This window comes from Burkholderia sp. YHN3-13, from assembly GCF_055810675.1.
Genome location: NZ_JBVVNQ010000001.1, coordinates 961478 through 1018370, shown reverse-complemented (window position 1 = coordinate 1018370; position 56893 = coordinate 961478). Strand labels below are relative to the sequence as shown.

Here is a 56893-nt window from a genome sequence, read left to right as displayed (position 1 = left end):
GGCGGTCCAGAACACGCCTTCGCGCGGCCCTTCGAGCACGCCCTCGTTGACCGAGGTCGCGAGCAGGTCCCACAGCAGGAACGCCCACGCGGCGAACCCCATGATCCACAGCGAGCCGAGGACCAGGATGATCTTTCTGTTTTTCCACCGCCGGCGTTTCATGTCGCGGTCGAACTCACTTCACGGTCAGGCCGATGATCTGCCACGCGAACTTGGCCTCGCCGAGCGGCGTCTTCAGTTCGTCGGGATACTGGTCGCGCGGATACATGATCCACAGCGGGCCGTAGTTGTCGTTGCCGAGCACCTTGCCGTTCATCGTCCGCGCGAGGATCACGCCGTACTTGTCGGCATCCGACACGGGAATCGTGAACGTGTACTCGTCGATGCAGCGGAATTCGATCTGCGTGCCATGCGCGCCGACGGTCTTCAGCACGTCCGACAGGCGCGGGCCGGTGAAGGTCGACTTCGGCGTCCAGCTCGTCGACGTGACGATCGTATGCTGCGGCAGCGCCATCAGCGCCTGCTCGGAAAAGACGTAGGTCATCTTCCCCTGCTGGTTGCTCTTGCTGATCTTGCCGTCGACGGTGAACGTAAACGACGAAGCCGCCCATGCCGAGGCGGCCATGCCGAGCAGGCAGGCCGTCAGCAGGCTCTTGATCCAGATGGTTGAAATGCGCATGTCGTGCCCTCGGTCTCGTGGTTCGTGTCGTGGTTCGTGGTTCGGGACTCAGTTCGCGGCGGCCACGGCCGGCAGCGTGATCTTCAGTTCGCGCGCCACTTCGGCGAACAGGATCGGCAGGCGCACCGGCTTTTCCTCGCAGCGCGCGTTGTAGTGCGACACGATGTGCGCGATTTCGTCCTCGCTGGCTTCGCCGGTCGAGATCTTGCCGGTCAGCAGGAAGATCGGCGCGCCGCTGTTCTCGCTCGAACGGATGCCGCGCACGAGTTCGGCGGCCGTCTGATCGCCGAGCATCCAGTCGAGGATGTAGCCGTCGAAATCCTCGACTTCCAGCGCCTTGCGGAACGTCGCGCCGTCGAAGTACGGAATCGCGTTCACGCCTTTCTCGATGAAATATTCACACACCGTCTCGGCGACATCCTGCGAATCGTCGACCACGGCGATCCGCGCCGCATAGACGTTCGGCTGGGTCGAGCGCAGCTCGATCACGTCGACCGGATAGGTGCGGCCCTCGCGCGCGTGCTGGCGCTCGGTCACGATCCATTCGCCCTGCCACTGCAGCGCGACGAAATCCGTTTCGATCTGGCTGCTGGCCTTCGTCGAGATCGCGGCGCGGCAGCGGAAGCGCCTCGATTCGATCACGAACGTCGCGTCGATCATCTCGGCGGCGGCCGGCTGCGTGCCCTTGTCGTCGAGCAGGATCGCGGGCGGCACGCCGAAGTGCGTCGCGATGTCCTGCAGCTGCGACAGGTTCCACGGGATCAGGCCTTTCATCTTGCGCGTGACGACCGAGAAGCTCAGGCCGAGCACGTTGGCGATCGTCGTGTTGTGGCTACGCGGCGGAATGCCGTTCCGGTTCAGTAGATCGCGCACCTTGTTCGCGGTGATGAGATCGACATTGGCCTGCTCGGTGGTGGACATCTCGATGGGGTCTCGAAGGGTTTTGGGCGAGGGAGAGCATAGCAAAACTGACGTGTCACGCAAACTTTGAAAAAGCGAATGACCTTGACATGCCATTTTTCTCCATTATTATTGCTCACCACGTCACTATTGTTTGCCGCGTCATGTTTGGAGATCGATGCCGGGATAGCCGGTACAGCGAAAAGCGGCAGCCATGAAATGGTGACGGAACAATTCCAAGAGAGAACCTGAGAGAGCCTTGGACTGCGTGTCGGCGTTGGCGGATTGTATCCGTTGCGCCGCACGCAACCAGGTACGAGCTCACGGGGTGGGATGGCTCGAAGAATTGCGGCGCCAATAAAACTGAGGACTGTACCAATGTATCGCCGTTTACTCGCTCCGGGGCTGCTGTTGCTGCTGGCCGCGTGCGCGCAGGACCCGTCCGTCACCGGCAACACGGTACGGATCTGCGACGACACCGGGTGTTCCGATCGCCCGAAAGATCAGGTGTCCTATCAGAAGAAGGACGATGCGGAAGACCGGGAAGATCCGCGTATTGCCGCGCTGAAGCAGACCGCGAAGACCCAGCCGAAGGCTGCCTACGACCTCGGCCTGCGTTATTTCCGCGGTGACGGCGTGCGCCAGGACAGCTATCAGGCGCTCAAGTGGATGCGCGAGGCCGCCGAACGCGGCGACCTGCAGGCGCAGAAGGCGCTCGGCAGTTTCTACCTGTTCGGCCTCGAGGAAATGGGCTCCGACGCGCGTGAAGCGGAGAAGTGGCTGTCGATCGCGGCCGGCCGCGGCGACAAGGAATCGAAAAAGCTGCTCGATCTCGCGCGCAAGGCCAAGAAGGAAGACGAAGAAGACTGGAAATGGCGCACGCAATGGCGTGACGTCTATTACGGCTACTGGTACTCGGGCTATCCGTACTACGGCGTCTGGCAGCAGACGTACTGGTACTACTGACCGCGCATCAGGCAACGGGGGCAGCAGCGGGGGGACCACCATCGCGCGCCACGCCGGGGGGCTTATCGAAGTTCGCACGAACACATAAGCCGATCAACGACTCTAATCGATCGACAACGACATGAAGACCAACCTTTCCCAACGTCTCACTCAAGGTGCGCTGGTTGCAGCGCTTGGCGCGTCCGTCGCGGGTTGCGGCGGCGTGGTGACGCCCGGCGGACAGAACGCCGGCGTGACGGGTGCCGCGGCAGGCGGCGCGAGCGCGGGCGCGGATTCGCAGCTGCAGCGCTGTGCGTCGCCGCTCGGCACGATCGCCGTCGACGACGGCCGCAACGCCGACTGGTGGGGCCCGTTCGGCAGCGCGACCAAGATGACCACGATCGATCCGCTGCTGCGCCTGGCCGTGCAGCAGTCGAACTGCTTCGTGATCACGTCGATCGGCAACCAGAAGAGCGACGCGCGCCTGTCGCGCATCACGCAGCTGCAGCGCAACTCGGGCGAATACCGCGCGGGCTCGAAGCAGCAGAAGGGCCAGCGTGTCGCGGCCGACTACTACATGGAGCCGCAGATCGTGATCAACGATTCGCCGATCGGCGGCATCGGCAGCATGATCGGCGGGCTGATCGGCAACAGCGCGGTGGCGGCGGTGGCCGGCCACCTGCAGACGAAGGCGTCGGTCGTGACGCTGACGCTGTTCGACGTGCGCTCGGCCGTGCAGATCGCGGCGTCGGAAGGCAGCTCGACGGCGACCAACTACGGTGCGGCGCTGGGCGGTTTCGGCGGCGGCGTGGGCGGTGCGCTCGCCGGGTTCTCGTCGACGCCGGAAGGCAAGGCGACGGTCGTCGCGTTCATCGACGCGTACAACAAGATGGTCGTGGCGCTGCGCAGCTACAAGGCGCAGGACGTGAAGGGCGGCCTCGGCCGCGGCGGCCAGCTGCAGGTCAACTGACGTTCCCGGGCCGGTGGTTGGCCGCCGGCCCAATCCCGATGCGGATGGTCCGTGCGCACGGCGTGATCCGTGCGTAACGGCTTCGTTCGTCCTGTTCGTTCAGAAGGTGATTCCGATGAAAACCGTTGCATTGATCGCATTGACTTGCCTGGCGCTGACCGCTTGCGGCGGCGACGACACTTCCGCGCCTGCATCGGCCGGCGGATCGGGCACGAGCAACAACGGCGGCAGCGGTGGCACGGGCACCGGCTCCGGCGGGACGGGCGGCGGCGGGGCGGGAAGCGGTGGTTCGGGCGGCTCCGGCGGCGGTACGCTGACGTGGCGCTACGAGGCACAGCCGGTCGCGGCGGATCGGGCGAGCTTCCTGACGCTGGTCAACAACGAGGGCGCAAAAGGCTATCGATATCTGGGCGACTATTTCTACAATGCGAGCAACGGCGGGTCGCAGTCGATCTTCGTGAACGACGGCACCGCGCAGACCTACACGTACCAGTTGCAGACGGCGCCGGCCGACATGACGTCCTTCGTGAACGCGGCCAACGCGCAAGGGGCGAGCGGCTACCGCTACGAAGGGCCGCTCACGTACGGCGACCTCTATCGCAAGGACGGCGGCTCGTCGGCCACCTACACGTACACGGCGACGGGCCTGCCCGCCGACGCCAACGCATTCCTCGCGCAGGCGAACGGACAGGGCCAGTCGGGCTACTGGTTCCTTGGCCCGATGGCGGTGGGCACCGCGCAGGCGAACGTGTACATGAAGAACAACGCGTCGAACGCGACCTATACGTACGACGCGCTGGCGCCGACGTCGACGGTCGGCGACTTCATCGCACAGGCCAACAGCGAGGGGGCGAAGGGTTATCGCGCGAAGGGCGCGATGGCATTCGGTACGGCGATCTCGTGGGTCTACGTGAAGGACCAGACGCAGTCGCCGACCTTCACGTACCAGTCGGCCGCGATCCAGTCGACCGGCGCCAGCTTCGTTCAGCAGGCGAACACATTCGGCGCGCAGGGCAGCGCGTATCTGAGCGATCTCGCGCTCGGCTCGCCCGCGCCGGTGATGGCGTCGTTCTATTTCACGCCGAAGAACTGCACGGGCTTCCTGTGCACGACGCTGAATCCGCTCACCCAGAACTGAGCGGGCGATCCTGCCGGGAAGTCCCGCGCGGGTCGAATCGGGTGCCTCGGTGCGTCACGAGATTCGTTGACGCATCTTTTGCCGCCGGCTCGCCGGCGGTATTTCATTGTGGACGGACCTGAGGCGATTCGCCGAAGCGACGGGTCCGAACGGCGCGGTGCGCGACACGCGATTCCACCGCCGATTCTCGTTCAAGTTCAAAACAATCATTAAAACAAATAGGACGTGTACTAAAAGGATAATGCACACCTGATTTTCGCGGTGTCGTTAGGCATGATCGGGACCTTACCGTCCCGAATGTTTCCATCGTGACGTCCGGCCGGCCGGGATTTGCCGCAGGTCCGCGTTCCGGGCTCCGTCACATCGAGCCATGCCATACAGCACGCTTCAGTCCATTCGCCGCTACCAGAGCATTTCGATGTTCGGGGGCGGCATCGTCGTCACGATCCTGATCCTGATCGCCTGCGGGCTCGGGATCACGTCGATCGTCTACGGCCATCTGGACGGCGAGCGGCGCAATTTCCTGAACGGTGTCGAGGAAGCCGCGGACGAGGTGCAGGTGGCCGAGACGTCGTTCCGCAACGGCGTCACGAATACGCAACTCATCTGGCGGGAGATCGGCGCGGCGCCGGCCGACGTCGTGAACGCGTTCTTCGCCGACGGCCAGCAGCTGGCGATCAAGCCGTATCCGTCGCTCGTGGTCGGCGTGCCGGGGCAAACCGCGCGGCGCGACGAGGTCGCTCGTTATCTCGCGCTGTCGTTCATGCTGTCGCGCATCTGCGCGGCGAGTTCGCTCAATCGCGGGCGTACGCTCGAGGGGTACCACTACAGTACGCGCACGGGCGTCTTCGGCCTGGTGCCACACCTGGCTCGCGACAATCCGGCACTGGCGTCGGCCGACGCGCGTGCGCAAGTATTCGATGCGCTGCGCATCGATTTCGGCGGCCCGCCGCCGGCGCCGAACGACGGTCGGCCGAACGACGGTCGGCCGAACGTCCGCTGGCTGCCGCCCTACGTCAACCCCGTCACCGGGCAGATGCGCATCCGCGTCGCTGCCGAGGCGCGCGCCGCCGGCCAGCCGTTCGCGGTGCTGGTCACCGAATACGCACCCGACTACCTGCTGTCGTGGCTGCCCGGACGGGGCTTGGCCGGCACGTTCTTCATCACGTCGGCGGACAACCGGCTGATCGCGATCGATCCGGACGTCGCACGCACGAACGCCCTGAGCGAGCGCTTGCTGAGCCTCGATGTCGCGCATCGTGGAAGGGTGTCCGCCGAGCCGCTCTTTCGCGACGGCGCGATCGTGTTCAGCAGCAAGCTCGCGGCAACCGGCTGGACGATCGCCTATGTGCTGTCGTGGGCCGACGTGCTGGCCGGCATCGGCGTGCAGGCCGGCGGGCTCGCGGCGTCGACCCTCGTTGCGATCATCGTGATGTGGCTGCTGCTCGTGCGTTTCCACCGGCGCGTGCTTGTGCCGGTGTATGCACGCTCGGCCCGCGTGTTCGACAGCGAGGCGCTGTGCCGCAGCGTGATCGCGATGGCGCCGGTCGGCATCGGCCTCGTGTCGTTGTCCGACCGGCGCGTGATGCTCGCGAGCGACGCGCTCAAGCAGATGCTGCTGCCGCATGAAGGCGATTACCATGCGCTGTCCGCGCTGGCACTCGAGAAGTACGACGCGTTCGTCGCGAACGGCGGGGCCGGCCGGACGATGACGACCGAGCTCGTGCTCGACGCACGCGGCGATACGCCGCTGCACCTGGAGATCATCGCGCACGGCGCGCGTTATCAAGGCGAGGACGTGCTGATCGCGACGTTCGCCGACATGAGCGCGCAGTGCCGCCTCGTTCATCAGCTCGAGGAAGCGGTGCGCGCGGCCGATTCGGCGAATGCGGCCAAGTCGTCGTTTCTCGCCGCGACGAGTCATGAGATCCGCACGCCGCTGAACGTGATCCTCGGCAACCTCGAGCTGCTCGAGCGCACGGCGCTCGATGCCTCGCAGCAGGGCCGCGTGCGGACGCTGCGCGCGTCGGCCGAAGGGCTGCTCGCGATCGTCAGCGACGTGCTCGATTTCTCGAAGATCGAAGCCGGCGCGATGTCGGTCGAGTCGATCGAGTTCGACGTGATCGCGGTGATCGAGCGCGAGCTCGCGGCATTCGCGTCGGTCGCGAAGGCAAAAGGGTTGCCGCTGTTCGCCGATATCGATGCGAGCGGCGCGCAGCGCATGCGCGGCGATCCGACGCGGCTCGCGCAGGTGGTCGGCAACCTGCTGAGCAACGCGATCAAGTTCACGAGCGCCGGGCGCATCGTCGCGCGCGTGGCGGTCGGGCGAAATGCGCGCGGTGTGCCCGAGATCGCCATCGGCATCGAGGATACCGGCATCGGGATCGACCCTGCGCAGCAGGGCAAGCTGTTCAAGGCGTTCTCGCAGGTCGATGCGTCGATCACGCGGCGCTATGGCGGCACGGGGCTCGGGCTCGCGCTGTGCGACCGGCTGGTCGCGGCGATGGGAGGGACGATTGCGGTCGACAGCGCGCCGGGCGTCGGCAGCCTGTTCACCGTGCGCTTGCCGCTGCACACGGGCATTGCGCCGAAATCCCCGGCCGGCGCGGGTGCCGGCCGGACGCTGATCGTCGTGTCGCCGGAGGACGCGTGGCGTGCGTTTGCCTTTCCGCATCTGCGTGCATGGGGGTTCGACGTCGCGATGCATCCGAGTCCGATCGGGATTGCCGCCGGGTGCCTCGCGCGTGCACACGCGATCGTGCTCTTCGGCGATTCCGACCAATGGCGGCGCGAGGAGCTCGACAGCCTCGGCGGCGGTACGCCGGTCGTGCTGGCGACGCCGGACGGCCCGCTGCAGCCGGACGTCGCGGGCCGCACGATCCGCGTATCGAGTTATTCGCTGAACGGGCTGCGCATGGCGATCGCGCAGGCGCGAGTCGCTACCGCCGAGTCGCCGCGCGGGCCGGGGTGCGCGCCCGATGTCGGGCAGTCGGCGTCGCCGGCTTCCAGTACGCGTGTGCCGCGTGTGCTGGTCGCCGACGATGCGGCGGTCAACGGGTCGATTTTCCGCGAGCAGTTGGATGTGCTCGGTTGCACGGTTCGGTGTGTGTCGTCCGGCGGCGCAGCGCTCGACACGCTCGAGAGCGGCATGTGGGACGTGCTGCTGCTCGGTGCCGACTTACCCGACATGTCGGTCCGGGAACTGGTCGAAGCCGTTCATGCGCGCGCGTTGCCGTGCGACATGATCGTCGTGGCATCGTATCTGGCGCCCGACAATGCCCGGCGCTACGCGGCATCGAACGTCGCGTACGTGTTGACCAAGCCGGTGACGCTGGCCGACCTGCGCCGCGGCCTCGCCCGCGTCGCGCGGCGGCGCGGGATCGCACTCCCCGCGGGCACGGCGGACAAGCGGCCTGCTTCGGGCGTCATGGCTGCTGCGACGATGCACTGGCCCGGACGGTAAAAAAAGAGGCGGCGCGAGGGCGACGCAGATCGCCTGCGTCAGAACAGGGAAGGCAGACACGCCGCATTGCTTCAATGCCGCGTGATTTCGACTGAAGAAGGAAGGGTAAGGCCGTGCGCTATATGGGAAAGGTGTTCGGGCTGCTACTTGGATTCGCGACGTTGCCAGAGAAATCCAGACGGCATTTCCTGATGAAGCTGAACGAATTCATGATGATGTCGCCGTCGCAAAAGCGGCGGGCCGTCACCGAGTGGCAGCACGCCGTGGATGACGAGCCCGGCGAGCCGGACGAAACCGTGGTCAAGCACTAGGGAGCGGTTTCGGCCGCCCGGCGGGACGGGATGGATCGACGGCGTGGGGGCGCCGCCGATCGGACGGGCGTGGGCGGCGGACTGTCGACGGTTCATACCGCAATGTCGTGGTGCGCGCGCCAGCCGGCGAGATGGGCATGTGTGTCGACAGACCGCCACGCTTGATCGTACAGCCGTCTATTATCTTAAAATTGCGCTGCGCACCGCCCGGTTCGCTGGATGCCGCAACGCGATCGTGTTGCGGGATCGATTCGAGCTCCGGCGCGTCGCACAACATCGCACGTCGGGCCGCGTGTATCGGGAGAAAAGTAGAGATGGATGAATTTTTTGTGCGGGTGATGGTGGCGGACGATCATCCTTCGTCCGCGCTCGGGATGTCGCAGGCGCTCGCGGGCAGCAGCACGATCAAGCTGCTCGGCACTGTCTCGAATTCGACCGACCTCGTGGCGATGCTCGACGAGCAGCAGAGCGACGTGCTCGTCGTCGACTATGTGATGCCCGGCGGCAAGTATGGCGACGGTCTGTCATTGCTGTCCTTTCTGCAGCGTCGTTATCCGGCGCTTCGCCTCGTGACGATCACGATGATCGACAACCCGAGCGTGCTGCTCGCGATTCAGAAGCAGGGCGTCGGGTGCATCCTGAGCAAGTCCGATGCGATTTCGCATCTGGTGGGCGCGGTGCACGCGGCCTTCGTCGGGGCCAATTATCTGTCTCCGTTCGTCAAGAGGCTGCTGGAGGACTGCCAGCCGTCGGCGGGTGTCCGCACCTTGACCGCCCGCGAGATCGAAGTCGTGCGGCTTTACGGCGCCGGCCTGACGGTCGGCGAGATCGCCGTCCAGCTTCACCGCAGCAAGCAGACGATCAGTTCGCAGAAATCGAGTGCCATGAAGAAGCTCGGTATCGTTCGCGACGCCGATCTGATTCGCTACGCGAGCGAGGGCCAGCTGCCCGAATTGCCCGAGGCCAGTGCATAGACGGTGTCCGTCGGACACTACCGAGTGACCCGGACGGCGCACGACGCGGTGCCGGCGCCGAGACGACTTCGACGACACTCATGCCAACCAAACTGAAAGCGCTGATCGCGCATGCCGCGGCCGCGGGCCGCAAGCCGTTCGAACCGGGGCGCGTGCGACGGCAGCAGCAATGGCTGCTGTACGGAAGCGGTGTGGCGATCACGGTGTTCGTCCTGGCCTGCGCGGCACTCGTCGTGCGGCTCGATCTGCAGGAATCGGTTGCGCATGAGCGGTCGGAGTTCCTGGTCCGCAAGGCCGACCTGCTGGCGGAGATGGAGGTGGTCAAGGCCCTCCAGAATCGCTACACCGACATCCTCGAGTTGATGGCTCGGCACGGACCGACCACCCCGCCCGATGCACTCGAGCCGTTTGCCGACGGGCGCGGCAGGCTGGCCGTTCTCGGACACGCGGGACGCGTGGCGGTGGCCGCGTTTGCGGCCGATCCGTCGTCTCGGCCAGGGGGCACCTACGCGCCGTTCCTCGCGGCATTTCTCGAGACGGTCGAGAAGACGGGCGTCATGCCGCCGAGGCAGCCCGGCGACCCGGGCATGGGCGGATATCTGATCGATCTGGCGGGCGACTTCGTCATCGTGACCGGGTATCCACTGGTGAAGTCGACGCTCGCGCTGCCGGCCGGTTTCGACGTGAAGGCATTGATCCGGCAGTTGCAGCCGCCGGCCGATTTCGTATCGGCCGCCGCCGCGCCCGGCAATCGGCCGATTTTTCTGGACAGGCGGCAGGATCCGCTGCTCGGGCGGTCCGTGCTGCGGTTCGCGCAGGCGGTACGGGATACGCAGGGCAAGCCGATCGCATGGTTTGTCATCGTCACGCGGCCGGAGATCGACGACATCGTGCGTTCCGCGTCCGCCGGCCAGAACTATGCACTGGTCGATTCGAACGCGAATGTCCTGACCGGCCAGCAGGCTGCGCCCGTGCTGACTGCCCGTGCGCTCGATTACGCGCGCGCGGCCGGAGGTGAACGGGCTGCCGCACACCGTGTCGGCACGAATATCGTCATCGGCGATCGCATGCCGGGATTCGACGAGGTACTCACCGCGACGCATTCGTGGCGCAGTGTGTTCGACGACGTGGCCGTCCGCCTGGGTATCGCAACCGGTCTCGCGTTGCTCGCGATCGGAACGGTGTGGTTCGCGATCGTCATGTTCGACCGGCGCGCGCTGCGCCCGGCCAACCGCCGCGCGATCCGGCTGATCGAAAGCGAGGCGCTCAACCGCACGCTGATTCGCACGGCGCCGGCCGGCATCATGCTGCTGTCGCTGGCCAACGGCGACACGATGGCGCGTAACGAAGCCGCACGGATTTACGGCGACGCCGGCACGGCGCCGTTGCTCGGCAAGCGCATCTGGCACGCATACCGCGACAATATCGCGGGCGGACGAAAGCCGCGCGTCGTCACGCACGAATTGGCGGTCGACCGGGCCGGTGGCGGGGCCGCCTACCTGGCCGCGCACATCGTCCGCACCCGCTATCGCGGCGTCGACGTGCTGCTTTGCACGCTGACCGACATCACCGCGCGCAAACAGGCCGAAGACAAGCTCCATGAAGCGCGCGAAGCCGCGGACGACGCGAACAAGGCGAAGTCGACCTTCCTGGCGACGATGAGTCACGAGATTCGTACGCCGCTGAACGCCATCGTCGGCAATCTCGAATTGATGGCGCGCGCGGCGCTGCCCGCTGCGGAACAGCGCCGACTGCGGACGGTCATGTCATCGTCCGACGCGCTGCTGCGCGTGATCAACGACGTGCTCGACCTGTCGAAGGCCGAGTCCAACCAGATGGTGCTGGAAGCCGTGCCGTTCGACCTGCGTGCGGTGCTGCGCGACGTCGCGGCGATCTTTCGGCCGCTCGCCGACGCGAAACGGCTCGTACTCGAATGCCGCGTCGCGCCGGGGTTGGCCGACGGTTACGTCGGCGATCCGACCCGCCTGCGTCAGATCGTGTCGAACCTTGTCAGTAATGCGATCAAATTCACCGAGCACGGCAGCGTGACGATCGACGCGCTGCCGGCTGCCGCTTCCGGCAGGCCGCGCGGCGTCGAAATCGTGGTGCGCGACACGGGCATCGGCATCCCCGCGGAAGCGTTGCCGACGCTGTTCGACGTGTACGTGCAGACCGATCCGTCGATTTACCGGCGCTTCGGCGGCACCGGGCTCGGGCTGCCGCTCTGCGGACGTCTCGCGCGGCTGATGGGCGGCGCGCTGACGGTCGACAGCCGACCGGGTGCGGGGACGCGCTTCACCGCATCGCTGCCGCTGGCGGAGGCGCCGTCCGGATGGCGTGCCGCGTTCGACGACGAGCCCGCGGCGGCGGCGTTGCCGACGCACGCGGACGAAAGCGTGCCGCTGCGCGTGCTCGTCGCGGAAGACCACCCGGCGAGCCGCGTATTGTTGCGGGATCAACTCGATGCGCTGCGCTACGATGCGACGATCGTCACGAACGGCGTCGAGGCAATGCGTGCCTTCTTCGCGCGTTCGTACGACGTGGTACTGACCGATCTCGGCATGCCGGAACTCGACGGCTTTGCGCTGGCGAACTTCCTGCGCGAGCAGGGGGCGACGGTACCCGTGATCGCGATGACCGCGCACGCGACCGAAGAGGATCGCAGGCGGTGCGCGCAGGCCGGCGTCGCGGAAGTCGTGCTCAAGCCGCTGTCGATCGATGCGCTCGGGGCGGTGTTGCAACGCCATGGGGCGCGTGGCGCGACGGCGTTGCCGGCGGTCGATCGCGACGACCGGCAGGCGCCGCCGATGACGGACGCGATTCGTGAACAATTGCGTGCCGCGACACTGCACTCGCTGGCGACGATCGACGCCGCGTTGCCGCGCGGCGACCACGATCGCGTCAAGGGCGAACTGCATTCGATGCGAGGCGGCTTTGCGCTGGCCGGCGACGCAGACGCGAGCGATACGTGCGCGAGAGGCGAGCGCGTGCTGGCCGCGGGCGGTGTCGATGCACTCCGGCCGGAGTGGCCGGAGATGCGCGTGGAGGTGGAGGCTGCGTTGTCGAGATTGTCCGGCGTCTGAACGATGCGACGCCATGCTTGCGGGCGCGATGGCGGGCGATGCCTGCGACGTTGACGGCCGACGACCATGCGCGCGCCGTGCCGCCGCGCGTACTGAATCGTCGAGCGGTACGCGCCGGCCGAGCGTGTTCATGGACGGCGCGCGAAAACGATGAGGGGCGCACGGTCACCGCACGGCATCGCGCGGAACGGTGCAACGCTCGACCACCGGCTATCCGGCATGCCGCCGCCTCGGGCGGATACCGGAGGCGGCAGCTTCATGACGCGGAATTGGCCGTCGTGCGCCGGATCGACTGCGGAAGCCCGTCAGCCGTTGCGGAAGATCTCCGCGTAAGCGCTCAAGGCCGGCACGCCGCCAAGGTGCGCATACAGCACCTTCGACCCCGGCTCGAATTCCCCGCGCCGCACCTTGTCGATCATCCCGTGCATCGATTTCCCTTCATAGACGGGATCGGTCAGCATGCCTTCGAGCCGCGCGCACATCCGGATCGCCTCCAGCGCGCCTTCATTCGGCAGCCCGTATTCGGGGCCGGCAAAACGCGTATCGAGCACGACGTCCCGCTCGTCGATGCGGCGCCCGAGTTCGACGATCTCGGCCGTATGCCGCGCGATGCGCGTGATCTGCGCATGCGTCTTCTCCGGCGTCGCGGACGCATCGATGCCGATCACGCGGTCCGCGCGCCCGTCGGCCGCGAAGCCAACGACCATCCCGGCCTGCGTGCTGCCCGTGACCGAGCAGACCACGATGTAATCGAACTTGAAGCCGAGCTGCGCTTCCTGTTCCCGCACTTCTTCCGCGAAGCCCACGAAACCGAGGCCGCCGAGCGGATGCTCGGAACATCCGGCCGGAATCGGGTATGGCTTGCCGCCCGCCTGCCGCACGCTGTCCATTGCTTTTTCCCAACTGCGGCGAATGCCGATGTCGAAGCCGTCGGCGACGAGCCGTACGTCGGCCCCCATCATCCGCGACAGCTGGATGTTGCCGACGCGGTCGTATACCGGATCGTCGTCGTTGACCCAGTGCTCCTGCACGAGCACGCACTTCATCCCGAGATGCGCGGCGACGGCCGCGACCTGGCGTGTCTGGTTCGATTGCACGCCGCCGATCGACACGAGCGTGTCCGCACCCTGCGCGAGCGCATCGGGAATCAGGTATTCGAGCTTGCGGGTCTTGTTGCCGCCGAACGCAAGGCCGCTGTTGCAGTCCTCACGTTTCGCATGCAGCTCGACCTTGCCGCCGAGATGCGCGCTCAGGCGCTTGAGCGGCTGGATCGGGGTCGGACCGAACGTGAGCGGATAACGGGGGAAACGTTGCAGGTTCGTCGACGCGCTCCGAGGGACGGTGGACAGGAAACCGGATCGGCCGGGTGCGGCTTGCACGCCGTGTCCCGATGGAAAAATGATAGGCAGGATGGTGCGAAATGGGCTTGCGAAATAAATAATGAAAACCTACGTTATCTGTGAGGTCAGGAATGAATGAATAATTTTGATTCGCAAAATTTCGAGGAAACGCAATGAAATTAGATCGCGTCAGTGCATCGCCGGCCGACGCCGCGGCGGCGCTCGACCGCATCGACCGCGCGATCCTGCGGCAGTTGCAGCAGGACGCGTCGATCTCGAACGTGAGCCTCGCGGCGAAGGTGAAGCTGAGCGCGCCGGCGTGCCTGCGGCGCGTCGAGCGGTTGAAGGAGATGGGATTGATTCGCGGCATCGTCGCGCTGCTCGACCCGAAGCCGCTGGGTGCCGGGATGCTGGTCGTGATCGGCTTCGTGCTCGATCGTTCGACGCCGGAAGCATTCGCCGAATTCGAGAAGGCCGCGCAGAAAGTGTCGGGGTGCGTCGAGTGTCACGTGGTGACCGGCGAATTCGACTACTTCATGCTGCTCCGCACGCGCGACAACGAGAGCTTCAACCGTTTGCATGCCGAACAGTTGCTGTACCTGCCCGGTGTGCGACAGGTGCGCTCGTTCATGGTGCTCAAGGAAATTCTGTCGACGCACGCGTTGCCGGTTTAGCGCGGAGCGCCGTCGATTCCCGCCGGTCCGTGTGAGAGCGGCGCATGCGCCGCGGCGTGGCGGGGCCGGGCGAACGCGGCGCTCGGCGGCTTGAAGCCGCTCGACGTGCGCGGTCGCGTTGCCCGATCAGCGCTGCCATGGCGCACCGCCTGGATGCGAGGTCTTGCCGAGACGCTCGCGTGCGTCGCGCACGACGGTCGCATCGAGTGCGCCGTCATCGGCGAGCGCCTTCAGCGCGGCGAGCACGATGCTCGCGCGATCGACCTCGAAGAATGCGCGCAGCGCGTCGCGCGTGTCGCTGCGGCCGAACCCGTCGGTGCCGAGCGTCACGTAGCGGCGCGGCACGTAGGCGCGGATCAGCTCGGGCACCGCGCGCACATAGTCGGTCGCGGCGATCACCGGGCCCTGCGTTCCTTCAAGCATCCGCGTGACATACGACGATGCCGATCCGTCGTCAAGCCGCGACAGCCGTTCGGCTTCCATCCCGTCGCGCTGCAATTCGCTGAAGCTCGTGACGCTCCAGACGGCCGCATCGATCCCCCAGCCGTCCTGCAGCATCCGCTGCGCGGCGAGCACTTCGCCGAGAATCGCGCCGGCGCCGAACAACTGCACGCGCGCGGCCGCGTTCGAGGCGGACGGCAGCCGGTGCATGCCCTTCAGGATGCCTGCGCGACGGGCGGCCGGATCGTCGCCGGGCATCGACGGCTGCGCGTAGTTTTCGTTCATGACGGTCACGTAATAGAACACGTCGCGCTGCTGCTCGACCATCTCGCGCATGCCGGCATCGACGATCGTCGCGACTTCGTACGCGAACGCCGGGTCGTACGCGCGGCAGTTCGGAATCGTCGACGCCGCGAGATGGCTGCTGCCGTCCTGGTGCTGCAGGCCTTCGCCGCCGAGCGTCGTGCGGCCCGCTGTCGCGCCGACGAGGAAGCCGCGCGAGCGCTGGTCGGCGGCGGCCCAGATCAGGTCGCCGATGCGCTGGAAACCGAACATCGAGTAGTAGATGTAGAACGGCAGCATCGGCAGGTCGTGCACGCTGTACGACGTCGCCGCGGCGATCCACGACGACACCGCGCCGGCTTCCGAAATCCCTTCCTCGAGAATCTGCCCGCGCGTGTCCTCGCGGTAGTAGAGCATCGAGCCGAGATCCTCGGGTTCGTAGCGCTGGCCGAGCGGCGAGTAGATGCCGACCTGCCGGAACAGGCTCGCCATGCCGAACGTGCGCGCTTCGTCGGCCACGATCGGCACGACGCGCGGGCCGAGGTCGCGATCCTTCAGCAGCGCTGCCAGCATGCGCACGAGCGCCATCGTCGTCGACATCTCGCGGTTCGCCGCGTCCAGCGCGAACGCACCCCAGGCCGGCATCGGCGGGACGGTCAGTCCTTGCGATGCCGCCATCCGCCTTCTGGGCAGATAGCCGCCCAGGGCAGCCCGGCGGGCATGCAGGTAACGCATCTCCGGGCTGTCTTCCGCTGGCTTGTAAAACTTCAACTGCTCGACGTCGCTGTCCGACAGCGGCAACCGGAAACGGTCGCGGAACGCCTTCAGGTCGTCGACGTCGAGCTTCTTCTGCTGGTGGGTCGTCATCCGCCCCTGGCCGATCGTGCCCATCCCGTAACCCTTCATCGTCTTCGCGAGGATCACCGTCGGCTGGCCGCGATGGGCGAGCGCGCGCGCATACGCGGCGTGCAGCTTGAGCGCGTCGTGGCCGCCGCGGCGCAGGCGGTCGATTTCCGCATCGGTCAATTGCGCGGCGAGCGTGTCGAGCGCCGGGTCGCGGCTGAAGAAGCGTGCACGGTTGTACGCGCCATCGTTCGCGGAGAAGGTCTGGAACTGGCCGTCGACGGTATCGGCGAACGCGCGGGCGAGCGCGCCGGCGTGATCGCGCGCGAACAGCGGATCCCAGTCGGAACCCCACAGCACCTTGATGACGTTCCAGCCGGCGCCGGCGAACAACGCCTCGAGTTCGTCGATCACGCGGCCGTTGCCGCGCACCGGGCCGTCGAGCCGCTGCAGATTGCAATTGATCACGAACACGAGGTTGTCGAGCCCTTCGCGCGCGGCGAGCGACAGCGCGCCGAGCGATTCGGGTTCGTCCATTTCACCGTCGCCGAAGAAGCCCCACACGGTGCGGTTCGCGGTGTCCGCCAGGCCGCGATGCTGCAGGTAGCGCATGAAGCGCGCCTGGTAGATCGCGTTGATCGGGCCGATGCCCATCGAGCCGGTCGGGAACTGCCAGAAGTCGGGCATCAGCCACGGATGCGGATACGAGCACAGGCCGGGCCCGGCGATTTCGCGGCGGTAGTGCTTCAGGTGTGCCTCGTCGAGGAAGCCTTCGAGATACGCGCGTGCATAGACGCCCGGCGACGAATGCGGCTGGAAGTAGACGAGATCGCCGCCGGAACCGCCGTCGTCATGCCCTTCGCCCGTCGCCGCGCGGAAGAAATGGTTGAAGCCGACTTCGAACAGGTCGGACGCCGACGCATAGCTCGCGATGTGTCCGCCGAGCTCGCCGTATGCACGGTTCGCGCGCACGACCATCGCGAGCGCATTCCAGCGCAGCGCGGCCGACAGACGCGCTTCGAGATCGGCATCGCCCGGATACGGCGGTTGTTCGTGCGCGGCGATCGTGTTTACGTACGGCGTGACCGGGCCGCGCGATGCAGCAAGACCGCGCGTGCGCGCGTGCGCGGCCAGGCGATCGAGCAGGAACTGCGCGCGATCCTGGCCGACGTGAGCGACGACCGCGTCGAGCGCCTCCAGCCATTCGGCGGTTTCTTCGGGGTCGGCATCGGCATGCGCGAGGCCCGCGCGCCGCGTGGCGTCAATTCCGTTCGACAGGTCCGTCATCGCAGGTCTCCCGCACGCCGGTTCGGGCGGCGCGCAATCAGTGGCAATCGGTCGAATCATGCTACCCGTCGATCCGCAAAATATGCGTCTGATTTCATTGGAGTTTCACGGTCTGATAGTGTAAATATTCCGGTTATCGCCACTCTTTCGGAATATTTCGATCATGAGCACAAACCCGCGGCGGCTCGACCGCATCGACATCGGCATCCTGAACCAGCTTCAGCAGAACGCGCGGATCACCAACGCGGAACTCGCACGCGCGGTGAACCTGTCGGCCACGCCGTGCTTCAACCGCGTGCGCGCGCTGGAGAAGCTCGGGCTGTTCCGGCAGCAGGTCACGCTGCTCGATCCCGAGCCGCTCGGGCTGCGGATCAACGTGTTCATCCAGGTCAGCCTGGAAAAGCAGGTCGAGGATGCGTTGCAGCGCTTCGAGGAGGCGATCTCGCAGCGGCCCGAGGTGATGGAGTGCTATTTGATGTCGGGCGACGCCGATTACCTGTTGCGCGTCGTGATGCCCGACATGCGCACGCTCGAGCGCTTCATCATCGAGCGGTTGACGACGATCCCCGGCGTGTCGAACATCCGTTCGAGCTTCGCGCTGAAGCAGGTGCGCTACAAGACCGCGCTGCCGCTGCCGGCGGCGGGGCTCACGCTCGTCGATCCGGACGAGGCGGCGTCCGACTGGAGTTGAGCGCGCGCCAGCCGACGAAGCGGCGACGATTGCCTGACATGACCGAAAGGAACGGGCCGGGACGCCTGCGGGCTTCGCGACGCGGTGCGGCACGATCGCGTATGCTCGTTTGGTCGCCGGCGAAGGCAGCCGCCGGAGCCGGTTCATTCGTGTGACGACCGATCAACGAGCGAGGGCATCATGGCAAGACAGACGATGGCGGAATACCTGGCGAAGACGCTGGCGGCAGCGGGCGTCGAGCGCATCTGGGGCGTGACGGGCGACAGCCTGAACGGCCTGTCGTTCAGCCTGAGCCAGATTGGCTCGATCCGCTGGATGCATACGCGGCACGAGGAAAGCGCCGCGTTCGCGGCCGGTGCCGATGCCGCGTCGACCGGCCGGCTCGCGGTGTGCGCCGGCAGCTGCGGCCCCGGCAACCTGCACCTGATCAACGGGCTGTACGACTGCCACCGCAATCACCAGCCGGTGCTCGCGATTGCCGCGCACATTCCGTCGACCGAGATCGGCCTCGGCTACTTCCAGGAAACCCATCCGCAGGAACTGTTCCGCGAGTGCAGCCACTTCGCCGAACTCGTGACGAACGCGTCGCAGTTCCCGCGCGTGCTCGCGCGCGCGATGCGTACCGCGATCGACGAGCGCGGCGTCGCGGTGATCGTGCTGCCGGGCGACATCGCGCTCGGCGACGGCCCGGAAGAGGCGCCGGCATGGAGCGAATCGGCGCCGCCGTCGATCCTGCCGGCCGATGCCGATCTCGACCGGCTCGCGGCCCTGCTCAACGCATCCGACGCGGTCACGCTGCTGTGCGGCAGCGGCACGCAGGGCGCGCACGACGAAGTGGTCGCGCTGGCCGACACGCTCGGCGCGCCGGTCGTGCATGCGCTGCGCGGCAAGCAGTTCGTCGAATGGGACAACCCGTTCGACGTCGGGATGACGGGGCTGATCGGCTTCAGCTCGGGTTATCACGCGATGGAATCGTGCGACACGCTGCTGATGCTCGGCACGGATTTCCCGTACCGGCCGTTCTATCCGGCGAATGCGAAGATCGCGCAGATCGACTGGAAGGGCTCGCAGCTCGGTCACCGCGCGCCGCTCGCGCTCGGCCTCGTCGGCACCGTGAAGGAAACGATCGCGGCACTGCTGCCGCGCCTGACGCGCAAGACGCAGCGGCGTTTCCTCGAGAACGCGCTGAAGCACTACGCGGCCGCGCGCAAGGGGCTCGACGATCTCGCGGTGGCCGAGCCGCCCGGCCGCGCGATCCATCCGCAGTACCTGACGAAGCTCGTCGACGACGTCGCGGCCGACGACGCGATCTTCACGGCCGACGTCGGCACGCCGACGTTGTGGGCCGCGCGCTACCTGACGATGAACGGCAAGCGGCAGCTCCACGGCTCGTTCAACCACGGGTCGATGGCGAACGCGATGCCGCAGGCGCTCGGCGCGCAGGGCGCGCATCCGGGGCGGCAGGTCGTGTCGCTGTCCGGCGACGGCGGGCTGTCGATGCTGCTCGGCGATCTGCTGAGCGCGCGCCAGCTCAACCTGCCGATCAAGATCGTCGTGTACAACAACAGCCTGCTTGGCTTCGTGTCGATGGAGCTGAAGGCGGCCGGTTATCTCGATACGAACGTCGACCTGAGCCCGACGGACTTCGCGGCGATCGCGAAGGGCGCGGGTATCTTCAGCGTGCGGGTCGAGCACTCGGAGAACGTCGAGCACGCGTTGCGCACGGCGTTCGAGCATGACGGACCGGCCGTCGTCGACGTCGTGACGTCGAAGTACGAACTCGCGATGCCGCCGAAGATCGAGCTCGCGCATGCGAAGGGCTTCAGCCTGTTCATGCTGCGCGCGATCCTCAGCGGGCGCGGCGACGAGATCGTCGAGCTCGCGAGAACCAACCTGCGGTGACGGCAGCGCGTGCGCCGCATGGCGGCCGCGTCGGGAACGCCGGCGCGGCCGCTCGCATCGACGGCCGGCGCGCGCGCCGCGATCGCGGCCGCGCGGCAGCCGATCCGGCTCGTCGGCGCACGTGAGCGCGTGCATATGCTGCAGTGCGTCGATCGCCGGTCGGGCACGAATTGATCAGGCAAATCAGGGACAATCTTCACGTCGCCTTAAGTTTGCGTTTCCTAGAATCGATTGATCGCCGCGCGTCCCGCGGCGGACCGATTCGCCCAGGAGGATGCGCATGCCAAAGCACCGTGTCGCCGTAGCCTTGTTCCACGCAGTCATCCGCCTGTCGAGGCCGATGACGCAACCGCTCGAGGGTCGCCGATGATGTGGCCGAACGCATGGCGGGTCTCGGCGCTGTTCGTGCGCGAGTGGGTCGGCCGTCCGGCCGCGGTGGGGGCGTTGTGCCCGAGTTCGCGGCACCTGGCGCGCGAGATGGCCGACGCGGTACCGGCTGGCGACGGGCTGGTCGTCGAGCTCGGCGGCGGCACCGGCGCGATCACCGCGGCGTTGCTCGAGCGCGGCGTCGCGCCGCGGCGCCTCGTCGTGGTCGAACGCTCGCCCGCGTTCGTGCGGCATCTGCGACGGCGCTTTCCCGGCATCACGATCGTGTCGGGCGATGCGCGGCAGCTCGAGCGGCTGCTGCCGCCCGATGCGCGCGTCGATGCGATCGTGTCGTGCCTGCCGCTGCGCACGCTGCCGCGCGAGGACGTGGCGGCGATCGTCGATCAATGTCACCGCGTGCTGTCGGCCGACGGCGTGATGATTCAGTTCACGTACGACCTGCGGCCCCCCCGCCGCCATCCGCTCGGCGATGCGGCGTTTGTCGCCAGCGGCAGCCGGATCGTCTGGGCGAATCTTCCGCCCGCGCGCATCGTGACCGTGCGCTGTGCCGCCGCGGAATACGCGGGCTGACTCGATCGAAACGTCGTAAGCGGACCCTGGCCGTTTTTTCCGTTTTCGCCGCCGCGCGACAGGGATCGCCGCCGCCGCGCTACACGCGTGCGCGGTTCGTCACTTGCACCGCCGGCCGCAACGCGAGCCGCTTGATCAGGCGGTCGAGCGGCGTCGCGTAGCCGCGCGCGATGACGGCACTCAACCCGGCCGACAGCACCAGATACGCGACGAGCAACGCCAGCTTGCCGTCTCCGTGCGTGCCCGACGGCGGCCACACCGTGCGCAACGCGCCGAGCACGATCAGGTGGAACAGATACAACTCGTAGCTGAGCCGGCCGCTCCAGCGCAGCGGCGCGAGCACGCGACCGTGCGCGCGTTCGCGTTCGGCATGCGCGCCGATCAGCAGCACGGCGGTGCCGAGCGCCATCGCGGAGATGCCGGGCACATGGCTTTCGGCAATCGGCCACGCGAGATAGAGCGCCGTCATTCCCGCTGCGACGAGCCATTGCACGGGCGCGGCCGCGAGCACCTGCCAGCGCGCGCGTTCGGCCAGCAGCGCGGTGCAGCAGCCGATCGCGATGCCGTCGAAGCATGCGAAGTACGCATAGAGGAAACCGCCTTCGTCGCCCGGATGCGTGTAGCGATACACGGGGCCGATCGCGGCGATCAGCAGCCAGAACGCGAACAGCCGCCCGTCGCGGCGCAGTGCGATGCACAGCAGCGGAAACGACAGGTAGAACACCTCCTCGACCGACAGCGACCACAGCACGCCGAGCGCGTAATTGACCCAGCCGTATGCGCCGATCAGCACGTTCATCCAGAACGTGAGCGACGCGAGGTTCACGAGCCAGTACGACACGGCGATGCCCTGCGGCGCATGGTTCGTGAAGATCGGCACGCCGGCCGCCGCGAGGCCGTTGACGAGCGCGAGCAGCAGAAGCAGGCAAGGGACGATCCGCGCAATGCGCGACACGTAGAACGCGCGTACGTCGAGCGCGCCGAGGCTGCCCCAGCGGCGGCGCGCATTCGACGTGATCAGGTAGCCCGAGATCGCGAAGAACATCGTCACGCCGTAGTTGCCGTTGCGCACGATCGCGTGGATCGTGTCCCAGCCGAGCACGCGCGCGAGCGCGGTGTCGCGCAGCGGATACGCGATGTTGAAGTGATGCAGCAGCACGAGCAGGATCGACACGCCGCGCAGCAGGTCGATGCGTGCGTTGCGCGGTCCGGTGCTCATGGCGACGCGCCCGCTTCGGCGAGTGCCGGCAGCGCCGCGAGGAACGTGTCGCGCGAGCGCAGGCCGGCATTCGGCGTCTGCCGTGTGTCGTCCTGGATCAGGTTCGCGAACACCAGCGTGCGCGATCCCTTCGTCGCCCAGCCGACGAACCAGCCGTACGCATGCGCGCCGTCGTATTTGAGACCCGGCGAGCCGGTGCCGGTCTTGCCGTGCACGATCCAGCCGCCCGGTTGCGCGTCGATCAGCGTGATGCGCTCGGTCATGTCGTACGCATGCGCGCTGACGGGCAGCGTGCGGCGCACGATCTTGCGCATGAACGCGACCTGTTCGAGCGGCGAGATCCGCAGCGACGAATTGGCCCACGCGCCCATCACGCCGCTCAGTTCACCCTGCTTGCTGGTGACGTCGGCGTTGCCGTAACCGAACGCGCTGGTGTACTGCTGGAAGCGTGCCTGTCCGAGCGCCTGCGCGACCTGCTCCGAATACCAGAAGATCGACAGCTTCATCCAGCGCGCCGGGTCGGTCGGTTCGCGCCACGGCGCGCCGCCCCAGTCGGGATAGCCGGCGTGGAAGTCGAGCGTGGGCGTGTGCTCGTCCTTCAGCACGCCGGCGTCGAAACCCATCAGGCTGATCGCGACCTTGAACGTCGATGCGGACGTGACGCGGGTCGCGCAATCGCCTTGCTGCACGAGCGCCCGGCCGGTGGCGGCGTCGGCGACGACGGTACAGACGGGATGGGCATGGGCGGATGCGGCGGCCAGCAGGCCCGTGGCGAAGGCCAGCAGCGCGGTGCGGCAGTGCTTCAAGTGTTGCTCCCTGGAAAGCGTGCGGAAGGTGCGCGGGGCGGGCGGGGAAGCGGGCGGCCGCGCAATCGGAACGACGGCCTGCTTTGAAGGGGAGGGCGGATCGCGGCCGTCGGGATCACACAGTGTATCGGCTGATCGCGGGCCGTTGACCTGTCATGGTTGACGGGGTGCGTGCGGCTTTCGGCGGATGGGGCTGCCGGCGCCCGTCACGGCACGGCGTGATCCATGAAAAAACCCGCCGGCAGGCTGGCGCTTGCGGGCGGGCGAAGACACCTCGGGCCGACCGGCGCGGGTGTCGCGTGAAGGAGGGAGAACCGGGTTGCGTCAGAACTTGTGGCGCAGCGCGAGGCGCACGGCCACCTGGTTCGACGTCGACGACGGTGCGTCGGTGCCGGGGATGAAAGCGTTGTCGAGGATCGAGTTCGTCTTGTCGCCGGCGATGTGCTGGTACGCGGCCTGCACGTACACGTCGGTGCGCTTCGACAGGTTGTAGTCGGCCATCAGCCCGACCGAGTGGATTTTCGGCTTCGCGTCGCCGGTCGATGCGTCGTACTTCTCGAGCGACAGGACGTACTGCGCGCCGACCATGAATGCCGGCGTGATCTGGTACGAGCCGTTCACCTCGAAGTTCTGGTACTTGATCGCGCTGACCGTCGCCCCCGGCGCGATGATCGCGCCCGGCGTGCCGAGGTAGCCGTTGCCGGTCGGGTTCTTGTAGTTCGAGTTCGTATACGCGAAGCCGACGGTCGCGGGCCCGAACGAGTAGTTGATGCCCGCGCCGAACACGCGCATGCGCTCGGCGATGTAGCTCGCGTCGTTCGCGGTGATCGCACCGGCCGAGCCGTCGCCCGGGCGGTTCGCCTGCAGGTAGGCGGCGCCGATCAGCAGCCCGTTGTTCTGGTACTGCGCGCCGAAGCTGTAGGCGCGGTTGTCCGAGAAGTTCGTGCTGTTGCTGAAGCTGTACGCGCCGCCGAACTGGAAGCCGCCGAAGTTCGGGCTTGCGTACTTGACGGTGTTGTCGAGCCGGAACGAGTTGTCGGTGTTGTCGTTGTCGAACGGATGCGCGAGCAGGTAGCCGCCCCAGTTGCCGTTGGCGGTGGTTGGCGCGAGATAGTCGACGACGGAATCGTACTGGCGGCCGAACGTCAGCGTGCCGTACTGCGTCTGGCTCAGGCCGACGTACGCCTGGCGGCCGAACATGCGGCCGCCCTGGTTGAGGCGGCCGGTGTTCACGTCGAAGCCGTTTTCGAGCTGGAAGATCGCCTTCATGCCGCCGCCGAGATCCTCGGTGCCCTTCAGGCCCCAGCGGCTGCCTTGTGCGTAGCCGCTGGCCATCTCGTAGACGTGGCCGGTGCCGACGTTGTTCGTGTAGTTCAGGCCTTCGTCGATTACGCCGTACAGCGTGACGCTGCTTTGCGCGAACGCGGGCGCTGCGAAGGTTGCCGTCACGGCGAGCGCCGTCAGGGTCTTTTTCATTGAGATCTCCGGGATATCCAGCGTGTATCGGTTGTCGTGAGCGCGTCCGGCGAGGCGCGCCCCCGTCATCCGGGGCGATCCGGCGCCGCGCGCGGCGCCGGCAACGTGCGGCGGCGCGGCAACGGCGGCGTCGGGTCGTGTCTCCTCCGATGACACCGCGCATTCTTCCCAAGCCGATACGGATTCGAAAGCGAGTAATTTCGATGGACGGGATCGGGTTCGCCAATGGGGGCGGCGCAGGCCGTTTCGACAGTCGAAACGGCGGGGACGGCGCGGCCGTTCGACACCGGCCGGGCGGCGTTCGAACAGGCGCACGCGCCGGGCCGTGACCGGCTGCCTGCAATCGCCTGCAAGGCCCGTCCGGCGGGCCTCCTGGGGGCGACGGCGATCGATTGGCGCCGCCGATTGCAATGATCGGAATTACTCGTTTCCCTAAACAAAATGGCCGCTCGAACATGCAGGCTGACCGGACGTGGATGCATTCACGATGCGCCGGTTGCCGCGCATGCCGCGACGCACAAACAACAGATTCGATTTGGAGACGACCCACCATGCAGATTCGACGACTGAAAACGGTCCTTCTCGCCGCCGCGGCGATCCTGTCCGCGCCCGCGGCCCACGCGGCCGGCGGCGCGTGCGCCGACGGCAAGACGGTCCATTTCGCGGGCATCACATGGGAGAGCGGGTCGTTCGCGACCGAGGTGCTGCGGCAGATCATGGAGAAGGGCTACGGCTGCAGGACGGACGTCGTGCCGGGCAGCACGGCCGCCACCGAAACGGCGCTCGCGCGCAACGACCTGCAGATCTGGGCCGAGCAATGGACGGGCCGCAGCGAGATCACCGCGAAGGCCGTCTCGTCGGGCGCCGTGAAGCTGATCGGCGACACGCTGCCCGGCGGTACCACCGAAGGCTGGTTCGTGCCCGACTACGTGGTGAAGGGCGATCCGGCGCGCAACATCAAGCCGGTCGCGCCGGGGCTCGCGTCGGTCGACGATCTGCCGAAGTACAAGCAGGTGTTCGCCGACGAGGAGGAGCCGGACAAGGGCCGCTTCCTGAACTGCCCGACCGGCTGGGACTGCGAGCGCGTGAACACGCGCCTGTTGCGCGTGCTGAAGCTCGACCAGTCGTACACGAACTTCCATCCGGGCACGGGTGCGGCGCTGGATGCGGCGATCGCGTCCGCGTACCAGCGCGGCGCGCCGATCGTGTTCTATTACTGGGGCCCGGCCGCGCTGATGGCGAAATACAAGTTCACGGCGCTGAAGATGCCGGCCTTCAACGAAGCATGCTGGAAGACGCTGCGCGACGAGAGCAGCACGCATCAGTGCGCGTCGTCGTACATGGTGTCGCGGCTGACGGTCGGCGTGTCGAAGCCGTTCGCCGATGCGAACCCCGATCTCGTCGGCGTGTTCGGCAAGGTGCGGTTTCCGATGGACTTCCTGAACCAGACGATCCTCGAGATGACGACGAAGAAGATCGACGGCGCGGCGATGGCCACGCAGTTCCTGAAGACCCGCCCGGACATGTGGAAGCAGTGGGTGCCGGCCGACGTCGCGCAGAAGATCGCCGGCAGCCTGAAGGGCGCGTAACCTGCGCGCGGCGGCGGGCCCGCGCTCGCCGCCGCCGTCACGCGCCTTCGCGGCGCGACGGAGAATCAACATGAACGGCTTCTTCCTGCACCTGTCGATCGCCGACTGGGTCAACCGCGCGCTCGAGACGTTCGTCGCGCAATACGGCGACAGTTTTCATCACTTCAGCACGTTGCTGCTGCGCTACCTGCTCGTGCCGCTCGAAGGCGCGTTGCGCATGGCGCCGCCGTGGCTCGTGCTGCTGGTCGTCGGCGCGATCGCGTGGAATGCGACGCGCCGCATCGGCCTCGGCGCGCTCTTCATGCTGCTGCTCTACGCGATCGGCTGCTTCGGCCTGTGGGACAAGCTGATGCAGACGCTCGCGCTGATGCTCGTCGCGACGATGCTGTCGGTCGCGATCGGCGTGCCGGTCGGCATTCTGGCGTCGCGCAGCGCGTGGTTGCGGCGGATGCTGCTGCCGGTGCTCGACGTGATGCAGACATTGCCGAGCTTCGTCTACCTGATCCCGGTGCTGATGCTGTTCGGCCTCGGCAAGGTACCCGCGATCCTCGCGACGATCATTTACGCGTTGCCGCCGCTGATCCGCCTGACCGATCTCGGCATCCGCCAGGTCGATCCGGACGTGACGGAGGCCGCACGCGCGTTCGGCACCACGCGCTGGCAGCTGCTCGTCAACGTGCAATTGCCGCTCGCGCGGCCGAGCATCATGGCCGGCATCAACCAGACGACGATGATGGCGCTGTCGATGGTCGTGATCGCGTCGATGATCGGCTCGCGCGGGCTCGGCGAGGACGTGCTCGCGGGCATCCAGACGCTCGACGTCGGCAAGGGCACGCAGGCCGGCCTCGCGATCGTGATTCTCGCGATCGTGATCGACCGGATCAGCCAGGGCTTCGGTCAGGAGCGGCGCGCGCGGCGGCGGCTTGCGCAGCAGCGCCGGCAGAAGGGAGCATCGCGCGTGCCGTACCGGCTGCCGCGCAACGCGTCGGCGCCGAGCGTCGATTCGAATCAGGCGACGCAATCGTCGCGCGCATAGGAGCGGAGACAGACATGGCGACCATCGACGTCAAACACGTGTACAAGCTGTTCGGGCCGCAGGCCGTGCATGCGCGCGTGCTCGACCTGCTGCGGGCCGGCAGGCGCAAGGCCGACGTGCTGGCCGAAACCGGCTGCAACGTCGGGCTCAACGACGTGAGCCTCGGCATCGAGTCGGGCGAGATCTTCGTGATCATGGGGCTGTCGGGTTCCGGGAAATCGACGCTCGTGCGGCACTTCAACCGGCTGATCGAGCCGACGGCCGGCGAGATCGTGATCGACGGCAGCGACGTGATCAAGCTCGACGCGCACGGGCTGCGCGAGCTGCGCCGCTACAAGGTCAGCATGGTGTTCCAGAACTTCGGGTTGCTGCCGCACCAGACCGTGCTCGACAACGCCGCGTATGCGCTGCGCACGCGGGGCGGGAAGCGGCACGACGCGGCCGACGCGGCGCGCAACTGGCTGACGAAGGTCGGGCTCGACGGCTACGGCGATCATTACCCGGACGAGCTGTCGGGCGGGATGCGGCAGCGCGTCGGGCTGGCGCGCGCGCTGGCGGCCGACACCGACGTGCTGCTGATGGACGAGGCGTTTTCGGCGCTCGATCCGCTGATCCGCACCGAGATGCAGGATCAGCTGCTCGAGCTGCAGGCGACGCTGTCGAAGACGATCGTGTTCATCACGCATGATCTCGACGAGGCGCTGCGCATCGGCGACCGCATCGCGATCCTGCGCGACGGCACGCTCGTGCAGGTCGGCACGCCCGACGATATCCTGTCGCGGCCGGCCGACGATTACGTGAAGCGGTTCGTCGAGAAGCGCACGAGCGTGAACTGACCTGGCGCGCCGTCTTGCTCAGGCCGCACGGTGCGCGGCCGTCGTCAACACGATCTTGCCGATGTGCACGCCCGAATCGATCAGCGTGTGCGCATCGCGCGCGTCGTCGAGCGAGAAGGACCGAAACACCTGCGGCCTGACCGTGCCGGCCGCCACGTGCGGCCACAGGTGCCGTTCCAGCTCGGCGATGAGCGCGCCTTTCTCCTCGGGCGTGCGCGAGCGCAGCGTCGAGCCGATGTGCGTCAGGCGCTTGGTCATCATCGGCCACACGTCGAGTTCCTTCGCCGGCCCGTTGAGCGCGCTCACCTGCAGGATCCGGCCGTTCATCGCCGCGGCCCGGTAATTGCGCGCGACGTAGTCGCCCGCGATGATGTCGAGGATCACGTCCACGCCGCGGCCGGCGGTGATCCTGTCGACTTCGGCGACGAAATCCTCTTCCCGGTAATGCACCGCGTGATCCGCGCCCAGCCGCAGGCTCGCGGCGCGATGAGCTTCCGAGCCGACCGTCGTGATGACGGTCGATGCACCCATCGCCTTCGCGATCATCGTCGCGGTGGTGCCGATGCCCGACGCGCCGCCGTGGACCAGCACCGATTCGCCGGCCTGCAGCCGTCCGCGCTGGATCAGGTTCAGCCACACCGTCAGGAACGTTTCCGGCATCGCCGCGGCTTCGATCATGTCGAGGCCGGGCGGCAGCTTCATCGTGGTGAGGCGGTGGGCGACCGCGTATTCCGCGTAGCCGCCGCCCGTCACCAGCGCGCTGACCCGATCGCCCGGGACGAATTCGCGCACGGCCTCGCCGGTCGCGACGACTTCGCCCGCGAGCTCGAGGCCCGGGATGTCGGACGCGCCGGGCGGCGGGTGGTAGTGCCCCTTGCGTTGCAGCACGTCCGGGCCGTTCACGCCGGCGGCGTGAACCCGGATCAGCACTTCGTCGGCGTTCGGCCGCGGCACCGGGCGCCGTGTCGTTGCCAGCACCTCGGGGCCGCCGGGGCGGGTGATTTCGACTGCCGCCATGTCGGCGGGAAGGGGCGCGTGCGTACCGGACATGTTTGCCTCGCAACGGGTAGATGAGTGATCGGTGAAAAAAGTATAGGCTTCGGGGTTGATGAATTCGCGCAGCGATTTTCAAGACCACAGATGCAAATTTGCATCACTTCAGGAGAAGGCCTTTGAACTGGGACGACGCGCGGATTTTTCTCGCCATCCACCGGGAACGCAGCCTGCGCGGCGCCGCGCGGGTGGTCGGGCTCGACCAGGCGACGGTCGGCAGGCGGCTCGCGGCACTCGAGCGCGCGCTCGGCGCGACGCTGTTCCTGCGCACGTCGGCCGGTTACGTGCCGACCGCGGTGGGCGAGGTTGCGCTGCGCAACGTGGAGAAGATGGAGCAGTCGGTGATTGACCTGATGCGGCAGACCCAGGGCGTCGACCGGCGCCTTGCGGGTGACGTGCGCGTGACGACGACCGATACGATCGGGCTCGAATTCGTGATGCGCGCGATGCGCAACCTGCACGACGAGCATCCGGACGTGCGTGTGCTGCTCAACACGTCGACGCAGGTGGAGAATCTCGCCAAGCGCGAGGCGGACATCGCCATCCGCACGATCAAGCCCGACAACCCCGATCTGCTCGTGCGCCGGCTTGCTGCGTGGCCGACGGGGTTATACGCGTCGGCGGACTATCTGGACCGGCATGGCGAACCGGTGCCCGGCACCGGCTTCGACGGCCACGATCTCGTGTGCTTCCTGCCGCACCTGAATGCGCGCCGCCCGCTCACGATGGTCGGCGAGCCGGTTCGGGCCGGACGGATCGTGTCGGGGCTGAATTCGAATCTCATGCTGCGCGCGGCGGCGCGTGCCGGGCTCGGGCTCGCCGAACTCCCGGTGCCGATCGCGGAGCGAGACGGGCTGGTGCGCGTGTGGCCGGCGCGTACGTCGGCGCGCCCTTACGAAGTCTGGATGGTGACGCACAAGGATTTGCGGCATACCGCGCGGATGAGCGCGATGATCGATCACATCGTGCGGGTGTTCGACGCCGTGCCGGCATCGGGCGGTGCTTGGGGGGATGCCGGGCACGTGTGACGCGAGCCGGAAGGGCGGCAGGCCGCGACGGGATGCGGGCCGTCCGCGTCGATCGGCGCGGTGCAACGCGCCGCGCCGCGCCGTGCCGTGCCGTGTTTCATTCCGGTTCGCGTATCGCCTGCCGTTACGGTTCGATCGACAGATACCTCGGATAGCGCCCGCTGCCGTAGTTGTCAGGCATCCTGCATTTCTGGTAACACTGCGTCAGCCGGAACGCGGCCTTCTCCCGGTCCGTGTCGTCGCCGTCCTGCAGCCAGATCGCGTGGCTTTTCTCCGCGAGCAGGATCAGCAGGCGCCGTCTGGTGGCTGACAGGGCCGAACGCTCCAGCAGGTCGCAGACGAGATTGGCCGTGACCATGCCGAACAGCCGGCGGTGCTCGCGGCAGTCGCTGGACGCGAGCAAGTGCATCGCTTCGGCGAATGCCGCTTCCGCCTCGGCCGCGGATTGTTGAAGCGTGATCGCGGGGAGCGCGAGTGCCGTGACGTAGAGGCGATCGTCGGCGTCGAACCGGTCGAGCGGCGCATGCAAGTCCCGCGATTTCTCGAGCACCGCATGCTGGCGATCGATCCGCCGGCGCGCATCGGCCGGTGCATCGTCGTGCGCGTCCACGAGTCGTTCGAGCGCGTCCATTCCCGCTTCCCAGTCGCCGAGATGCTCGCCGAATACATGCGTCACGAGCGCCGCCAGCTCGACGAGGTCCTGCGCGCCCATCGGGAGCGCCAGCCGTTCCCGCAGGCGGGTCGCGACCGCTATCGGCTGCTTCGTATGCTCCTGCCAGTCCCGGATCAGCAATTCGCGCAATGGCTCGTCGTGTACCTGCATTGTTTCCATGCATTCCTCCGTTCGGTTGCACGAATGGTAGGAGCGGGGATCGCGTGTGTACAGTGCAGGTTTGTCAGATATATGATGCATTCAACGCAAATCTGCGAGGAGCGCGGCGTTGAACCGGATCGACCTGAACCTGTTGCTGGCGCTGAAGGCGCTGATCGACGAGGAAAGCGTGTCGCGCGCGGCGCGCAGCCTCGATTTGAGTCCGTCCGCGATGAGCCGGACCCTTGCCCGCGTTCAGGACGCGATCGGCGACAAGGTGCTGGTACGCGCGGGCAAGGGCATGGTGGCGACCGAAACGGCGCGCCGGCTGAAGGCGCCGCTCGACCGCATCCTGCAGGATGTGGAACAGCTGCTCGGTGCGCAGCACCGGTCGATCGACGCGCAACGCGTGTTCAACATCAGCGCCAACGACGGATTCATCGATTCGTTTGCGGTGCCCATCATCGAGCAGGCGTACGCGGCATGGTCGCATGCGAAGCTGCGGTTCCTGCCCAAGCACGAGAAGACGGTGGCGCGGCTGCGCAGCGGCGAAGTCGATATCGAAATCGGCGTGATCGGCGAGACGGGGCCGGAAATCATGGTCCGCAAGCTGTTCGACGACCGCATGGTCGGCGTGCTGCGCAAAGGCCATCGGCTGGCGCGGCGCCGGATGACGCTGGACGCGTACCTGTCCGTGCCGCACATCAGCGTGTCGCGCAAAGGGCGGTTTCACGGGCCGATCGACGATGCGCTCGGCGAGCAGGGGCGCGAGCGGAACGTGATCGCGGTGGTGCCGAACTTCAAATCGGGCATCGAGCTGGCCCGGCGTTCGGACTGGATCGTGCAGGTGCCGGAGAAGCACACCGCTCAGGCCCGGCGAGACGTCGTGACGTTCGAGTTGCCGGTCGCGACGCCGGGGCTGGCGATCTCGATCATGTGGCATCCCCGCTTCGACCGGGACACGGTGCATGCCGGGCTGCGGGACCTGATCGTGAAGGTTTGCCGGCAGGTCGTGGACGCGGGGAACGGCTGAGGGCCGGCGGCCGCCGCCGGCCCTGCCGGCGTGGCGTCACTCACTGTGCGACCGTCTCCCGTTGCGTCGACGGCATGCCGGCCCGCTCCGCCAGCGCAGCCTCCGCCAGAATCAGGTCCGCGCCCTTCTCCGCGACCATCATCGTCGGTGCATTGATGTTGCCGGACGTGATGTTCGGGAAGACCGACGCATCGACGATCCGCAGCGCCTGCAGCCCGTGCACGCGCAGCGACGCATCGACGACGGACGTCGTCGCGTCGGGCCCCATCGCGCACGAGCCGCACAGGTGGTAGATCGATCCCGATTGCTCGCGGAAATACTGCAGCATCGCTTCGTCGGTGTCGACCTGCGGCCCCGGCGAGATTTCCTCGACGGTCATCGACTTCAGTGCCGGCGCGCGCATCAGCGCCCGGATCACCTTGCTGCCCTGCACGGCTTCGTCGAGATCCTTCTGCGTGGTCAGCGCGTTGATGTGGATCTTCGCGGCATCTTCCGCGCGGTTCGACGCGATCTCGATCGTACCGCGGCTGGTCGGCCGGCACGGGTTGAACGCGATCAGGAAGCCTGAATACGGCTCGGGCTTGATGCTCGCACGGTCGCTCTTCGGAATCCGGTACGACAGCGGGTTGAAGTACAGCTGCAGGTTCGGCTCCCGCACGTCAGCCGAGCCGCGGAAGAAGCCGCCGGCCTGGTTCACGCTCATCGCGAGCGGGCCGCGCTTCGTCAGCAGGTAGCGCAAGCCGATCTTCATCTTGCCGAGCAGCGTGCCCATCTCGTCGTTCAGCGTCGGCCGGTTCGCCTTGAAGTAGAAGCTCACGCACAGATGGTCCTGCAGGTTGCGGCCGACGGCCGGCAGCGCATGCACGAGCGGCACGCGCCGGCGCGCCAGCAGCGCCGGATCGCCGACGCCCGACAATTGCAGCAGCTTCGGCGTATCGACCGCACCGGCCGCGAGGATCACCTCGCGCGCCGCGACGAGCGTTTCGTCGCCGCCTGCACCGGCCACGACCACGCCGGTCGCGCGCGTGCCGTCGAACGTCACGCGCCGCACCATCACGCCCGAGCGCAGCGTGAGGTTCGCGCGCCCCAGTGCGGGCCGCAGGTACGCGAAGCTGCTCGAACAGCGCTCGCCGTTCTTCGTGTTCAGGTCGTAGATGCCGGCGCCTTCGAACTGCGCGCCGTTGAAATCGTCGGTGCGCGGCAGGTTCAGTTGAGCGCAGCCCTTCAGGAACTCGTGGACGATCGGATGCACGTCGGCCTTCATCGACGTGATGTGGATCGGCCCCGTCGAGCCGTGATGCCGCGGATCGGTGGCGCCGGCCGCGTGGGTTTCGAGCTTGCGGAAGTACGGCAGCACGTCGTCGTACGCCCAGCCGGGATTGCCGGCATTCGCCCAGTCGTCATAGTCGCTGCGTTGGCCGCGCACGTAGACCATCGCATTGATCGACCCCGACCCGCCGACCACCTTGCCGCGCGGGCAGTACAGCTTGCGGTCGGCGAGCTGCGGCTCGGGTTCGCTGTAGTACATCCAGTTGTAGCGGCGGTTGTAGTAAGTCTTCGTGAAGCCGACCGGCACCTTGAACCAGAACGAGGCGTCGCGTTCGCCCGCCTCGAGCAGCAGCACCGAGTGGCGGCCCGATTCGCTGAGGCGGTTCGCCAGGATGCAGCCGGCCGAGCCCGCGCCGACGATGATGTAGTCGTAGCTCATGTCGTGTCCTGTGCGCTCAGCCCTGCGCGGGCGCGAGATCCTTCACGTCGGCGGGTTTTTCGCCCATCTGCAGGTGCAGCCGCTCGCCCGTGTACGGCGCGTGACGGCGCACGACATCCATGTCGAGCTCGATGCCGAGGCCCGGCTCGTTCGACGGGATGATGTAGCCGTCTTCCCAGCGGATCGGCGTCTTCACGACTTCCGAATGGAACCCGCCCCACGTCATGATGCTTTCCTGGATCAGGAAGTTCGGCGTGCAGGTCGCGAGCTGGATGCTCGCGGCGGCCCCCACCGGCCCGTTGTACAGGTGCGGCGCGATCTGGGCGTAGTGCACTTCCGCGAGCGCCGCGATCTTCTTCGCCTCGAGCAGGCCGCCCACGCGCGCGACGTTCGGTTGCAGGATCGATGCGCCGCCGGCCTGCAGCAGCTTGTGGAATTCGTACTTGGTCGTCAGCCGCTCGCCGGCCGCGACCGGAATCGACGTATGCCGCGCGACGTCGGCGATCGCTTCTTCCTGCCCCGGCGGCACGGGCTCCTCGAACCACAGCGGGTCGTACTTCTCGAGCCGCTTCGCGAGCCGGATCGCCGACGACGGCACCATCTGCCCGTGCGTGCCGAACAGCAGGTCGGCCTTGCTGCCGACGGCTTCGCGCACGCGCCGGCAGAACAGTTCGCAGCGGTCGAGTACTTCGAGCGACAGCTGGTGACCCGAGTAGGCCGTGTACGGGCCGGCCGGATCGAACTTGACGGCGGTGAAGCCGAGCTTGACGTTCTCGGCCGCGCATTCGGCCGCGAGATCGGGATCGTCGTAGTCGTATTCGCCCTTCGCGTTCTTCGGATACAGGTACGTGTACGAGCGCAGCCGCTCGTGGATCTTCCCGCCGAGCAGTTCGTAGACGGGCTTGCCGGCCGCCTTGCCGACGATGTCCCAGCACGCCATCTCGAGGCCGCTGACGACGCCCATCATCGTCAGGTCGGGGCGTTGCGTGAAGCCGCTCGAATACGTCTGGCGGAACAGCCGCTCGACGTGGTGCGGATCGTGGTTCAGCAGGTAGCGGTCGAACACGTCGTCGATGATCGGGCCCATCGCCTTCGGGTGGAACGTCGCCGAATAGATCTCGCCGACGCCTTCGATGCCGTCGTCGGTCTTCAGCTTCACGAAGATCCAGTACATCCCGCCGACGTGCGGCGGCGGCACGGCGACGATATGGGTGTCGAGCGAAACGATCTTCATGCGGACTCCTGGATGCGGTTGAGGCGGATTTTGAGGAACGCGGCGGCGCCCGCGCCGCAGAGCGCGATTGCCGCGATATAACCGAAATAGAGCTGGTAGCCGTGCGCGCCGGGCCAGGTCTGCGTCACGTAGCCGTTGATCAGCGGCACGAACACGTCGGGCGAGTAGCCGAGCACCGAGATCAGGCCGATCGCCAGGCCCGCGCAATGCGTCGGCACCTTGCAGTCGTCGAGCAGCGACCAGTACAGGCCGCGGATCGCGTAAGTGAGGATGCCGATGAACAGCACGAGCACGACGAGCATCGCCTGCGGGCTGTGCGCGGGCGCGGCGATCAGCCCGACGAGCGACAGCGCGGCCAGCACCAGCGCCCAGAACAGCACGGACACTTTCGACACACGGTCGCCGAGGAAGCCGCCGCCGATGCCGCCGACGGGGCGCATCCACAGCTTGAGCGTCGTGATGAAGCCGGCCGCCGTCGCGCTGAGACCGAAGTTGCCTTCGTGCAGGTATGCCGAGAAGCTGTAGGTTGCCCAGAACACCTGGTAGCCGCAGAACACGATCGCCGCGACGAGCCACAGCTCGGGAATCGCCGCGAGCGTCCCGAGGTCGCTCAGTACGTTTCCCTTCGCGCGTTTCGTGGTCGCCGCAAGGTTGTCCGTGCGTGCCGGATCCTTCACCAGCACAAGCAGGATGCCGAGCGCGATGCAGAAGAACGCGTACAGGTGCACGACGAGCTTGAAGCCGGACGCGTCGGTGCCGCCGCGTGCTTGCGTGACGTACGCGAACAGCGTGATCGCGATCGTCGCGAGCAGTGCCTCGACGAGCCCGCGGCCGCCGTCGAGCAGCCCGAAGAAGCGGCCCTGTTCGTCGGGGCCCGCGATCATGTTCACGCGCTTGATCACGGCCGCCCAGAACGTGAGGCCGGTGGTCAGCCCCCAGCCGCCGAAGATCAGCACGAGCGTGTCGAACGACGGGCCGGTCGCGTAGACGAGCCCGAGCGCGCCCGTCGCGAGCAGCGAGAAGCAGATCAGCCAGCGCGGCGACAGGCGGTCGGCGAGCCAACCGCTCGGCAGGTAGCTGACGAGGAAGATCGTGCCGAGCGACGAGTACAGGTAGCCCAGCTGCACGTCGTCGATCCGGAAGAACTGCAGCATCGTCGGCTGGTACACCTGCCGCAGATACAGCATCGGGTAGATCGCGCCCGCGGCGATCACGAGCAGCAGCAGTTGCAGGTAGCGTTGCGCACGGGCGTGCCGCGGCGCGTGTGCGTCGTCGTGCAACGCGAGCGACGCGGCGGGCGTCGACGGTTGGGTCGGCATGATGTCTTCCTCCATCAGACTTCCTGTTCCAGGCGGTCTGCAGATTGGTCTTGTATTGATTCGGATCGGGGGCGCCGCGCGCCGGAAACGGTGCGACGTCGTCGTCGCGTCAGTACTTCATGACGACGAGGCGCGTCTGCGTGAATTCGAGCATCCCGTGCTTGCCGTCGTCGCCGCCGAGGCCCGAGCGTTTCCAGCCGGCGTGGAAGCCCTGGTACGGATCGGCCGGCGTGCGGTTCACGTACAGCTCGCCCGCCTCGATCGCGTTCGCGACGGTCATCGCGGTGCGGTAGCTCTCGGTGTAGAGCACCGACGACAGCCCGAACTGGTGGTCGTTCGCGAAGCCGATGGCCTCGTCGATCGTCCGGTAGCGCAGCACGGGCATGATCGGGCCGAAGGTTTCCTCCTGCACGATCTCCATGTCCTGCCGGCAGTTCGTCAGCAGCGTCGCCGGGTAGAAGAAGCCGCGGCCTTCGGGGATCGCACCGCCGGTTTCGCGTGTCGCGCCCGCCGCGATCGCGCGTTCGACCATCCCGTGGATGTGCGTGCGCGCCGAGGCGCTGACGAGCGGGCCCATCCGCGTGGCATCTTCCGCGCGGTCGCCGCTGCGTACCGCGCTCATCTTGTCCTTCAGCAGTGCGACGAAGCGGTCATGCACGCTGTCGTGCACATACACGCGCTCGATTGCCGTGCAGAGCTGGCCGCAGTGGGTCGTCTTCGACGCGACGAGCGCGGCGGCCGCGCGTTCGAGGTCGGCGTCGGGCGCGATGATCGCGGGCGTCTTGCCGCCGAGTTCCAGCGACGGCTTCGCGATGTTCGCCTTGCAGTAGTCGAGTACCTTGCGGCCCGCGTTCACGCTGCCGGTCAGCGTGATCATGCCGACCGCCGGGTGCGTGCACAGCGCTTCGGCCGTCGCGTGGTCCATCGTCAGGACGTTGACGACGCCCGGCGGGAAGCCCGCGTCGTCGGCGGCCTTCGCGATCTCGAACGCGGACACCGGCGTGTGGTTGCTCGGTCGCACCACCACGGTGTTGCCGGCGATCAGCGCGGGCGCGACCTTGCGCAGCAGCGTGTAGACCGGATAGTTGAACGGGATCAGGCAGGCGACGACGCCGATCGGCTCGCGCTGCAGGAACAGGTTCTCGTCGGGCGTGTCGCTCGGGATGATCTCGCCTTCGATCCGGCGCGCCCACTCGGCGTGGTAGCGCGTGATCTGGCCCGCGTAGACGGCTTCGTTCGACGCGTCCTCGACGCTCTTGCCGGATTCCTGCGCAAGCGCCGCGCCGATGTCGGGCGCGCGCGCGGTCAGCGCGTCGGCGAAGCGGTGCAGGCAGGCCGCGCGCTCGGTGCTCGGCAGCTTGCGCCACGCCTTCTGCGCGGCGGCCGCGGCATCCACCGCGACGAGCACGTCGGCCGGCGTGGCGGCCGGCACGCGCGCGAACGGCGCCTCGGTGGCGGGATTGTGGACGACGAAAAACGCGTCGCTTTGCGGGGTGACGAAACGGCCGTTCACGTAGTTGCGTTCGGTGCGCATGAAGTGACTCCTCCGATGAATGCAGGCGGGTCGCTTCGGGTGGCGACACGCGCGGCGCGGGATAGAAGCCATTCTGTTCATGCGTTTAGCGCACGACAAACGACTTATTTTCGCGTCGAGCATGAGAAAAACGCACGTTACTCGGTGAATCGACCGGATTCGCCCGTCCGGCAAGGCTGCCGCGGCGGCGGTGGGACGGGCGCGGGAGGCGGCCCTGTTGCATTTTCCGACGGGTCCGAGTGCGGACCCGCGCGGGAGGCGGTATGGTGTCGCCCGCGGCCGACGGCCGACGCTGGCGCGGAGGCGGTGCGCAGGTCAGCCCAGCGGCACCTGCGGCAGCGGCGACGACGGTTCGAGGTGGCGTTTCGCGAGCCAGACTTCCTGCTGGAGCCAGTCGCGGAACTGGACGATGTGGGGGAGGTTCGTCTGCTCGGGCCGCGTGACGAACCAGTACGACTGGTGGCCGTCGACATGCACGTTGAGCACCTGCATCAGTTGCCCGGCGGCGAGCTCGCGCGCGACCATGTGGCGGTCGGCGATCGTGATCCCGAGACCGTCGATCGCCGCGCGGATCGCATGGTCGAGCAGGTCGAATTCGTAGCCGCCGCGCGTGTCGACGTCGGCGATGCCGGCGGCCTTCAGCCAGTGCTGCCACGTCAGGTAGCGCTGGTCGTCGGTCGCGAGCACGTGCAGCAGCGTGAAGCGGTTCAGGTCGATCGGCGCGCCGTCCTGTCGCAGCCGCGCGTACAGCGCGGGCGCGCAGACGGCGATATGCTGCTCCTGCATCAGCAGCGCGTTGTCGAAGCCGTCCCACTCGCCGTCGCCGAACCGGATCGCGCAGTCGAGCACGCGCGATTCGCCGAGGCTGTCGTGGATGCGGGTCGTCAGGCTCAGTTCGAATTCGGGATGCGCGTCGCGAAGCCGGCCGAGGCGCGGCATCAGCCAGCGCGCGGCGAAGGTCGGCGGCACGTTCGCGCGCAGGCGGTTCAGGTGGGTCTTTTCCTGCAGGCTGCGCACGGTGAGCTCGATCTTGTCGAACGATTGCTGCAGCGCGCGCAGCAGTACACGGCCGGCCGCCGTCAGTTCGAGCTGGTGATGGCGGCGCTCGAGCAGCGTTTCGCCGAGCTGGCCTTCGAGCTGGCGGACCTGGCGGCTCACCGCGCTCTGCGTCACGTTGAGCAGTTCGGCCGCACGCGTGAAGCTGCCGGTGCGGCCGGCCATCTCGAAGGCTTTCAGCGCATTCAGCGCCGGCATCTTGCGTCTCACGGGGCGGTGTCGTGTTTGGTGCGGGATGCTTATTGTAGGCGGGAGACCGAGCGCGCGGGGGCGACGACTGAAGCGATGAGGGATGCCGGGCCTCCGGGTTTGCACGGCATGACGGCCGCCGATACGGCGAACGATACAAACGATACAAACGATACGAATGATACGAACGAAGGGGACACACATCATGCGACGCCTGCCATCGTTGATCGCGCTGCGATTTTTCGAGGAGACCGCGCGTCACCTGAGCTTCAATCGCGCGGCGGTTTCGCTGTGCGTGACGCAAGGCGCGGTGAGCCGGCAGATCCGGCTGCTCGAGGAAGCGCTCGGCGCGCGGCTGTTCGAGCGCGATCACAAGGGCGTGCGCCTGACCGACGCGGGCCGGCGGTTGCTGCCGTTCGTCGGGCAGGCGTTCGACACGATCGAGCGGGGCGTCGGCGAAGTCGCCGCCGCGCGGCCGGGCGCGAAGCGGCGCCTGACGGTGTCGCTGCCGCCGACGTTTGCAACGCAGTGGTTTTCGCCGCGCCTCGGCGCGCTCGCGGAAGCATTGCCTGACGTCGAGCTGTCGATCCGCACCGAGTCGGCCGACGATTGCCATTGCCACATCCGCTTCGGGCGCACGGCGCGCGCCGGAATGCAATCCGAACTGCTGATGATGGAGCGGCATGCGCTCGTCGGCGCCCCGCGTTATCGCGGCGACGCGCTCGACGTGCTGCTCGGCCGGCTGCCGTCGCTGCATGTGCTGCACGAGGGCAAGCGTCTCGCGCTATGGGCCGACTGGTGCGAGCAGGCGGGCATGCCGGTCACGCGGATCGGCGACGGTATCGAGTTTTCCACGCTCGAACAGGCGATTCGCGCGGCGCGCAAGGGCGCGGGGCTCGCGGTGGTCGACCTGAACATGATCGAGGAGGAGATCGGCGAGGGCAGCCTCGTTCGGTTGTCGCCGGTGCAACCGATCGGGCCGTTCGGATACTGGCTCGATGTCGAGCCGGAGAGCGTCGCGCTCGAGCATGTGGTTGCGTTTGCCGCGTGGTTGCGACAGCAGGCGGGGAAGCGGGGGTAGGCGTGACGATGTCGGTACCGAGGCGCGGCTGATCCGTTCGTGGAGGCCGGTCGGTTCGGTCCGTCCCCGCCTTGCCGTGCAGGGGTTTCGGTATCTGTGAACGATCGTTACCGGGAACGGGGCGGCGGCGCGATCGTTACCCGTTCGCGCCGCGCGGTTTCGTTTCGTCGCGGCGGTTACGAATCCGGGGGCACCCCGAAGTGCGTCAGCGTTTGTCGGCGCGCCAGGGCTTCTGCCTGGGCATCCGTGAAGATCGGCAACTGGCACTTCGCGGGATCGATGCGCCCCATGTTGAAGACGGCGCGTCGACGCGGGGCGACACGCGATCGTGCGCAGCCCGGCGGACGGACCGTCGGGCCGAGTCGCGGCCGTGCGTTTTCCGCCGTCAGTGCCCCGACGCCTCCTCCAGCGTCAGATGCTTCGTCTCGGGCGCCCAAGCGATCGACACGATCATCCCGACGAGCAGCACGCCCGCCAGCGCGAACATCGTCGCGTGAAACCCGAGCGTCGCGATGCCGACCGGCAGCAGGAACGTGCCGATCGCCGAGCCGAGCCGGCTGCACGCGATCGCGAGGCCGACGCCGCTTGCGCGCACTTCGGTCGGGAAGCACTCGGGCGGGAACACGCCGACGAGGTTGCTGAACGCCGACATCGTCAGCGTGAACACCGCGAACGCGACGATCATCGCCAGCGCCGCCGACGACGGCAGCATCGCGAGCGCGGCGAGCGACGCACACGTCACCGCGAACGAGCCGATCAGGAAGCCGCGCCGCGACAGCCGGATCGTCAGCCAGATGCCGATCAGCGCGCCCAGCACGAGGAAGCCGTTCAGCAGCAGGTCCGCGCCGAAGCCCTCGGCGAGGCCGATCGTCTTCAGGATCGTCGGCAGGAACGTGTAGATCGCGAAGTACGGAATCACGAGGCACACGAAGAACGCGCAGTTGAAGACGGTCCGGCGGATCAGGTCGTGCTGGAACAGTCGCGCAAAACCCGTATTCGCATGCGGTTCGGCCGAGCCGTCGAGCATCACGTGCGGCCCGAAGTGCTTCGCGACGATCGCACGCGCTTCCCGCTCGCGGCCCTTGCCGAGCAGCCAGCGCGGCGATTCGGGTGTGCCGATGCGCAGCACCAGCACGATCAGCGCGGGCAAGGCGGCCGACGCGAGCAGCCAGCGCCATGCGTCCGGCGTGACGTCGCTGTAGGCGAGGCCAAGCACGTTCGCGGCTACATAACCGATCGTCCAGATCACGCTGAACGAACCGAGCAGCGCACCCCGATGCTTGCGCGGCGAGAATTCGGCGAGGATCGCGTGGCCGACCGTGAAGTCGCCGCCCATCCCGAAGCCGATCAGCACGCGCAACACGCACAGTTCGAGCGGCGAGCTGACGAAGCACTGCGCGAACGCGGCCGCCGTGATGATCACGAAGCTCGTCAGGAAGATCTTCTGCCGGCCCATGCGGTCGGACAGCCAGCCGAACACGAGGCTGCCGAAGAAGATGCCGATCAGCGCCGAACAGCCGATCATTCCCATCCAGAACGCGTCGATCGGCATCTGCCTGCCGAGCGCGGCGAGTGCGTAGCCGATCGTGCCGAGCGTGTAGCCCTCGGTAAAATGCGCGCCGAACGTCAGGCCGGCGATCTTCACGTGGAAACGGTTGAGCGGTACGTCGTCGAGCGCGACGGTGCGGCGCGGCGCATCGGCGCCGCGTGACGGCGGCAGCGCGCGTGCGGTGCCGGATTGAACGTGGGCTTGGGTCAAGCTGCCTCCGGAATTGTCATGCGTGAGGCGCGCGGGCGCCGGACGCGCCGCGCGAGTCGTGCGAAACGCCGCGCGGCCGGGCGGCGCGCGGCGCGGATCGACCGCCGGGCGCGGTCAGCGGCCGAGGCCGGCCATCAGCGTGTACTTGAGTTCCACGTATTCGTCGAGGCCGTACTTCGAGCCTTCGCGGCCGAGCCCGGATTGCTTGACGCCGCCGAACGGTGCGACTTCGGTCGAGATGATCCCGTCGTTGACGCCGACCATTCCGCTTTCCAGCGCGCCCGATACACGCCATGCGCGGCCGAGGTCGCGCGTGTAGAAATACGCGGAGAGCCCGAACGGCGTGTCGTTGGCCGCGGCGACGGCTTCGTCCTCGGTCGCGAAGCGGAAGCAGCCCGCGACGGGGCCGAAGGTTTCTTCTTCGGCGATCAGCATGTCCGGCGTCATGCCGGTCAGTACGGTCGGCTCGTAGAACGTGCCGCCGAGCGCGTGACGCTTGCCGCCGGCGAGCACATGCGCGCCTTTCGCGGTCGCATCGGCCACGTGCCGCTCGACCTTGCCGAGCGCCGCTTCGTTGATCAGCGGCCCCTGGTCGACTTCACCGGCGAGCGCATTGCCGACGCGCAGCTTGCGCACGGCGTCCGCCAGCTTGCGCGTGAATGCGTCGTACACGCCGTCCTGCACGAGGAAGCGGTTGACGCATACGCAGGTTTGCCCCGTATTGCGGAACTTCGACGCGATCGCGCCGACGACTGCCGCGTCGAGATCGGCATCGTCGAACACGATGAACGGCGCGTTGCCGCCGAGTTCGAGCGACAGCTTCTTCAGCGTGTCGGCCGACTGCTTCGCGAGCAGCTTGCCGACGCCCGTCGAGCCGGTGAACGACAGCTTGCGCACGACGGACGAACTCGTCAGCGTCTCGCCGATGGCGACCGCATCGCCCGACACGACGTTGAACACGCCGGCCGGCACGCCCGCGCGTTCGGCGAGCACCGCGAGCGCGAACGCGGACAGCGGCGTTTCCTCGGACGGCTTCAGCACCATCGTGCAGCCGGCGGCGAGCGCGGGGCCGGCCTTGCGCGTGATCATCGCGAGCGGGAAATTCCAAGGCGTGATCGCCGCGACGACGCCGACGGGTTCGCGCGTGACGACGATCTGCGAATCCGGCTTCGGGCTCGGGATCACGTCGCCGTACATGCGCTTCGCTTCTTCCGCGAACCATTCGAGAAAGCTCGCCGCATAGGCCACTTCGCCGCGTGCTTCCGCGAGCGGCTTGCCCTGTTCGCGCGTCAGCAATTCGGCGAGCGCGTCGCGGTGTTCGAGCATCAGCTCGCCCCAGCGCTTCACGCGGGCTCCGCGTTCCTTCGCGGTCAGTGCGCGCCACGCGGGAAACGCGTGCGAAGCCGCATCGATCGCGCGCTGCGTGTCGTCGGCGCCGCCTTTCGCGACCTTCGCGATCGTCTCGCCGGTCGCCGGGTTCAGCACCGGATAGGTTGCGTCGCTCGCGCCGTGCGGTTCATGCCATTCGCCGCCGATGTAGTGGCCGGTCCTCAGAAATTCGTTCATCGTGTGTCGTTCCCTCAGTGCTTCAGTCTGCCGCGAAACTGCCCTGCGCCGGGCGCGCTTCGCGCGCAATGCGCTTGCCGGCCGTGTAGTCGTTGATCAAGTCGCACGGCGTGTAGTTGCGCTCCAGTTCGTGCAGCTCGTCTTCGGTGAGCTGCGTTTCGAGCGCGCCGAGTGCCGTGTCGAATTGCGCGACGGAATCCGCACCGACCAGCATGCTCGCGACGCCCGGGCGACTCAGCACCCAGGCCTGCGCGATCTGCGCGGGCGGTACGCCGCGCCGCTTCGCGACCTTCGCGACAGACGCGGCGATCGCGAGCGACGACACATCGCCGTACATCTGCCCGGTGAAGAAGTCGGTCTGGTTGCGCGTCGATTGCGGCTCGCAGGTGAGCAGGCCGCGCGCGAGCGGGCTGAACACCGACACGCCGACGCCCTGGTCGATGCAGTACGGCACCATCTCGCGCTCTTCCTCGCGATACGCGAGGTTGAGCTGCAGCTGCATGTTGATCGGCTTTTCCCAGCCGTTTCGTTCGCATGCCTGCATGATCTTCGCGAACTGCCACGTGTACATCGTCGATACGCCGATGTAGCGCGCCTTGCCCGCGCGCACGATGTCGTGCAGCGTGCTCATCGTTTCCTCGACGGGCGTGTTCACGTCGAAGAAATGCAGCATGAAGATGTCGACGTAATCCATCCCGAGGCGCTTGAGCGAGCCGTCGATGCCGTCGAGCACGTGCTTGCGCGAATGGCCGCCCGCGTTCGGATAGCTGCCCATGTCGTAGCCGACCTTGGTCGTCACGACGAGCTCTTCACGGCGCGCGTTGCGCTTCAGGATGCGGCCGACGACTTCCTCGCCGACCCCCGTCGAGTAAAAGTCCGCGAGATCGACGAAGTTGACGCCGGCGTCGAGCGCGCGGCGCACGATCGGCTCGCTCTGCGCCTCGTCGAAGATCCACGGCTTCCACTCGGGCGTGCCCATGTTCATCGTGCCGAGACACAGGCGGGACACCTTCAGGCCGGACTGGCCGAGGCGGACGTATTCCATGCTTCCTCCTGGAGCGGCCTCGCCGGCCGCATGTTGTCTGGGTCCGTCAGTTCTTTTTCGGCGTGTAGAACGGGTTCGACACGTCGCGCGCGGCGGCGAACACGGCATCGCGATGCGGCAGCCCTTCCATCGCGGCGACGATCGCGTTGCGGCACGCGCGGTAGTTGTTCTCGAACACCGCGTCGAGGTCGTCGGCCCGCGGGTTGACCCAGTTCGCCGACACGACGACCCAGTCGTTCTCCGCTTCCGGCGGCAGCGTGCCGTTCTCGAGCGCTTCGGCGACGGCCTTCGCGATGCCCGCCTGCGACGCGCCCCACGTGGCATTGCCGTGGAAGTCGTTGGCGATCTGCGCCTTGTTCACGTACAGCGTGAGCGGCTTGGTCGGCACGCCCGGCTGAGCGATCACGACGAACGGCGCGTGCCCGGCCGACGGCGTCGCGAGCGCGGTCGCGAACGCCTGCCCGGCCGGGCCGTTGCGCGGGCCGACCAGCACGTTGATGTGCGCGAGGTTGACGCCGGGGCCTTCGAAGCCTTCGCCGATGTAGAGCGGCCTGGATTGGGATGCGGTCATTGCGATGTCTCGTCGATGAAGTTGGTGTGAGGCGATTGTGGTGGGCCGCGACGCGGCCGGTGAATCGATGTTTTCTGATCGAGGTATGAGTTTTCGTCGTCTCCGGGAATGCCCTGGGCCCGGTGCGCAAACGCCCGCCGGGCGGCCCGCGGCCGCCATCGTGACGGCAGGCGCGACGGGGTTGGCGGGTGGGCGTTCGCGTACCGGCTCCGGGTTTGTCATACCCGGGCGGGGGTTGGAGGGCCGGACGCGTCTGGACAACAATCGGCGTACTCCAAGCCCTATCTTTCGTCGTCCCTTCCATTTTCGAAAGCGAGTAATTTCGATGGCTGCCATTCAGAAGCCCGATTGGTCGAAGCTCAGTTCCCTCGATCCGGAGCTGATCCGCGCATTCGTCGCGGTCGTCGAAAGCGGCGGCTTCACCGCGGCGGCGCGGCAACTGCATCGCACGCAGTCGACGATCAGCCTGCGTATCCGCACGCTCGAGGAGCGGCTCGACACGCATCTGTTCATGCGCAACAGCCGGCGGCTCGAACTGTCGCGCGACGGCGAGAACTTCCTGATCCACGCACGGCGGATCATCCAGGTGCAGAACGATGCGATCCTCGCGCTGAAGCAGGCGAGCAGCGACCGAGGCGTCGTGCGCTTCGGACTGCCGGAGGACTACGCGGAGCTGTGGCTGCCCGACCTGCTGAAGTCGTTCTATGCGATGCGGCCGGGGGCGCGTCTGCACGTGCATTGCCGCACGTCGCTCGAGTTGCTCGACCGGCTGCAGGCCGGAGAACTCGACGTCGCGCTCGTCGTGCGGCATGGGCCGAATGCGGGCGGGCGGCTGCTCGGCCGTCACGACGTCGTGTGGGCCGCGCATCGGGACTTTGCACTCGGCCCGCGGGCGTCGGTGCCGCTCGCGCTGTTTCCCGAGACGTGCTGTTACCGGCAGCGCGGGCTGCAGGCGCTGGCGAGCGCCGAGCGGCCGTGTCATGTCGTCTATACGAGCCAGAGCCCGACCGGCATCAAGATCGCGGTGAACCATGGCGCGGCCGTGACGATGATCGATCGCTGCACGCTGCCCGAGAACTGGCGCGTGCTCGGCGAGGCGGACGGATTCCCGCCGCTGCCGGCGGCCGATCTCGAACTGCATCGCTCGCCCGGCATCTGCGATCCGCTGACCGACGATCTCGTGTCGCTGATCGAATCGATGGTCGACGAACGACGGCGCGCGTCGCTCGAGGCGTTTGCATAGCGCAGCGGTCGCGCGGCAGGGGAGGCGTGGGGTCGAATCGGTACGGCGCGCTGCGCTCTGCATGCCGTTTTTTGCGTCGCCGCGGCATTTTTTTGCACGACGTTTATGCCGTCTCTTCTAAGCTGGGGACATGTCGAACAGCCGGGACGGCTCCCGTCCGCTCCATGACCTTCATCCATCCCTTTCCCGCCTTCGATGTCGCCGGCCGCCAAATGCGCGCCGGCACCCGCACCCGCGTCATTCCGTTGCCGCCGCCGCGCCCGCGCCTGCAGTTGCCCGTCACGCTGACAGCCGATTCCGGCGAGCACGCGCGCGAGCGGCTCGCGGCGCTGCTGCATTCGCCGCTCGGCGTGTATGTCGTCCGCGCCCGCGCGGTGCGCGACGTGATCCACGTTCATTTCGAGATCGCGCCGGAAGACCTGGACTTCACGCTGCACATGCTGATCGCGCAGCAGGCCGATGCGGTGATCGGGCCCGTCGCGCGCCGGTTGCATGTCGGGCCGCGGGCCCGGTGACGCGGGGAACGGTTGTTGCTCGTACACAGACGGTTCGTTTGCTCCGCCGCCGGATCGCCGGTCGCCATGGCTGTCCATCGGCCGGCGGCGCCGGAGGTTCGCGCGCCGCGTCGTGCGCGGCGCTACCCCCTGAATACGGAGTGACCATGTACATCCCGGAAGAAGTGCGTGTCGCGCGGCCGGCAAGCCGCCGCGCGCGGACGGCATCGCTGCCGTCAGGGCAGCAACTCGCGCGTCAGCTGCTGACGACGGTACGCGTGGCCGAAGTGCTGCTGCATCAAGCGATCGTCCTACCGCCCCGGCATCAGTGGTCGGTCGACACCGAACGGGTCGACGCGATCGGCGGCCCGCTCGCGGCGTGGGAGACCTGCGTGATCTGGCGGATCGGCAAGGTATTCGGCGCGACGGTCAGCCCGGCCGCGCGCGTCAACGATCCCGCACAGGTGGCGGTCGAGATCCGGCTTTATCTGCCTGAGCAGGCGTATGTGGCCGGGCAGCGCGTGAGCGTCTTCGGGCGTCGTCACGGCCATCGGTTCGGTGCGACGCTGTCGGTCGCATCGGGCGCGCAGTGGGGCGGGCGGCGCTCCGAGCACGTGGCGCCGGAACACCGGTACGTGTGCGGCGACACGCTCGAAGCGCTCGTCGATGCGGTCGCCGCGCATGTCAACGCGGCGCTGGGCGCGGCAGGGTTCGGCGCGACGCGCTGATCACGCGTCGCCGGTCTGCCCGGTCTGGCGCTGCAGGTCTTCCATCAGTTGTTCCGCGAGAAAGTCGCACGGCGGCCGCTTCGATTTCGTGCTGCGCGCGAGGATCAGTTCGAGCGGCGGCAGGTCCGGCAAGCCGTGCGAGCGGCCGAGCATCGACAGTTGCGCGGGAATCGCGCAGCGCGCGAGCGGCGCGACCGCGAGGCCGGCCTCGACCATGCTGAGCAGCCCGAGCAGGCTCGGGCTTTCATACGACGTGCGGTACGGCACCTTCGCGCGTTCGAGGCTGCGGATCGCGTTCTCGCGCGCGACGCTGCCCGGCATGAACACCGCGATCGGCAACGGCCGTTCTTCCCATACGCGCGGCCCGTTCGTCATCGCGGCCCACGCCATCGGCTCGTGGCGGATGAAGTCGCCGGTCAGCCCCTTGATGCGCGTGCCGCACACGAGATCCACGGTGCCTTCCTTGATCAGCGGCGCGAGCGCACTGCTCGGCAGCCCCATCACCTGGATCTCGACCTTCGGGTAGGTCGCCGAAAATTTCTTCAGGACCGACGGCAGCAGCGACGACGCGTAGTCGTCCGGCACGCCGATCACGACCTTGCCGGTCACTTCCGGGCGCACCACGGCCGCCCACGCCTCGTCGCGCAGCGCCAGCATTCGTCTGGCGAATCCCAGCAGCACCTCGCCCTCGCGCGTCAGCACGATGCTGCGCGGCTTGCGCACGAACAGCGGCCGGCCGATCGCGTCCTCCAGGCTCTTGATCTGCATGCTCACGGCAGACTGCGAGCGGTTCACGGCCTCGGCCGCGCGGGTCATGTTGCCGGTCTCCGCGACGGCGACGACGGTGGCCAGCACGTCGTGATCGAGCATCTTCATCGGTATCAGGAAAACTGAACGTAACGATCAACATTATGCGTTTTTATTGTTGATGTGTGTCTGCCATAGTGCGATCACGCTGGCGTCCTGCCCACGGGCGGCGCGGCATTCAGGCCGGTCGACCCGGTGTGCAGCACTGAACGAGGAAGCGTGGTGTATCGATGATCGACCATCCGTTGCGCGCCGCGCTGGCCGCCGAATTGCATGCCAGGCCGTTCCTGCGGCTCGCCGAAGCCGTGTCGCTCACGCACTACGCGATCTACGCGGACGGCCAGCCCGATATCCACGAAACGCTGCTGCACGCGCTGTGCCGCGACACCGGCATTGCCGCGCCGCACGAAGGCGCGACGCACCACGCGGTGCAGTCGCCGTGCGGCTGGCACCTGAAGTGGGAGCGTCACACCGAATTCTCGACTTTCACGTTCGTCGCGCCGCGTCGCGACACCGGCTACTTCGACGATCTCGCGATCGAAGGCATTCCGGCCGCGTGGTTCGCGCGGCTGGCCGGCATCCGTTTCGTCGCGGTGAGGATGGAACTGCTGTCGGGCGACGCCGCGCGCCGCGTGTGCGGCGACCTGCGGCGCTGGATCGACGGGCCCGCGCTCGTCGGCAGCAATGTGCTCGGCGGCGGCAAGGTGTTCTGCGACTGGCACGTGCGCGACGACGGTTTCATGCGTTTTCTCGTCATCGACGAGGATTTCCGCGAGGAGCAGGGCGGCCGCCTGCTGCAGCGCCTGTATGAAATCGAAACGTACCGGATGATGGCCTTGCTCGCGTTGCCTGTCGCGCGCCGGATGAGCCGCGAGCTCGACGAGATCCACGCGGCGCTGCATGCGTTGATGCAGCGGATGGACGCGAGCGGCGCCGACGGCGACGACACGGCGCTGCTCGTCAAGCTCACGCATCTCGCGGTGCGGGTCGAGTCGCTGGCGGGGGCCGGCGCACGCTTCAGTGCGTCGCGCGCGTACGAAAAGCTCGTGCTGGCGCGCATTCAGGAACTGCGCGAAGAGCGGATCGAAGGGATGCCGACGATCGCCGAATTCATGGAGCGGCGCTTCGCGCCGGCGATGGAAACGTGCCGCAGCGTATGGGCGCGCCACGAGCAGATCGCCGCGCGGATCGCCCGCGCGGTCGACCTGCTGCGCACGCGCGTGAACCTCGCGCAGGAAAAGGACGTGACACGCCTGCTGGCCGGGATGGAGCGCACCGCGCGCAACCAGCTTCATCTGCAGCATGCGGTCGAAGGTCTGTCGGTGGCGGCTATTTCGTACTACGTGCTGTCGCTCGCGACGGCGGCGTTCAAGGCGCTGCACGTGATGAACCTGCCGGTCGATCCGGAGCTGGCGGAAGGCCTGCTGATCGCACCGGTCGTGTTCGCGGTGATCCACATCACGCGGCGCACACGCGCGCAGCTTGCACGGTCGGAAGCTGCGCATGACGGTGCGCCCGTGCAGGTGACGGCGTTGAAGCGCGTCGGTTAGCCGATCAAGAACACAATCAAGGAAAGGAGTGGAGATGACTTTTTGGCAGAATCAAGCGGGGTTTTACAGCGGTTTCGATGCAGCGTTCGACGAGCCGGCATCGGACGATGTCGGTGTGCCGGAAGCGGCGCGCGTGACGTCGTATCAGGCCGTGCTGCAGGAACCGATGACGTCGCTCGTCGGGAATACGCTCGATCGGCCGGAGGTCGCGGCGGTGGCGATTCTCGGGTACAACTGACGCGGGGTTGAGCGTATGAGCCCTCCGGCTGCCTATGCGCCGGGGGGATTTGGCGGTTGGTGCGGCCTGAGCCGCTCAGTCGCCGGAGAGATCGCCGATCGAAGCGCCGTGAGGAATCTGGCCGGACGTGACTTGCCGGACGTATTCGTTCTGGGCGTCCTTGATGTTCTTGGAGATGTTGCCGAGGACTTTCTTGATGTAGTCTTTGGCGGCGTCGGTCTGGCGCGCCATCCAGCCCTTCTCTTCGATTTCGCGAAGTTGCATGAATACGCCGTCGCCAAGCGACACGTTGTTGAGCCGCGTAATCGTGTTATGCACGAAGTTGTCGAAGAACGCGATCACTTCCGGCGTCAGCTTTGGCGGATGTACCCATGCGGTGGCCAGTGCGCGCACCATTTTGTCCGAGATGTCGTCGACCGTCCGGCGTTCGCCGAAGGTCGACTGCGGAACCTTGGAATTCGGATCCTGGCCCTTGTAGTACCAGTCCCGACCTTCGTAGTCCGGCAAGCCGCCGCCACTCGTGAAGATAGCGTTGTAGACGTCGGCATCGATGGTGTTGATGAAAAGATTGCTGCCGCTGCTGGAGTGGCCCGTGCGATCGTGAACAGAGCGTGCCCACGACACGAACAGCTTCTGATGTTCGAGGAAGTGTTTCTCGAGCGGACCGTTTGTTTTCGGCAGCATCGCGGTGTACGCACCGAACAGATCGTTGACGTTGAGATCCTTGCCGTTGACATTGACAGTCTTGCGATACTCGAATTCGCGTGCCGCCAATGGGGATATCGTGCGCAGCTTGGCAAGTGGCAGCAGCGGCACACCCGCGGACCATGCACGATCGAGCATGTTTCTTGCGGAGACACGTGCCAGCTCGGAGGATTTTTGATCCTCGCCGTCCAGGAAGCCACCTCCGACGTCCGACTGACTGCCTGGATAGACGATCTCCAGCAGGTTCGCGTGGTCCGGCGATTTTCGCGGTGAATCCAGGTTCTTGTAGAAGCGCAGCTCCGTTGCGGCGACGTGATGGACAATCGATTTGAATTCCTTCTGGATGTCGAATTGCCCGAGCGACTGCTTGGACAGGGCGAGGAAGAAACTCAGCCCCTTGATGCTGATGCTGGCGGCCTTGCCTTCGCCGGGGACGACGCCAAGTACAGGCGCGACGACTTTCGTGAAGATCGAATCCGCATAGGACGTCGATACGCAATCAAACAGCCCCATGAAATCGAACTGGACCTCGATGCCGGCGTAAGTGATCTTGCCGTCCTTTTGCTTGCAGGTCTTTCCAATCAATTCGTTTGCGAATTTCCGGCCGATGACGCCGCCGCGGTCATATCCGAAAATCGCCACACGAATGCGCTTGATTTCGCGCGGATCGGCTGAGGTGGCGTGTGCGACGTTATTCTTGAAATCCGCAATAGCCTTGTTCACCCGTGCATCAAATCCCGTACCCATATAACCTGCAGCGAATTCACTGTCCCGGACAACTGGAATGGAGTCTGCCGCGATGGTCGTGGCGGCGGGTAGCAGGGCACCAGCCACTTTTCCCGGCGTCACTGATTCCTTGATCTGATTTCTCGCGGTCTCTCCCGCATGCTCCAGCCCGTCGAGGACCGACGATGTGCCTCGTGACAACAATCCTTTGTCGGCAGGCGAGTCGCGAAACCGCTGGGCGATGTCGGCGGCGATCTTCTTGCCAGGATCCTTGATCACTTTGGCGTCGGCTTCCTTGAGCAAGGCGGCTTCGGAATCGGTCAGGACTTTCTTGATCGCACCGACCGTTTGCCCCGACAAGTCCCGGCCCATGCCTTCGTAATACATCTTGTAGATGCCGAACTCATCGCTGCTGTCAGCGTGCGCGTTGAAGAGACGCGCGATATTCGACAAACGATCAGTGTCGGCCAGGCTCTGTGCGAAACCGTCGAAGAAGAAGCTCTGATAAATTTCCTGATTGCAACGAAAACACGGGCTGGGCGGCTCGGCCGGAAGTTGCGCGCTGACGCTCGCGGCGCGTGTGGCCCGCGATGCAGCCGATGCCGATTCGGACTGGCTTTTTGAGGCGCCTTGTGCGGCGATGGTTTCGTCCGACATGTTTCCCCCCGCTGGACTAGTTGGTGGCGCGCATGCGCGGCATCGTCGGATATTCGACCCACTGCGCTTCGATCCTGCGCTCAGGCAGGAAATGGAACTCGATATAGCCGTCGCGCTTGTTCGGTAGCTTCGGAACGGCGACATCCGTCTCGTAGATTTCCGGCGACAGGTTCTTGGCGTCCTCCTCCGGGGTCAGGTCGTACGTGATCTTGAGGTGCCAGGTCTTCTTGTTGCGCGGCACCTCCATGCAACAGACGGTGCCGCCGCCCCCGCCGAATTGGCGGGCGTGCACGCTGCCTGCGCCGAAGCCATCCACGACGAAGTTGTAGACACCTCGCTCGGTGTAGTTGAAACCCACGACGCGATAAGGGCCGTAGCTTGTGGTCTGTGCATGCACCCACCATGCGCCGCTCAACAGCAGCGCCGCGATGACGATGGGGTTGCGAATGAGGCGGCGAAGCAAAGTCAGCATGTCGATGTTCCTGTCATTCAGTTCGTCGCGGACGACGCATTGCTCGTTGTATTCGGGTTACGCGGATCGGTTGGAGCTGCCGCCCATCGAGCGTCGATCCTGCGGTGCGCGCGCAGATTGCCCGCCCCAAACCCGTCGATCCTGAAACGATAGATACTCCGATCGGTGAAGTTGTCCCCGATGATGCGATACGGTCCGTCGCTCCCCGCATGTGCCAACGCAGTCCGCAAACCGCCAGCGGCTACCGCGCCCGCTTCGACGGCCCGCCGCATCCTATACGTCAATTCGTGCACCATCCTCATCTCCCGTCGCTCAACCCGCGTCAGGCGACGCATCGGCCGCTGCTGCTTCGGCATCCCGCGACTCGCCGGCATATCCGGCGAGCGGATGCGTATCGAGCAACGCAGCCCAAACGTCCGCATCGACATCCGCGAGCGTTGACGACATTGGCGGAGGCGCTGCTCCGCGCGCGGCGATTTTCTCGGCGATCGCCGGATGCGCATCGAACGCCGGATGCACGTTCATCCCGATCAGCGCGAAATACGCGTGATCGTTCTCATTCACGAGCCCATGCCGGCTCCGCGCTCGCGCGACCAGATCCTTCACGTAGCGAATGCCCCAGCGGTCCGGCACCGCGGACATCGGCGGCAGAAATTCGTCACGCAACCGGAAATACAGCGTCTCCGCAAATCCCTCGTGCGCGAGTGCATCGTACTGCGCCTCCGTGAACACGATTGGCGTCGCGGCGGCGGCGGGTAGCGCCGCCCCGACGCGTCACACGCGATCGGCCCGCCGGCCGCCGGCGACCGCGCGCGGCGGCCATGCTACCGCGTGCGGTTGGTCGGCCCCGCCCCCAGCGCGAGCGCCAGCTCGACGAACGCGCGCGCGGCCGCGCTCCGGTACGCGCCCTTGCGCTGCAGCAGCACGGCCGTGCGCCGCAGGACGGCCGGATCGAGCGCGACGGCGACGAGATCGTCATGCCCCGTCGCGATCGTCGCGGGCAGCAGCGTTGCGAGGTTCGTGCGGCGCACGATCTCGATCACCGCACCCAGCGAATTCGCCTCCATCAGCACGCGCGGCTGCACATCGTGCTCGCGGAAATAGCGGTCGATCTGCACGCGTGTCGCGAACTCCGCGGTGAGCAACACGAGCGACGCGTCGTGCAGCGCGCGCTGGCCGGCCTTGCGTTTTCCCGCGAGTGCATGCCGACGGCTCACGACGAGCGCGAGCGTTTCGACCAGCAGTGCCTCTACTGCGATATCCGCCGACTGCACGTCCTCGAATGCGATGCCGACGTCGAGCTCGTCGTCGACGAGCAGCGTCTCGATACGCTCCTGCGACAGCTCGCGCACCGACAGCGTCACGTCCGGATAGCGGCCGTGGAACGCCTCGACGAGCGGCCCGACGAGATAGCTCGTGAAGGTCGGCGTGACCGCGATCCGCAGCGAACCGCGGCTGAGATCCTGCACGTCGTGAATCGCGCGCCGGCCTTCAGCGAGATCGTGCAGCGCCTGCCGTGCGTAGCGGAAATACACGTCGCCGGCATCGGTCAGCCGCGTGACGCGCCCGGTGCGGTCGAACAGTTGCGCGCCGAGCGTCTCCTCGAGCTGGCGGATCTGCTGCGACAGCGCGGGCTGCGACACGTGCAGCGCGGCGGCCGCGCGCGTGAAGCTGCGGTGCTCGGCGACGGCCAGGAAGTAGTTGATATGGCGCAGCAGCATGGCGATTCCTATAAGGCGTACTTATCCGATTGATCATAAATCAGTCTTTTACGTTATTGGAAGCGCGGCGTAACCTGCCCTTCATCGATTCCACCTGCACCGGAGAACACGCGATGAAGGACATCATCGAAGGCTTCCTGAAGTTCCAGCGCGACGCGTATCCGGAACGCGCCGCGCTGTTCCGCGATCTCGCGCGCAGCCAGCACCCGCGTGCGCTGTTCATCTCGTGCTCGGACAGCCGGCTCGTGCCGGAGCTCGTCACGCAGCGCGAACCGGGCGACCTGTTCGTGATCCGCAACGCCGGCAACATCGTGCCGTCGTACGGCCCCGAGCCGGGCGGCGTGTCGGCGTCGGTCGAATATGCGGTCGCCGCGCTGCGCGTGACCGACGTCGTGATCTGCGGTCATTCGGATTGCGGCGCGATGACCGCGATCGCGACCTGTCAGTGCATGGACCACATGCCGGCCGTCGGCCACTGGCTGCGCTATGCCGATTCTGCGCGCGTCGTGAACGAGGCGCGCCCGCACCGCAGCGAACGCGAGCGGATCGACTCGATGGTGCGCGAGAACGTCGTCGCGCAACTCGCCAACCTGAAGACGCACCCCGCCGTGCGGCTCGCGCTCGAAGAAGGACGTCTCGCGCTGCACGGCTGGGTCTACGACATCGAATCGGGCTGTATCGACGCCTACGACGGCGCGGCCGGCCGGTTCGTGTCCCTCGCGGACCACCCCGGTGTCCGCGCGACTCCCGCGACGCTTGCCGCCGCGGCCTGAATCCGGATTGCTCCCACCCCACCACGAGGAATTGCCATGATCCAGTCCCAACACAGCCAGACTGCCCGCCACGCGCTTGCGGAAACCGTCGTGCTCGCGAAAGCGCGTAAGAACCTGTCGTTCGCCCAGCTCACCGAAGGCACGGGGCTGAGCGAAGCGTTCGTCACCGCCGCGCTGCTCGGCCAGCATGCGCTGCCGGCCGATGCGGCGCGCGTCGTTGCCGACAAGCTCGGCCTCGACGACGATGCGGTACTGCTGCTGCAGACGATCCCGCTGCGCGGCAGCATCGACGATCGCGTGCCGACCGACCCGACGATCTACCGTTTCTACGAAATGTTGCAGGTGTACGGCACGACGCTGAAGGCGCTCGTCCACGAGAAGTTCGGCGACGGCATCATCAGCGCGATCAACTTCCGGCTCGACGTGAAGAAGGTCGACGATCCCGAAGGCGGTTCGCGTGCGGTGATCACGCTCGACGGCAAGTACCTGCCGACCAAGCCGTTCTGACGTTTGCGCGGCGCGGCGGCAGCGGTGCCGCATGCGCCCGACGTGCGCCGGCCGCCGAGGGTGCAGCGGACGCGCGAGCGGCACCGCACGGCCGCCCGAAAGGCGGCGTTCTCGGTGGCGTGAGCGTGTGGCGGCGCGCTATAGTCATGCGACGCCCGCCGCGGGTACTGCGCACCCGGCGGCTTCATTCACGCACGCGTTCGCCCGATGACTACCCCTGCCGACGTCACCCTGCAACTGACCGATACCGAACAACCGGCCGCCCGCCATTTCATCAGCCGCAAGCTCGGCGAATTCAACCATGCGATGACGGGGCGCGCCGACTCGGCCGCGCTCGACGTCTACGTGACCGATCCCGCGACCGGCGAGATATTGGGCGGCCTGACGGGCCGCACGTCGCTCGGCCTCTTTTTCATCGACCTGTTCTACCTGCCCGAATCGCTGCGCGGCGGCGGATTCGGCAGCCGGCTGCTGCGCGAGGCCGAAGCGGAGGCGAAGCGGCGCGGCTGCGCGCGTGCGGTGCTGTACACGATATCGTTCCAGGCACCGGACTTCTACCGGAAGCAGGGCTACGAGACGTTCGGCGAAGTGCCTTGCGAGCCCGAAGGCGCGGCGCGCGTGTTCATGGTCAAGGTGCTTTGAGCGCTGCGTGGCGGTGCGGGCGACTTCCTGACGCCTGCCGACATCGCGGACGACCGGCCGGCACAGGCAACGCCCGCATGGCGCGCGTTACCGCCCCGGCGCGGCCCGCTCGACGATCATGTCGTAGAGCGCACGCGCGGCCGGTGACAGTTGCGCGCTCTTGCGCGTGACGAGCACGAGCGTGCGCGACACCGACGGCTCGACGAGCTCGATCGTGCGGATCATCGGATACGCGTTCTTCTGGATCGCGAGTTTTGGCACGACGGCCGCACCGAGCCCTTCCGCGACGAGCCCAAGCGCAGTCGAACTGCGCTGCACTTCGTAGAACGAATGCAGCGACACGCCGCTCGTCTTCAGCGCGCCTTCGAGCAGCCCGCGATTGCCGCTCACCTCGCCGGCGAAGATCAGCGGATGCGGCTGCAGCGCCGCCCAGCGGATGCGCCGGCGCCTCGCGAGCGGATGATCGTCGCGGCACACGAGCACGTAGGGATCGTGCGTGAGCGGCACGCTGACAAGTTCGGGATGCTGGTCGCCGGCGATGCTGATGCCGAATTCGGCTTCGCGCCGCAGCACGGCCTGCAGCACCGACGCCGACGCATGGTCGAGGATCTTCACGCGATCGTGCGGGCGATGCCCGGAGAACGCGCGCAGGATGCGCGGCAGGTATTGCACGCCGACCGTCGGCACGCACGCGATCGTGACGTCGCCGCGCTGGCTCAGGCCCGTCTCGCGGATTTCGGTCAGCGCGTCGGACAACTCGTTCAGCAGCCGGCGCGCTTGCGGCAGAAAGCGCCGGCCGAT

The 56893-nt window shown here is 67.0% G+C and carries 49 protein-coding genes (2 of these 49 cut by a window edge); 24 read left to right on the top strand and 25 right to left on the bottom strand.

Features of this window, described 5'->3' with window-relative positions:
* The 3 genes in view from atsR to AC0KUR_RS04570 are tightly spaced (at most 48 nt apart) and all read right to left on the bottom strand, a layout consistent with a single transcriptional unit that may run on beyond the window.
* Positions 1–162 carry the beginning of a hybrid sensor histidine kinase/response regulator AtsR gene (gene atsR / locus AC0KUR_RS04580; protein ID WP_034188551.1) on the bottom strand. Its footprint begins 1659 nt before the window's first position, so the window shows 162 of its 1821 coding nt (coding positions 1–162); it begins with the start codon at positions 160–162; the stop codon falls past the left edge of the window.
* A gap of 13 nt (positions 163–175) precedes the next feature.
* Entirely contained in the window at positions 176–679 is a 504-nt protein-coding gene (locus AC0KUR_RS04575) for a putative pterin-binding protein (protein ID WP_069245818.1), read from the bottom strand.
* A gap of 48 nt (positions 680–727) precedes the next feature.
* Positions 728–1600 carry a response regulator gene (locus AC0KUR_RS04570; RefSeq protein ID WP_034188549.1) on the bottom strand — a complete coding sequence of 291 codons (873 nt, stop codon included), beginning with the start codon at positions 1598–1600 and terminating at the stop codon, positions 728–730.
* A 357-nt stretch (positions 1601–1957) separates the two neighbouring features.
* On the opposite strand from AC0KUR_RS04570, the gene AC0KUR_RS04565 reads away from it, so the two are divergent.
* The 6 genes from AC0KUR_RS04565 to AC0KUR_RS04540 all read left to right on the top strand — a co-directional run bounded on the left by AC0KUR_RS04565 (position 1958) and on the right by AC0KUR_RS04540 (position 12463).
* Positions 1958–2545, top strand: a complete 588-nt coding sequence (locus AC0KUR_RS04565) for a tetratricopeptide repeat protein (protein WP_034188548.1) — start codon at positions 1958–1960, stop codon at positions 2543–2545.
* Positions 2546–2666: 121 nt separating this feature from the next.
* Entirely contained in the window at positions 2667–3494 is an 828-nt protein-coding gene (locus AC0KUR_RS04560) for a hypothetical protein (RefSeq protein WP_034188547.1), read from the top strand.
* Positions 3495–3609: 115 nt separating this feature from the next.
* Positions 3610–4632, top strand: a complete 1023-nt coding sequence (locus AC0KUR_RS04555; RefSeq protein WP_069704394.1) for a hypothetical protein — start codon at positions 3610–3612, stop codon at positions 4630–4632.
* Positions 4633–5002: 370 nt separating this feature from the next.
* Entirely contained in the window at positions 5003–8095 is a 3093-nt protein-coding gene (locus tag AC0KUR_RS04550; protein ID WP_473375437.1) for an ATP-binding protein, read from the top strand.
* 625 nt (positions 8096–8720) lie between these two features.
* Positions 8721–9380 carry a response regulator gene (locus tag AC0KUR_RS04545; RefSeq protein WP_034188543.1) on the top strand — a complete coding sequence of 220 codons (660 nt, stop codon included), beginning with the start codon at positions 8721–8723 and terminating at the stop codon, positions 9378–9380.
* 80 nt (positions 9381–9460) lie between these two features.
* Positions 9461–12463, top strand: coding sequence for an ATP-binding protein (locus tag AC0KUR_RS04540; RefSeq protein ID WP_473375436.1), 3003 nt, complete (start codon positions 9461–9463; stop codon positions 12461–12463).
* A gap of 305 nt (positions 12464–12768) precedes the next feature.
* On the opposite strand, the gene AC0KUR_RS04535 is transcribed toward AC0KUR_RS04540, so the two are convergent.
* Positions 12769–13812: a 1-aminocyclopropane-1-carboxylate deaminase gene (locus AC0KUR_RS04535; RefSeq protein ID WP_473375472.1), complete on the bottom strand. Its 1044-nt coding sequence runs from the start codon at positions 13810–13812 to the stop codon at positions 12769–12771.
* Positions 13813–13976: 164 nt separating this feature from the next.
* Here AC0KUR_RS04535 and AC0KUR_RS04530 point away from each other — a divergent pair, with 164 nt between their 5' ends.
* Positions 13977–14477 (top strand): Lrp/AsnC family transcriptional regulator, encoded by a 501-nt coding sequence (locus AC0KUR_RS04530; protein WP_034188541.1) that lies wholly within the window; start codon positions 13977–13979, stop codon positions 14475–14477.
* Between the two features lie 126 nt (positions 14478–14603).
* Here AC0KUR_RS04530 and mdeB read toward each other — a convergent pair whose 3' ends face one another.
* Positions 14604–17330 carry an alpha-ketoglutarate dehydrogenase gene (gene mdeB / locus AC0KUR_RS04525; RefSeq protein WP_473375435.1) on the bottom strand — a complete coding sequence of 909 codons (2727 nt, stop codon included), beginning with the start codon at positions 17328–17330 and terminating at the stop codon, positions 14604–14606.
* Between the two features lie 163 nt (positions 17331–17493).
* Between mdeB and AC0KUR_RS04520 the strand changes: the two genes are divergently transcribed.
* From AC0KUR_RS04520 to AC0KUR_RS04510, 3 genes are all read left to right on the top strand, one after another.
* Entirely contained in the window at positions 17494–18021 is a 528-nt protein-coding gene (locus AC0KUR_RS04520) for an Lrp/AsnC family transcriptional regulator (RefSeq protein ID WP_014900480.1), read from the top strand.
* 180 nt (positions 18022–18201) lie between these two features.
* Positions 18202–19923 (top strand): ubiquinone-dependent pyruvate dehydrogenase, encoded by a 1722-nt coding sequence (gene poxB / locus AC0KUR_RS04515; RefSeq protein ID WP_059559960.1) that lies wholly within the window; start codon positions 18202–18204, stop codon positions 19921–19923.
* Between the two features lie 366 nt (positions 19924–20289).
* Positions 20290–20880 carry a class I SAM-dependent methyltransferase gene (locus AC0KUR_RS04510; RefSeq protein ID WP_034188538.1) on the top strand — a complete coding sequence of 197 codons (591 nt, stop codon included), beginning with the start codon at positions 20290–20292 and terminating at the stop codon, positions 20878–20880.
* A gap of 79 nt (positions 20881–20959) precedes the next feature.
* Here AC0KUR_RS04510 and AC0KUR_RS04505 read toward each other — a convergent pair whose 3' ends face one another.
* From AC0KUR_RS04505 to AC0KUR_RS04495, 3 genes are all read right to left on the bottom strand, one after another.
* The gene (locus AC0KUR_RS04505) at positions 20960–22099 is read right to left on the bottom strand and encodes an acyltransferase family protein (protein WP_473375434.1); all 1140 of its coding nucleotides are present in this window, start codon (positions 22097–22099) and stop codon (positions 20960–20962) included.
* Positions 22096–22905, bottom strand: coding sequence for an OXA-1043 family class D beta-lactamase (blaOXA, locus tag AC0KUR_RS04500; protein WP_473375433.1), 810 nt, complete (start codon positions 22903–22905; stop codon positions 22096–22098). The genes AC0KUR_RS04505 and blaOXA overlap by 4 nt, the downstream gene beginning before the upstream one ends.
* A gap of 324 nt (positions 22906–23229) precedes the next feature.
* Positions 23230–24381, bottom strand: a complete 1152-nt coding sequence (locus tag AC0KUR_RS04495; RefSeq protein WP_200087263.1) for a porin — start codon at positions 24379–24381, stop codon at positions 23230–23232.
* Positions 24382–24932: 551 nt separating this feature from the next.
* Between AC0KUR_RS04495 and AC0KUR_RS04490 the strand changes: the two genes are divergently transcribed.
* The 3 genes from AC0KUR_RS04490 to AC0KUR_RS04480 all read left to right on the top strand — a co-directional run bounded on the left by AC0KUR_RS04490 (position 24933) and on the right by AC0KUR_RS04480 (position 27842).
* A complete protein-coding gene (locus AC0KUR_RS04490; RefSeq protein WP_069704402.1) occupies positions 24933–25970 on the top strand; it encodes an ABC transporter substrate-binding protein in 1038 nt (345 codons plus the stop codon).
* 70 nt (positions 25971–26040) lie between these two features.
* Positions 26041–27006 (top strand): ABC transporter permease, encoded by a 966-nt coding sequence (locus AC0KUR_RS04485; protein ID WP_069704403.1) that lies wholly within the window; start codon positions 26041–26043, stop codon positions 27004–27006.
* A 14-nt stretch (positions 27007–27020) separates the two neighbouring features.
* Entirely contained in the window at positions 27021–27842 is an 822-nt protein-coding gene (locus AC0KUR_RS04480) for a quaternary amine ABC transporter ATP-binding protein (protein ID WP_069704404.1), read from the top strand.
* Between the two features lie 18 nt (positions 27843–27860).
* Here the strand turns inward: AC0KUR_RS04480 and AC0KUR_RS04475 are convergent, their stop codons facing one another.
* Positions 27861–28892, bottom strand: coding sequence for an NAD(P)H-quinone oxidoreductase (locus AC0KUR_RS04475; RefSeq protein ID WP_049028945.1), 1032 nt, complete (start codon positions 28890–28892; stop codon positions 27861–27863).
* A gap of 122 nt (positions 28893–29014) precedes the next feature.
* Here AC0KUR_RS04475 and AC0KUR_RS04470 point away from each other — a divergent pair, with 122 nt between their 5' ends.
* Complete coding sequence (locus AC0KUR_RS04470; protein WP_069704405.1) at positions 29015–29923, top strand: LysR family transcriptional regulator; 909 nt, start codon at positions 29015–29017, stop codon at positions 29921–29923.
* Between the two features lie 124 nt (positions 29924–30047).
* Here the strand turns inward: AC0KUR_RS04470 and AC0KUR_RS04465 are convergent, their stop codons facing one another.
* Complete coding sequence (locus AC0KUR_RS04465) at positions 30048–30755, bottom strand: hypothetical protein (RefSeq protein WP_034188530.1); 708 nt, start codon at positions 30753–30755, stop codon at positions 30048–30050.
* Between the two features lie 109 nt (positions 30756–30864).
* Between AC0KUR_RS04465 and AC0KUR_RS04460 the strand changes: the two genes are divergently transcribed.
* Positions 30865–31767 (top strand): LysR substrate-binding domain-containing protein, encoded by a 903-nt coding sequence (locus AC0KUR_RS04460; protein ID WP_034188529.1) that lies wholly within the window; start codon positions 30865–30867, stop codon positions 31765–31767.
* Between the two features lie 40 nt (positions 31768–31807).
* On the opposite strand, the gene AC0KUR_RS04455 is transcribed toward AC0KUR_RS04460, so the two are convergent.
* The 5 genes from AC0KUR_RS04455 to AC0KUR_RS04435 form a co-directional block, all read right to left on the bottom strand.
* On the bottom strand, positions 31808–33475 hold the full coding sequence (locus tag AC0KUR_RS04455) for a GMC family oxidoreductase (RefSeq protein ID WP_175027045.1): 1668 nt from the start codon (positions 33473–33475) through the stop codon (positions 31808–31810).
* Between the two features lie 16 nt (positions 33476–33491).
* Positions 33492–34709: a mandelate racemase/muconate lactonizing enzyme family protein gene (locus AC0KUR_RS04450; protein ID WP_049028941.1), complete on the bottom strand. Its 1218-nt coding sequence runs from the start codon at positions 34707–34709 to the stop codon at positions 33492–33494.
* Positions 34706–36028, bottom strand: coding sequence for an MFS transporter (locus AC0KUR_RS04445; RefSeq protein ID WP_473375432.1), 1323 nt, complete (start codon positions 36026–36028; stop codon positions 34706–34708). The genes AC0KUR_RS04450 and AC0KUR_RS04445 overlap by 4 nt, the downstream gene beginning before the upstream one ends.
* Before the next feature lie 109 nt (positions 36029–36137).
* Complete coding sequence (aldA, locus tag AC0KUR_RS04440) at positions 36138–37562, bottom strand: aldehyde dehydrogenase (protein WP_226252021.1); 1425 nt, start codon at positions 37560–37562, stop codon at positions 36138–36140.
* Positions 37563–37877: 315 nt separating this feature from the next.
* Entirely contained in the window at positions 37878–38816 is a 939-nt protein-coding gene (locus AC0KUR_RS04435) for a LysR substrate-binding domain-containing protein (RefSeq protein WP_049028939.1), read from the bottom strand.
* A 196-nt stretch (positions 38817–39012) separates the two neighbouring features.
* Between AC0KUR_RS04435 and AC0KUR_RS04430 the strand changes: the two genes are divergently transcribed.
* Positions 39013–39888 (top strand): LysR substrate-binding domain-containing protein, encoded by an 876-nt coding sequence (locus tag AC0KUR_RS04430; RefSeq protein ID WP_473375431.1) that lies wholly within the window; start codon positions 39013–39015, stop codon positions 39886–39888.
* A gap of 385 nt (positions 39889–40273) precedes the next feature.
* Here AC0KUR_RS04430 and AC0KUR_RS04425 read toward each other — a convergent pair whose 3' ends face one another.
* From AC0KUR_RS04425 to fae, 4 genes are all read right to left on the bottom strand, one after another.
* Positions 40274–41608 carry an MFS transporter gene (locus AC0KUR_RS04425; RefSeq protein ID WP_473375471.1) on the bottom strand — a complete coding sequence of 445 codons (1335 nt, stop codon included), beginning with the start codon at positions 41606–41608 and terminating at the stop codon, positions 40274–40276.
* A gap of 153 nt (positions 41609–41761) precedes the next feature.
* Positions 41762–43213 carry an NAD-dependent succinate-semialdehyde dehydrogenase gene (locus tag AC0KUR_RS04420; RefSeq protein ID WP_473375430.1) on the bottom strand — a complete coding sequence of 484 codons (1452 nt, stop codon included), beginning with the start codon at positions 43211–43213 and terminating at the stop codon, positions 41762–41764.
* A gap of 22 nt (positions 43214–43235) precedes the next feature.
* Positions 43236–44258, bottom strand: coding sequence for an aldo/keto reductase (locus AC0KUR_RS04415; RefSeq protein ID WP_049033643.1), 1023 nt, complete (start codon positions 44256–44258; stop codon positions 43236–43238).
* Positions 44259–44304: 46 nt separating this feature from the next.
* Positions 44305–44829: a formaldehyde-activating enzyme gene (gene fae, locus AC0KUR_RS04410; protein ID WP_049033642.1), complete on the bottom strand. Its 525-nt coding sequence runs from the start codon at positions 44827–44829 to the stop codon at positions 44305–44307.
* 325 nt (positions 44830–45154) lie between these two features.
* On the opposite strand from fae, the gene AC0KUR_RS04405 reads away from it, so the two are divergent.
* From AC0KUR_RS04405 to AC0KUR_RS04395, 3 genes are all read left to right on the top strand, one after another.
* Positions 45155–46072: a LysR family transcriptional regulator gene (locus tag AC0KUR_RS04405; RefSeq protein ID WP_049033640.1), complete on the top strand. Its 918-nt coding sequence runs from the start codon at positions 45155–45157 to the stop codon at positions 46070–46072.
* Between the two features lie 164 nt (positions 46073–46236).
* Positions 46237–46587, top strand: coding sequence for a hypothetical protein (locus tag AC0KUR_RS04400; protein ID WP_034188528.1), 351 nt, complete (start codon positions 46237–46239; stop codon positions 46585–46587).
* A gap of 146 nt (positions 46588–46733) precedes the next feature.
* Positions 46734–47294 carry a hypothetical protein gene (locus AC0KUR_RS04395; RefSeq protein WP_473375429.1) on the top strand — a complete coding sequence of 187 codons (561 nt, stop codon included), beginning with the start codon at positions 46734–46736 and terminating at the stop codon, positions 47292–47294.
* Here the strand turns inward: AC0KUR_RS04395 and AC0KUR_RS04390 are convergent, their stop codons facing one another.
* Complete coding sequence (locus tag AC0KUR_RS04390; protein WP_027782171.1) at positions 47295–48170, bottom strand: LysR family transcriptional regulator; 876 nt, start codon at positions 48168–48170, stop codon at positions 47295–47297.
* Positions 48171–48331: 161 nt separating this feature from the next.
* On the opposite strand from AC0KUR_RS04390, the gene AC0KUR_RS04385 reads away from it, so the two are divergent.
* Together AC0KUR_RS04385 and AC0KUR_RS04380 are read left to right on the top strand one after the other, a co-directional pair.
* Entirely contained in the window at positions 48332–49651 is a 1320-nt protein-coding gene (locus AC0KUR_RS04385) for a DUF3422 family protein (RefSeq protein ID WP_034188526.1), read from the top strand.
* A 34-nt stretch (positions 49652–49685) separates the two neighbouring features.
* Positions 49686–49889, top strand: coding sequence for a hypothetical protein (locus AC0KUR_RS04380; RefSeq protein ID WP_069704407.1), 204 nt, complete (start codon positions 49686–49688; stop codon positions 49887–49889).
* 75 nt (positions 49890–49964) lie between these two features.
* Here the strand turns inward: AC0KUR_RS04380 and AC0KUR_RS04375 are convergent, their stop codons facing one another.
* The 4 genes from AC0KUR_RS04375 to cynR all read right to left on the bottom strand — a co-directional run bounded on the left by AC0KUR_RS04375 (position 49965) and on the right by cynR (position 54170).
* Positions 49965–51977, bottom strand: a complete 2013-nt coding sequence (locus AC0KUR_RS04375; RefSeq protein ID WP_473375428.1) for a DUF2235 domain-containing protein — start codon at positions 51975–51977, stop codon at positions 49965–49967.
* A gap of 16 nt (positions 51978–51993) precedes the next feature.
* Positions 51994–52449, bottom strand: coding sequence for a DUF3304 domain-containing protein (locus tag AC0KUR_RS04370; protein ID WP_059560106.1), 456 nt, complete (start codon positions 52447–52449; stop codon positions 51994–51996).
* A gap of 312 nt (positions 52450–52761) precedes the next feature.
* Entirely contained in the window at positions 52762–53181 is a 420-nt protein-coding gene (locus tag AC0KUR_RS04365; protein WP_473375427.1) for a hypothetical protein, read from the bottom strand.
* Positions 53182–53273: 92 nt separating this feature from the next.
* Entirely contained in the window at positions 53274–54170 is an 897-nt protein-coding gene (gene cynR, locus AC0KUR_RS04360) for a transcriptional regulator CynR (RefSeq protein ID WP_200087237.1), read from the bottom strand.
* A 113-nt stretch (positions 54171–54283) separates the two neighbouring features.
* Between cynR and AC0KUR_RS04355 the strand changes: the two genes are divergently transcribed.
* From AC0KUR_RS04355 to AC0KUR_RS04345, 3 genes are all read left to right on the top strand, one after another.
* Positions 54284–54943, top strand: a complete 660-nt coding sequence (locus tag AC0KUR_RS04355; protein ID WP_034188523.1) for a carbonic anhydrase — start codon at positions 54284–54286, stop codon at positions 54941–54943.
* Between the two features lie 36 nt (positions 54944–54979).
* A complete protein-coding gene (cynS, locus tag AC0KUR_RS04350; protein ID WP_047901820.1) occupies positions 54980–55450 on the top strand; it encodes a cyanase in 471 nt (156 codons plus the stop codon).
* Positions 55451–55657: 207 nt separating this feature from the next.
* A complete protein-coding gene (locus tag AC0KUR_RS04345) occupies positions 55658–56092 on the top strand; it encodes a GNAT family N-acetyltransferase (RefSeq protein WP_034188521.1) in 435 nt (144 codons plus the stop codon).
* 87 nt (positions 56093–56179) lie between these two features.
* Here AC0KUR_RS04345 and AC0KUR_RS04340 read toward each other — a convergent pair whose 3' ends face one another.
* Positions 56180–56893 carry the 3' portion of a LysR family transcriptional regulator gene (locus AC0KUR_RS04340; protein WP_034188520.1) on the bottom strand. 183 nt of this gene lie beyond the right edge of the window, so 714 of the gene's 897 nt are visible here — the last part of the coding sequence; the start codon falls outside the window, past its right edge — the gene reads right to left on this strand; the stop codon is at positions 56180–56182.

Bases quoted from the DNA above. Each gene is read 5' to 3' on its own strand.
- AC0KUR_RS04540 (WP_473375436.1), top strand. From the start codon at position 9,461: ATGCCAACCAAACTGAAAGCGCTGATCGCGCATGCCGCGGCCGCGGGC.
- cynS (WP_047901820.1), top strand. From the start codon at position 54,980: ATGATCCAGTCCCAACACAGCCAGACTGCCCGCCACGCGCTTGCGGAA.
- AC0KUR_RS04550 (WP_473375437.1), top strand. From the start codon at position 5,003: ATGCCATACAGCACGCTTCAGTCCATTCGCCGCTACCAGAGCATTTCG.
- AC0KUR_RS04505 (WP_473375434.1), bottom strand. From the start codon at position 22,099: ATGAGCACCGGACCGCGCAACGCACGCATCGACCTGCTGCGCGGCGTG.
- AC0KUR_RS04415 (WP_049033643.1), bottom strand. From the start codon at position 44,258: ATGGAATACGTCCGCCTCGGCCAGTCCGGCCTGAAGGTGTCCCGCCTG.
- AC0KUR_RS04490 (WP_069704402.1), top strand. From the start codon at position 24,933: ATGCAGATTCGACGACTGAAAACGGTCCTTCTCGCCGCCGCGGCGATC.
- AC0KUR_RS04520 (WP_014900480.1), top strand. From the start codon at position 17,494: ATGAGCACAAACCCGCGGCGGCTCGACCGCATCGACATCGGCATCCTG.
- AC0KUR_RS04565 (WP_034188548.1), top strand. From the start codon at position 1,958: ATGTATCGCCGTTTACTCGCTCCGGGGCTGCTGTTGCTGCTGGCCGCG.
- AC0KUR_RS04485 (WP_069704403.1), top strand. From the start codon at position 26,041: ATGAACGGCTTCTTCCTGCACCTGTCGATCGCCGACTGGGTCAACCGC.
- AC0KUR_RS04400 (WP_034188528.1), top strand. From the start codon at position 46,237: ATGACCTTCATCCATCCCTTTCCCGCCTTCGATGTCGCCGGCCGCCAA.
- AC0KUR_RS04435 (WP_049028939.1), bottom strand. From the start codon at position 38,816: ATGCCGGCGCTGAATGCGCTGAAAGCCTTCGAGATGGCCGGCCGCACC.
- aldA (WP_226252021.1), bottom strand. From the start codon at position 37,562: ATGCGCACCGAACGCAACTACGTGAACGGCCGTTTCGTCACCCCGCAA.
- AC0KUR_RS04510 (WP_034188538.1), top strand. From the start codon at position 20,290: ATGATGTGGCCGAACGCATGGCGGGTCTCGGCGCTGTTCGTGCGCGAG.
- mdeB (WP_473375435.1), bottom strand. From the start codon at position 17,330: ATGACGGACCTGTCGAACGGAATTGACGCCACGCGGCGCGCGGGCCTC.
- AC0KUR_RS04480 (WP_069704404.1), top strand. From the start codon at position 27,021: ATGGCGACCATCGACGTCAAACACGTGTACAAGCTGTTCGGGCCGCAG.
- AC0KUR_RS04445 (WP_473375432.1), bottom strand. From the start codon at position 36,028: ATGCCGACCCAACCGTCGACGCCCGCCGCGTCGCTCGCGTTGCACGAC.
- AC0KUR_RS04575 (WP_069245818.1), bottom strand. From the start codon at position 679: ATGCGCATTTCAACCATCTGGATCAAGAGCCTGCTGACGGCCTGCCTG.
- AC0KUR_RS04545 (WP_034188543.1), top strand. From the start codon at position 8,721: ATGGATGAATTTTTTGTGCGGGTGATGGTGGCGGACGATCATCCTTCG.
- AC0KUR_RS04355 (WP_034188523.1), top strand. From the start codon at position 54,284: ATGAAGGACATCATCGAAGGCTTCCTGAAGTTCCAGCGCGACGCGTAT.
- AC0KUR_RS04455 (WP_175027045.1), bottom strand. From the start codon at position 33,475: ATGAGCTACGACTACATCATCGTCGGCGCGGGCTCGGCCGGCTGCATC.
- AC0KUR_RS04475 (WP_049028945.1), bottom strand. From the start codon at position 28,892: ATGTCCGGTACGCACGCGCCCCTTCCCGCCGACATGGCGGCAGTCGAA.
- AC0KUR_RS04530 (WP_034188541.1), top strand. From the start codon at position 13,977: ATGAAATTAGATCGCGTCAGTGCATCGCCGGCCGACGCCGCGGCGGCG.
- AC0KUR_RS04495 (WP_200087263.1), bottom strand. From the start codon at position 24,381: ATGAAAAAGACCCTGACGGCGCTCGCCGTGACGGCAACCTTCGCAGCG.
- AC0KUR_RS04405 (WP_049033640.1), top strand. From the start codon at position 45,155: ATGGCTGCCATTCAGAAGCCCGATTGGTCGAAGCTCAGTTCCCTCGAT.
- fae (WP_049033642.1), bottom strand. From the start codon at position 44,829: ATGACCGCATCCCAATCCAGGCCGCTCTACATCGGCGAAGGCTTCGAA.
- AC0KUR_RS04420 (WP_473375430.1), bottom strand. From the start codon at position 43,213: ATGAACGAATTTCTGAGGACCGGCCACTACATCGGCGGCGAATGGCAT.
- AC0KUR_RS04430 (WP_473375431.1), top strand. From the start codon at position 39,013: ATGCGACGCCTGCCATCGTTGATCGCGCTGCGATTTTTCGAGGAGACC.
- AC0KUR_RS04375 (WP_473375428.1), bottom strand. From the start codon at position 51,977: ATGTCGGACGAAACCATCGCCGCACAAGGCGCCTCAAAAAGCCAGTCC.
- AC0KUR_RS04465 (WP_034188530.1), bottom strand. From the start codon at position 30,755: ATGGAAACAATGCAGGTACACGACGAGCCATTGCGCGAATTGCTGATC.
- AC0KUR_RS04570 (WP_034188549.1), bottom strand. From the start codon at position 1,600: ATGTCCACCACCGAGCAGGCCAATGTCGATCTCATCACCGCGAACAAG.
- cynR (WP_200087237.1), bottom strand. From the start codon at position 54,170: ATGCTGCTGCGCCATATCAACTACTTCCTGGCCGTCGCCGAGCACCGC.
- poxB (WP_059559960.1), top strand. From the start codon at position 18,202: ATGGCAAGACAGACGATGGCGGAATACCTGGCGAAGACGCTGGCGGCA.
- AC0KUR_RS04390 (WP_027782171.1), bottom strand. From the start codon at position 48,170: ATGAAGATGCTCGATCACGACGTGCTGGCCACCGTCGTCGCCGTCGCG.
- AC0KUR_RS04555 (WP_069704394.1), top strand. From the start codon at position 3,610: ATGAAAACCGTTGCATTGATCGCATTGACTTGCCTGGCGCTGACCGCT.
- AC0KUR_RS04345 (WP_034188521.1), top strand. From the start codon at position 55,658: ATGACTACCCCTGCCGACGTCACCCTGCAACTGACCGATACCGAACAA.
- AC0KUR_RS04560 (WP_034188547.1), top strand. From the start codon at position 2,667: ATGAAGACCAACCTTTCCCAACGTCTCACTCAAGGTGCGCTGGTTGCA.
- AC0KUR_RS04450 (WP_049028941.1), bottom strand. From the start codon at position 34,709: ATGAAGATCGTTTCGCTCGACACCCATATCGTCGCCGTGCCGCCGCCG.
- AC0KUR_RS04370 (WP_059560106.1), bottom strand. From the start codon at position 52,449: ATGCTGACTTTGCTTCGCCGCCTCATTCGCAACCCCATCGTCATCGCG.
- AC0KUR_RS04380 (WP_069704407.1), top strand. From the start codon at position 49,686: ATGACTTTTTGGCAGAATCAAGCGGGGTTTTACAGCGGTTTCGATGCA.
- AC0KUR_RS04385 (WP_034188526.1), top strand. From the start codon at position 48,332: ATGATCGACCATCCGTTGCGCGCCGCGCTGGCCGCCGAATTGCATGCC.
- AC0KUR_RS04395 (WP_473375429.1), top strand. From the start codon at position 46,734: ATGTACATCCCGGAAGAAGTGCGTGTCGCGCGGCCGGCAAGCCGCCGC.